The sequence below is a fragment of the Hymenobacter sp. 5317J-9 genome (genome assembly GCF_022921075.1).
In the GTDB taxonomy this organism is placed as follows: domain Bacteria; phylum Bacteroidota; class Bacteroidia; order Cytophagales; family Hymenobacteraceae; genus Hymenobacter.
Genome location: NZ_CP095050.1, coordinates 2403298 through 2460436 on the forward strand (window position 1 = coordinate 2403298; position 57139 = coordinate 2460436).

Annotated in this window: 50 protein-coding genes and 1 pseudogene (2 of these 51 running past the window's edge); 27 read left to right on the plus strand and 24 right to left on the minus strand. The window is 60.6% G+C overall.

Annotation, left to right across the window (positions count from 1 at the left end; all coding sequences use genetic code 11):
- Together MUN81_RS10005 and MUN81_RS10010 are read left to right on the plus strand one after the other, a co-directional pair.
- Window positions 1-915 carry the 3' portion of an agmatinase family protein gene (locus MUN81_RS10005; RefSeq protein WP_245117155.1) on the plus strand. The gene continues 180 nt to the left of window position 1, outside the view, so the window shows 915 of its 1095 coding nt (coding positions 181-1095); its start codon lies off the left edge, out of view; the stop codon is at window positions 913-915.
- A 27-nt stretch (window positions 916-942) separates the two neighbouring features.
- Window positions 943-1281 (plus strand): phage holin family protein, encoded by a 339-nt coding sequence (locus MUN81_RS10010; protein ID WP_245117156.1) that lies wholly within the window; start codon window positions 943-945, stop codon window positions 1279-1281.
- 72 nt (window positions 1282-1353) lie between these two features.
- Here the strand turns inward: MUN81_RS10010 and MUN81_RS10015 are convergent, their stop codons facing one another.
- The 4 genes from MUN81_RS10015 to MUN81_RS10030 all read right to left on the minus strand — a co-directional run bounded on the left by MUN81_RS10015 (window position 1354) and on the right by MUN81_RS10030 (window position 6925).
- Entirely contained in the window at window positions 1354-2034 is a 681-nt protein-coding gene (locus tag MUN81_RS10015) for a DUF4349 domain-containing protein (protein ID WP_245117157.1), read from the minus strand.
- 287 nt (window positions 2035-2321) lie between these two features.
- Entirely contained in the window at window positions 2322-3626 is a 1305-nt protein-coding gene (gene murA / locus MUN81_RS10020) for a UDP-N-acetylglucosamine 1-carboxyvinyltransferase (RefSeq protein ID WP_245117158.1), read from the minus strand.
- Between the two features lie 123 nt (window positions 3627-3749).
- Window positions 3750-4472, minus strand: coding sequence for a DUF4290 domain-containing protein (locus MUN81_RS10025; RefSeq protein ID WP_245117159.1), 723 nt, complete (start codon window positions 4470-4472; stop codon window positions 3750-3752).
- Window positions 4473-4681: 209 nt separating this feature from the next.
- A complete protein-coding gene (locus MUN81_RS10030; protein ID WP_245117160.1) occupies window positions 4682-6925 on the minus strand; it encodes a UvrD-helicase domain-containing protein in 2244 nt (747 codons plus the stop codon).
- A gap of 102 nt (window positions 6926-7027) precedes the next feature.
- On the opposite strand from MUN81_RS10030, the gene MUN81_RS10035 reads away from it, so the two are divergent.
- Window positions 7028-7606, plus strand: a complete 579-nt coding sequence (locus MUN81_RS10035; protein WP_245117161.1) for a DUF3109 family protein — start codon at window positions 7028-7030, stop codon at window positions 7604-7606.
- 139 nt (window positions 7607-7745) lie between these two features.
- On the opposite strand, the gene MUN81_RS10040 is transcribed toward MUN81_RS10035, so the two are convergent.
- Window positions 7746-8207 (minus strand): peptidylprolyl isomerase, encoded by a 462-nt coding sequence (locus MUN81_RS10040; protein ID WP_245117162.1) that lies wholly within the window; start codon window positions 8205-8207, stop codon window positions 7746-7748.
- Between the two features lie 174 nt (window positions 8208-8381).
- Here MUN81_RS10040 and MUN81_RS10045 point away from each other — a divergent pair, with 174 nt between their 5' ends.
- On the plus strand, window positions 8382-9014 hold the full coding sequence (locus MUN81_RS10045; RefSeq protein WP_245117163.1) for a fasciclin domain-containing protein: 633 nt from the start codon (window positions 8382-8384) through the stop codon (window positions 9012-9014).
- Window positions 9015-9102: 88 nt separating this feature from the next.
- Here the strand turns inward: MUN81_RS10045 and rsgA are convergent, their stop codons facing one another.
- The 5 genes and pseudogenes from rsgA to MUN81_RS10070 form a co-directional block, all read right to left on the minus strand.
- Window positions 9103-10062 carry a ribosome small subunit-dependent GTPase A gene (gene rsgA, locus MUN81_RS10050; RefSeq protein WP_245117164.1) on the minus strand — a complete coding sequence of 320 codons (960 nt, stop codon included), beginning with the start codon at window positions 10060-10062 and terminating at the stop codon, window positions 9103-9105.
- A complete protein-coding gene (locus MUN81_RS10055) occupies window positions 10059-11312 on the minus strand; it encodes a glycosyltransferase N-terminal domain-containing protein (RefSeq protein WP_245117165.1) in 1254 nt (417 codons plus the stop codon). Before MUN81_RS10055 ends, rsgA begins: the two co-directional genes overlap by 4 nt.
- 46 nt (window positions 11313-11358) lie before the next feature.
- Window positions 11359-11942, minus strand: a pseudogene (locus tag MUN81_RS10060) (peroxiredoxin).
- Between the two features lie 95 nt (window positions 11943-12037).
- Window positions 12038-12811: an enoyl-CoA hydratase-related protein gene (locus tag MUN81_RS10065; RefSeq protein ID WP_245117166.1), complete on the minus strand. Its 774-nt coding sequence runs from the start codon at window positions 12809-12811 to the stop codon at window positions 12038-12040.
- 91 nt (window positions 12812-12902) lie between these two features.
- The gene (locus MUN81_RS10070) at window positions 12903-14204 is read right to left on the minus strand and encodes an aspartate kinase (protein ID WP_245117167.1); all 1302 of its coding nucleotides are present in this window, start codon (window positions 14202-14204) and stop codon (window positions 12903-12905) included.
- Between the two features lie 433 nt (window positions 14205-14637).
- On the opposite strand from MUN81_RS10070, the gene fbp reads away from it, so the two are divergent.
- Window positions 14638-15699: a class 1 fructose-bisphosphatase gene (fbp, locus tag MUN81_RS10075; protein WP_245117168.1), complete on the plus strand. Its 1062-nt coding sequence runs from the start codon at window positions 14638-14640 to the stop codon at window positions 15697-15699.
- A 71-nt stretch (window positions 15700-15770) separates the two neighbouring features.
- Here fbp and MUN81_RS10080 read toward each other — a convergent pair whose 3' ends face one another.
- From MUN81_RS10080 to yihA, 3 genes are all read right to left on the minus strand, one after another.
- The gene (locus tag MUN81_RS10080) at window positions 15771-16397 is read right to left on the minus strand and encodes a DUF5606 domain-containing protein (protein ID WP_245117169.1); all 627 of its coding nucleotides are present in this window, start codon (window positions 16395-16397) and stop codon (window positions 15771-15773) included.
- A gap of 97 nt (window positions 16398-16494) precedes the next feature.
- Window positions 16495-16956 (minus strand): energy transducer TonB, encoded by a 462-nt coding sequence (locus MUN81_RS10085; protein ID WP_190922157.1) that lies wholly within the window; start codon window positions 16954-16956, stop codon window positions 16495-16497.
- Window positions 16957-17035: 79 nt separating this feature from the next.
- Window positions 17036-17656, minus strand: a complete 621-nt coding sequence (yihA, locus tag MUN81_RS10090) for a ribosome biogenesis GTP-binding protein YihA/YsxC (RefSeq protein WP_245117170.1) — start codon at window positions 17654-17656, stop codon at window positions 17036-17038.
- Between the two features lie 433 nt (window positions 17657-18089).
- Here yihA and MUN81_RS10095 point away from each other — a divergent pair, with 433 nt between their 5' ends.
- From MUN81_RS10095 to MUN81_RS10110, 4 genes are all read left to right on the plus strand, one after another.
- On the plus strand, window positions 18090-20342 hold the full coding sequence (locus MUN81_RS10095) for an OmpA family protein (protein WP_245117171.1): 2253 nt from the start codon (window positions 18090-18092) through the stop codon (window positions 20340-20342).
- Between the two features lie 174 nt (window positions 20343-20516).
- Entirely contained in the window at window positions 20517-21245 is a 729-nt protein-coding gene (gene ubiE / locus MUN81_RS10100) for a bifunctional demethylmenaquinone methyltransferase/2-methoxy-6-polyprenyl-1,4-benzoquinol methylase UbiE (RefSeq protein ID WP_245117172.1), read from the plus strand.
- Window positions 21194-21997 (plus strand): porin family protein, encoded by an 804-nt coding sequence (locus MUN81_RS10105; RefSeq protein WP_245117173.1) that lies wholly within the window; start codon window positions 21194-21196, stop codon window positions 21995-21997. Before ubiE ends, MUN81_RS10105 begins: the two co-directional genes overlap by 52 nt.
- Window positions 21998-22095: 98 nt before the next feature.
- Window positions 22096-22842 (plus strand): SDR family NAD(P)-dependent oxidoreductase, encoded by a 747-nt coding sequence (locus MUN81_RS10110; protein ID WP_245117174.1) that lies wholly within the window; start codon window positions 22096-22098, stop codon window positions 22840-22842.
- Between the two features lie 9 nt (window positions 22843-22851).
- Here MUN81_RS10110 and MUN81_RS10115 read toward each other — a convergent pair whose 3' ends face one another.
- Both MUN81_RS10115 and MUN81_RS10120 read right to left on the minus strand, forming a co-directional pair.
- Entirely contained in the window at window positions 22852-23481 is a 630-nt protein-coding gene (locus MUN81_RS10115) for a phospholipase (protein WP_245117175.1), read from the minus strand.
- Window positions 23482-23507: 26 nt separating this feature from the next.
- The gene (locus MUN81_RS10120; RefSeq protein WP_245117176.1) at window positions 23508-24005 is read right to left on the minus strand and encodes a cytidine deaminase; all 498 of its coding nucleotides are present in this window, start codon (window positions 24003-24005) and stop codon (window positions 23508-23510) included.
- Window positions 24006-24103: 98 nt separating this feature from the next.
- Here MUN81_RS10120 and MUN81_RS10125 point away from each other — a divergent pair, with 98 nt between their 5' ends.
- Genes MUN81_RS10125 through MUN81_RS10135 form a run of 3 tightly spaced genes read left to right on the plus strand, consistent with a single transcriptional unit; the run spans window position 24104 to window position 27145 of the window.
- Complete coding sequence (locus MUN81_RS10125) at window positions 24104-25450, plus strand: saccharopine dehydrogenase C-terminal domain-containing protein (RefSeq protein WP_245117177.1); 1347 nt, start codon at window positions 24104-24106, stop codon at window positions 25448-25450.
- 41 nt (window positions 25451-25491) lie between these two features.
- Window positions 25492-26460 carry a hypothetical protein gene (locus tag MUN81_RS10130; RefSeq protein ID WP_245117178.1) on the plus strand — a complete coding sequence of 323 codons (969 nt, stop codon included), beginning with the start codon at window positions 25492-25494 and terminating at the stop codon, window positions 26458-26460.
- Complete coding sequence (locus tag MUN81_RS10135) at window positions 26453-27145, plus strand: ATP-binding cassette domain-containing protein (protein WP_245117179.1); 693 nt, start codon at window positions 26453-26455, stop codon at window positions 27143-27145. Before MUN81_RS10130 ends, MUN81_RS10135 begins: the two co-directional genes overlap by 8 nt.
- Before the next feature lie 18 nt (window positions 27146-27163).
- On the opposite strand, the gene MUN81_RS10140 is transcribed toward MUN81_RS10135, so the two are convergent.
- From MUN81_RS10140 to MUN81_RS10165, 6 genes are all read right to left on the minus strand, one after another.
- Complete coding sequence (locus tag MUN81_RS10140) at window positions 27164-27889, minus strand: methyltransferase (protein ID WP_245117180.1); 726 nt, start codon at window positions 27887-27889, stop codon at window positions 27164-27166.
- 12 nt (window positions 27890-27901) lie between these two features.
- Complete coding sequence (rnhA, locus tag MUN81_RS10145) at window positions 27902-28366, minus strand: ribonuclease HI (RefSeq protein WP_245117181.1); 465 nt, start codon at window positions 28364-28366, stop codon at window positions 27902-27904.
- Between the two features lie 60 nt (window positions 28367-28426).
- Window positions 28427-28987: a MarC family protein gene (locus MUN81_RS10150; protein WP_245117182.1), complete on the minus strand. Its 561-nt coding sequence runs from the start codon at window positions 28985-28987 to the stop codon at window positions 28427-28429.
- Between the two features lie 45 nt (window positions 28988-29032).
- A complete protein-coding gene (locus MUN81_RS10155) occupies window positions 29033-30100 on the minus strand; it encodes an aminotransferase class V-fold PLP-dependent enzyme (RefSeq protein WP_245117183.1) in 1068 nt (355 codons plus the stop codon).
- 220 nt (window positions 30101-30320) lie between these two features.
- Window positions 30321-30767, minus strand: coding sequence for a type II 3-dehydroquinate dehydratase (gene aroQ / locus MUN81_RS10160; protein ID WP_245117184.1), 447 nt, complete (start codon window positions 30765-30767; stop codon window positions 30321-30323).
- 46 nt (window positions 30768-30813) lie between these two features.
- Window positions 30814-33453, minus strand: coding sequence for a M36 family metallopeptidase (locus tag MUN81_RS10165; RefSeq protein WP_245117185.1), 2640 nt, complete (start codon window positions 33451-33453; stop codon window positions 30814-30816).
- A gap of 135 nt (window positions 33454-33588) precedes the next feature.
- Here MUN81_RS10165 and xerD point away from each other — a divergent pair, with 135 nt between their 5' ends.
- The 8 genes from xerD (at window position 33589) to MUN81_RS10205 (ending at window position 43860) form a co-directional block, all read left to right on the plus strand.
- Window positions 33589-34488 (plus strand): site-specific tyrosine recombinase XerD, encoded by a 900-nt coding sequence (gene xerD, locus MUN81_RS10170; protein ID WP_198977045.1) that lies wholly within the window; start codon window positions 33589-33591, stop codon window positions 34486-34488.
- Window positions 34489-34575: 87 nt separating this feature from the next.
- Window positions 34576-37569, plus strand: coding sequence for a DNA translocase FtsK (locus MUN81_RS10175; protein WP_245117186.1), 2994 nt, complete (start codon window positions 34576-34578; stop codon window positions 37567-37569).
- A gap of 212 nt (window positions 37570-37781) precedes the next feature.
- Entirely contained in the window at window positions 37782-38426 is a 645-nt protein-coding gene (locus tag MUN81_RS10180) for an outer membrane lipoprotein carrier protein LolA (protein WP_245117187.1), read from the plus strand.
- Between the two features lie 67 nt (window positions 38427-38493).
- Window positions 38494-39795 carry a DUF2851 family protein gene (locus MUN81_RS10185; RefSeq protein ID WP_245117188.1) on the plus strand — a complete coding sequence of 434 codons (1302 nt, stop codon included), beginning with the start codon at window positions 38494-38496 and terminating at the stop codon, window positions 39793-39795.
- The gene (locus MUN81_RS10190) at window positions 39792-41147 is read left to right on the plus strand and encodes a hypothetical protein (RefSeq protein WP_245117189.1); all 1356 of its coding nucleotides are present in this window, start codon (window positions 39792-39794) and stop codon (window positions 41145-41147) included. Before MUN81_RS10185 ends, MUN81_RS10190 begins: the two co-directional genes overlap by 4 nt.
- A gap of 68 nt (window positions 41148-41215) precedes the next feature.
- Complete coding sequence (locus tag MUN81_RS10195; protein ID WP_245117190.1) at window positions 41216-41848, plus strand: NeuD/PglB/VioB family sugar acetyltransferase; 633 nt, start codon at window positions 41216-41218, stop codon at window positions 41846-41848.
- 99 nt (window positions 41849-41947) lie between these two features.
- Window positions 41948-42889, plus strand: a complete 942-nt coding sequence (locus MUN81_RS10200; protein WP_245117191.1) for a rhodanese-related sulfurtransferase — start codon at window positions 41948-41950, stop codon at window positions 42887-42889.
- A gap of 98 nt (window positions 42890-42987) precedes the next feature.
- Window positions 42988-43860 carry a nucleoside phosphorylase gene (locus MUN81_RS10205; protein ID WP_245117192.1) on the plus strand — a complete coding sequence of 291 codons (873 nt, stop codon included), beginning with the start codon at window positions 42988-42990 and terminating at the stop codon, window positions 43858-43860.
- Window positions 43861-43980: 120 nt separating this feature from the next.
- Here the strand turns inward: MUN81_RS10205 and MUN81_RS10210 are convergent, their stop codons facing one another.
- Window positions 43981-44994, minus strand: coding sequence for an acyl-CoA reductase (locus tag MUN81_RS10210; RefSeq protein ID WP_245117193.1), 1014 nt, complete (start codon window positions 44992-44994; stop codon window positions 43981-43983).
- A gap of 193 nt (window positions 44995-45187) precedes the next feature.
- Here MUN81_RS10210 and MUN81_RS10215 point away from each other — a divergent pair, with 193 nt between their 5' ends.
- Complete coding sequence (locus MUN81_RS10215; protein ID WP_196292156.1) at window positions 45188-45538, plus strand: 4Fe-4S dicluster domain-containing protein; 351 nt, start codon at window positions 45188-45190, stop codon at window positions 45536-45538.
- Window positions 45539-45760: 222 nt separating this feature from the next.
- Here the strand turns inward: MUN81_RS10215 and MUN81_RS10220 are convergent, their stop codons facing one another.
- Complete coding sequence (locus tag MUN81_RS10220) at window positions 45761-46246, minus strand: hypothetical protein (protein WP_245117194.1); 486 nt, start codon at window positions 46244-46246, stop codon at window positions 45761-45763.
- 266 nt (window positions 46247-46512) lie between these two features.
- Here MUN81_RS10220 and paaZ point away from each other — a divergent pair, with 266 nt between their 5' ends.
- On the plus strand, window positions 46513-48576 hold the full coding sequence (paaZ, locus tag MUN81_RS10225; protein WP_245117195.1) for a phenylacetic acid degradation bifunctional protein PaaZ: 2064 nt from the start codon (window positions 46513-46515) through the stop codon (window positions 48574-48576).
- A gap of 176 nt (window positions 48577-48752) precedes the next feature.
- Here the strand turns inward: paaZ and MUN81_RS10230 are convergent, their stop codons facing one another.
- Window positions 48753-50300: a T9SS type A sorting domain-containing protein gene (locus tag MUN81_RS10230; protein ID WP_245117196.1), complete on the minus strand. Its 1548-nt coding sequence runs from the start codon at window positions 50298-50300 to the stop codon at window positions 48753-48755.
- Between the two features lie 577 nt (window positions 50301-50877).
- On the opposite strand from MUN81_RS10230, the gene MUN81_RS10235 reads away from it, so the two are divergent.
- The 5 genes from MUN81_RS10235 to MUN81_RS10255 form a co-directional block, all read left to right on the plus strand.
- Complete coding sequence (locus tag MUN81_RS10235; RefSeq protein ID WP_245117197.1) at window positions 50878-52158, plus strand: hypothetical protein; 1281 nt, start codon at window positions 50878-50880, stop codon at window positions 52156-52158.
- A gap of 104 nt (window positions 52159-52262) precedes the next feature.
- Entirely contained in the window at window positions 52263-53198 is a 936-nt protein-coding gene (locus tag MUN81_RS10240; RefSeq protein WP_245117198.1) for a toll/interleukin-1 receptor domain-containing protein, read from the plus strand.
- 404 nt (window positions 53199-53602) lie between these two features.
- Window positions 53603-54667, plus strand: coding sequence for a DNA cytosine methyltransferase (locus tag MUN81_RS10245; RefSeq protein ID WP_245117199.1), 1065 nt, complete (start codon window positions 53603-53605; stop codon window positions 54665-54667).
- Between the two features lie 14 nt (window positions 54668-54681).
- Window positions 54682-56484 (plus strand): AAA family ATPase, encoded by a 1803-nt coding sequence (locus MUN81_RS10250; protein WP_245117200.1) that lies wholly within the window; start codon window positions 54682-54684, stop codon window positions 56482-56484.
- A gap of 580 nt (window positions 56485-57064) precedes the next feature.
- Window positions 57065-57139, plus strand: partial view of a hypothetical protein gene (locus tag MUN81_RS10255; RefSeq protein ID WP_245117201.1) — the start only. It continues 966 nt past the right edge of the window; only the first 75 of its 1041 coding nucleotides appear in the window; the start codon lies at window positions 57065-57067; its stop codon lies off the right edge, out of view.

Sequence of the window (57139 nt, forward strand, 5' to 3'; positions counted from 1 at the left end):
GCCGCCGTCCACGAGGCCTCCTTGCAGGTTGACCTCTACGACCCTGACCTGCCCGAAGCCTGGAAGCTGGGCCTGGCCATGGAGGAAGCCGACGAGACCATTGCCGCCGCCAGCCGCGAGCTGCGCCCCAAGGCCGCCGATTACATCGAATGGGTAGAAGCCGGCGAGCCCGAGGAAGGCCTGAAAAAGCACAGCAGCGTGCCCGGCCACGTGACGGTGGAAGGCGAAAAGATGCTGAACTGGCTCAAGGATAAAACTGGTGCCCTGCTCGACGCCGGCAAAAGCGTGGTGGTGCTCGGCGGCGACCACAGCACGCCCTTGGGCTATATGCACGCGCTGGCCGAGCGCCACGAAGAATTCGCCATTCTGCAGTTCGACGCGCACTGCGACCTGCGCCCGTCCTACGAAGGGTTTAAGTACTCGCACGCCAGCATCATGTACAACGCGCTGGAGCTGCCGCAGGTGAAGAAGCTGGTGCAGGTGGGCATCCGGGACTACTGCCAGCAGGAAGCCGAGCTCATCGAAACCTCGAACGGCCGCGTGGCGCTGTTTGGGCAGCGTTTTCTGAGCGACGAGAAGTTTGCTAAGAAATCCTGGAAGAAGGTGTGCGGCAAAATCATTGCGCAGCTGCCCAAAAAGGTCTACATCAGCTTCGATATTGACGGATTGGACCCCAAGCTGTGCCCCGGCACCGGCACGCCCGTGCCCGGCGGCCTGGAGTACGAGGAGGCCACCTATCTGCTGCGGGCCATTGTGCGCGCCGGCATTCAGATTATTGGTTGCGACCTCAACGAAGTGGCCCCCGGCGACACCGAGTGGAACGCCATTGTGGGGGCGCGCCTGCTCTACCAACTTTGCAACTGGATGGCCGTATCTCAGGGCAAACTGGCGGCCAAGGGTGTAGCCGCCGAATAAGCTTCTCTCACCTCAACCAACTTCTTTATGCTTGGTTTTATTCTCAAAATTGTGCTCACGGCCGGCCTCGTGTATGGCCTGAGCATGGTGCTGCCGGGCGTGGCCCTGGGCGGTTTCGGCAGCGCCATCATTCTGGTGCTGGTGCTGGGCGTGCTCAACGCCGTGGTGAAGCCCATTCTCAAAATCCTGGGTTTCCCCATCACCATTCTCACGCTGGGCCTGTTTCTACTGGTCATCAACGTCATCATTGTGAAGCTGGCCGATTTCCTGATGACCAGCTTCGATGTGCACGGCTTGCTGAACGCGCTGCTGTTCAGCCTGGCGCTGTCGGTGGTCAACGCCATTGTGGACCTGGTGGTGGACTAACGCCGGCCAATCGAAACGCAAAAGCCCCGGTAGCCGCAGCTGCCGGGGCTTTTGTGCGTTGATGCCAAGCGCTTACGCCGGGGCCTGCTGCCGCTGGCGCCACCACCGCAAGCCCGCGGCTACGCTGCCACCCAGCAGCAGCAGCGGCCAGAGGTTGGTGAGCAGGACCAGTCCGCTCAGCACCCACGACCAGCCCCGGTTAAACGCCTCCGCAAAGCGAGGCGCAAAAGCCGGCAGGGGCGCCGCCGGCTCCGGCGCGGGCAGGTACTGGAAGTAGTGCAGCGCCAGCGTGGCCCATTTCCGCTGCGCGCCAAAACGTTGCAGACGTGCTTCCGCCTCGGCAATTCCGGCTTGCAGCTCCCGGCCCTGAGCGGCAAGTTGCTGCGCCTGGGCCGGGGAAGTGGCTTTGGCCAGTAGCTGTTGCTGCTTCGTCTGCGCCGCCTGCTGGTCGTTGAGGGCATTGCTGGCTTCCAGCACGTCGCCGGTGATGTCGGAAGAGGTGACGTCCTTGCTCTCGACGCGGCCCAGCTTACTCAGCGCCGCCACCAGCCGCACAAAGTTGGCGGGCGGCACGTTGAGGGTCAGGTCCTGCTGTCGTTGGCCGTCGGTGCTGGTTTCGTGCGCCGACGCCTGAAAAGCGCCATACACCGCAAGCAGGCTGTCGATGCTGACGCTGGCTTTGTCAAAAGACGCCACGCCGAGGTTCAATTTGCCTTCGTACACCACAATGCGGTTGGTGGCAGCTGCGCCCAAGGTCCCGTTCCCGGACGCGACCTTCGCCGTGGGTTGGGCAACAGAAGTCGCCGTTTGTTCCTCTGAGGCCTGGCTGCACCCCGCCAGTCCGAGTCCAAATAGGACCGGAAAAATCAGGTTTTTCATCGGAAGATTATTGGGAAAGCTGAAAGTGAAAACAAACTGCGGCGCAGCTGACCCTTTATCCGGCGAGGTCGTTTCGGTAGCCCATTACCAAGCAAAAAGCCCGACTTTTACGGCCGGGCTTTTTTGTTTATAACAGCGCATAACGCTGGTTATTAGATTGTTTATACGCGGCTGATTTCGGCGCCCAATGCATTCAGGCGCTGGTCGATGAACTGGTAGCCGCGGTCAATCTGCTCCACGTTGAGGATGGTGCTCTTGCCTTCGGCCGACAGCGCGGCGATGAGCAGGGCCACGCCAGCCCGAATGTCGGGCGAGGTCATGGTGATGCCGTGTAGCTGCTTCTGCTGGTCAAGCCCGATAACGGTGGCGCGGTGCGGGTCGCAGAGAATAATCTGGGCGCCCATGTCGATGAGCTTGTCGACGAAGAACAGACGGCTCTCAAACATCTTCTGATGAATGAGCACCGTGCCCTTGGCCTGGCAGGCCACCACCAGCACAATACTCAGCAAATCAGGAGTAAAGCCCGGCCAGGTGTGGTCCGAAACCGTGAGGATGGACCCGTCCAGGTAAGTGGCGATTTCATAGTGCTCCTGCGCCGGAATGTGGATGTCGTCGCCGCGGAATTCAAGCTGGATGCCGAGCTTGCGGAAGGTATCGGGGATGAGGCCCAACTCCGGAATCTGGCAGTCTTTGATGGTGATTTCGGAGCCCGTCATGGCCGCTAAGCCGATGAAGGAGCCGATTTCAATCATGTCGGGGAGCATGCGGTGCTCGGTGCCGCCGAGGCGGTCCACGCCCTCAATGGTGAGCAGGTTGGAGCCGATTCCCTGGATGTTGGCGCCCATGCGCACCAGCATGCGGCACAACTGCTGCAGGTAGGGCTCGCAGGCGGCGTTGTAGATGGTGGTGACGCCCTCGGCTAGCACGGCTGCCATCAGAATATTGGCGGTGCCGGTCACGGACGCTTCGTCGAGTAGCATGTGGGTGCCCGTCAGCTTGCCGTCGACTTTGATGCGGTAGAAATCCTTGCCTTCGAGCGTGAGCTTACCGCCCAGCTTTTCGAGTCCCAGAAAGTGCGTGTCCATGGGACGGCGGCCGATTTTGTCTCCGCCCGGCTTGGGCAGTTGGCAGCGGCCGTAGCGGCCCAGCATTGGCCCCAGAATCATTACCGAGCCGCGCAGGGCGCCGGCCTGGGCGATAAACTCCGGCGTGTCCAGATAGTCCAGATTCACATTTTCGGCCTGAAACACGTAGGTGTCGGTGGCCAGCTTGCCTACTTTCACGCCCATGTCGCGCAGCAGCTCAATGAGCTTGTTGACGTCACGGATATCGGGAATATTGCTGATGGTAACGGGCTCGGGGGTGAGCAATACCGCGCAGAGAATCTGGAGGGCTTCGTTTTTGGCGCCCTGGGGCGTGATTTCGCCGCGCAGCTTTTTGCCGCCGCGTACTTCAAATGCAGCCATGTAGTTAGAAAGTAAAATCTGTCATCCTGAGCGCAGCGAAGGACCTTATCACCAATGAACAAGTTGTTCTCGCGTGATAAGGTCCTTCGCTGCGCTCAGGATGACAGTGGGTAAAAAATAAAGTTACTGAGGCGGCTGCTGGGGCTCCTGGCTGCGGCCTTTTTTGCGCTTTTTGCCATTCTTGCCCCCGAAGCTGTTGCCGCGGTTGTCGCGGCCCTCGCGCCGGTCGCGGCCTTCGCGCTGCTGCGAAGGCTGCGGCACGATGAAAGCCGGCGTGCGGCCCACGGGCATTTCAAACAGGTTTTCGGCATCCACCACGGCCGGGTCGAGTCGGAGCTGCCCGCCCGAAAGCTCGCCCAGATGCCGCAGAATGGTCACGTCCTTGGCGTTTTCCTTGTTGTGCTGGCGGTACAGAAACTTCATGGTGCGGCCAATCTGCACGGTGGCCTGCTCGCGCTCGGCGGCGTCTTCAATGGTCAGCGCCTTCGCAATCAGGGCTTCAATGCCGGAGCCGTAGGCGCGCAGCTTGGGCGAGGTGCGCGGGTAGGGCACGCGGGCGGGCTTTTCGGTGCGCACCGTGAGGCTGCGCAGGGGCACGGGCGCCTCCAGGATCACTTCCTCGCCCGCCATGGCGTGCAGGTGGTTCCAAAGGCGGGTTTGCACTTCGGGCAGCTCGCGCAAGGCGGGCTGCAGGCGCAGCATGAGCTGCACAATCTGCCCGGCGCGCTTGGTGCGCTCGGCCACGTCCTCAATCTGGGCCAAGCCCTGAATGAGCTGGTAGGTGCTGTGCCCGTATTCGCGCACCAGCAGCTGCAGGTGGAAGGGCAGGGAATTAGTATCGGTCATAAGAAACAGTAGGGGAGGCCGCCCGGGGCAGGCTTCAGGCCAAAGATAAGGCGCAGGAACGGTGGGACGATGCAGAAAAGCACGTCATGCTGAGCCGGTCGAAGCGTCTCTACCGCGCAACTAATGTTAAAAGTTGCAACGAAGCGGTAGAGACGCTTCGACCGGCTCAGCATGACGTTCACCGATGCTCGTCGGCCAACAATCACGCGCTAGTGCACCCGCAGCTTGGCGAAGCTCAGCAGCAGCACTTTCTCGCCCACTTCCTCGAACTGGATGGTGGCCTTGGTAGTGCCCTGCTGCGTTTCGAGCTGGCTCACCACCCCAAAACCGAACTTGGCGTGCTCCACGCGCTGGCCGGTTTGCAGCTTAGACGTGTCGGAAGGCGTAAAATCGGCCGGCGCCACGTACTTCGTGGCCTGTACTTTACGGGGCGCGGTCGGAATCAGGTTCGAGCGGCGCTCAAATACGTGCTGAAAGGGGGAGGCTTCGCCCGGCCCGGCCGCAAACTTGAAGTTGACGTACTGTGGGTCGATTTCGTCCAGAAAACGGCTTTTCTCGCAGCTGCGCAGGTTGCCCCACTGGTAGCGCGAGGTGGCGTAGCTCAGCGTCAGCTTCTTTTCAGCCCGCGTGATGGCCACATAGAACAGCCGGCGCTCTTCCTCCAGGTCGGCCCGCGAGGTAATCATCATCTGGCTGGGGAAGAGGTTTTCCTCCATGCCCACGATGTACACGTTGCGGAATTCCAGGCCCTTGGCCGAGTGAATGGTCATCAGCGTCACGGCTTCGCCGTCCTGCTGGGCGTCCTTCACGTCGGAATCGGTGACGAGGGCAATGTCCTGCAGGAAAGCGGCGAGGCTCTTGTCCTCGCGCTCGGGGTCGTCCACGTACTCCTTAATGCCGTTGAGCAGCTCCTGCATGTTTTCGTAGCGGGAGAGGCCTTCAATGCTCTTGTCGGCATACAGCTCTTCCAGCATGCCCGAGTTTTTGGCAATAAACTTGGCGGCTTCAAAAGCGTCTTCCTTGCCCGCTACCACGATGTAGCTCTTGATTTTTTCGGCAAAGCCCACCACCGGGTTGGCCACGCGCGCCGGCATGAACTGGTCGGCGTGCGCCACCACTTCCCACAGTGTGTGGTTAGCCTCTTCAGCCGTGGTAATAAGCTTGCTGATGGTGGTGTCGCCGATGCCGCGCTTGGGGTAGTTGATGACCCGGCGCAGCGCCTGCTCGTCGTTTGGGTTGACGGTGAGGCGCAAATAGGCTACCAAGTCCTTGATTTCCTTGCGCTGATAAAAGCTCAGGCCGCCAACAATCTTGTATTTGATGTTTAGCTTCCGCAGGGCTTCTTCCATCGCGCGGCTTTGCGCGTTGGTGCGGTAGAGAATGGCAAAATTGTCGTACGACAAGTGGCCATTCATCTTGTCTTCAAAGATGGAATTTGCCACCAGTTTGCCTTCCTCGTTGTCGGAAGCAGCTTTGATGACTTCAATCAGGGTGCCGTCTTCGTTTTCCGAAAAGACGTCTTTGCGCAGCTGGGCCTGGTTGTTTTTAATGACCGAATTAGCGGCCCACACGATATTTTTCGTAGAGCGGTAATTCTGCTCCAGCTTAAATACCTGCAATTCGGGATAGTCTTTCTCAAAATTGAGAATGTTGCTGATATCTGCGCCGCGGAAGGCGTAAATGCTCTGCGCATCATCGCCCACTACGCAGATATTCCGCTCCTTAGCCGCCAGCTTGCGAGTAATCAGATATTGCGAATAGTTGGTGTCCTGATACTCGTCCACCATCACAAACCGGAACATATTCTGGTATTTATTCAGAATATCGGCGTGGTCCTTAAACAGCACGTTGGTGTTGAAGAGCAAATCGTCGAAATCCATGGCGCCGGCCTTGAAGCAACGCTGCTGGTACTGCTGGTACAGCACCCCGATTTTGGGCCGGAGCGCCGCCTCGTCGTCGGCCTTGATGTTGGGGTCGTGCAGGTACTGGTTTACCGAAATCAGCTTGTTCTTGGCGGCCGAGATGCGGCCCAGCACTAGGCTCGGCTTGTACAGCTTGTCGTCCAGCTCCAGCTCCTTCACAATCTGCCCAATCAGGGTTTTCGAATCCTGGGTGTCGTAGATGGTGAAGCTGCGCGGGTAGCCAATCTTGTCGGCTTCGGAGCGCAGAATTTTGGCAAACACTGAGTGAAAGGTACCCATCCACAGGTTGCGGGCGGAGGGGCCCACCACTTTTTCCACGCGGGCGCGCATCTCCTTGGCGGCCTTGTTGGTGAAGGTGAGGGCGAGGATGTTGAACGGGTCGACGCCTTTTTCGAGCAGGTTGGCAATGCGGTAGGTGAGCACCCGGGTTTTGCCCGAGCCGGCACCCGCGATAATCATGCACGGGCCTTCGGTTTGCATCACCGCGGCCGCCTGCGAGCCATTGAGGAGGGAAAGATAATCTAGTGCCATCAGCGAATTAAGCCGCCTAGGGGGCGGTTTACAAAGATACGGCCCGCTAGGGAGGGGGCCCAATGAATTTCAGGCCCCGCAGCCGGGGCTATCTTTGTACTAATGATTATTATTCAAGAAACGGTCATCTCCGACGACATCGCCGACAACTTTTTTGTCTGCAACCTCGAAGCCTGCAAAGGCGCCTGCTGCGTGGAAGGCGACCTCGGCGCGCCGCTCGAAGAAGCCGAGCTGCGCATTCTGGAGCAGGAATACGCCAACATTGAGCCGTTTCTCAACGAAGCCGGCAAGGCCGCCATCAAAGCCCAGGGCCTCTACATCAAGGATTGGGAAGGAGACTTCAGCACAACAACCATTGACGACAAGGAGTGCGCTTACGCCCTCTACGACGAGCGCGGCATTCTGAAATGCGGCATTGAGCAGGCCTACTTGGCGGGCGCCACCACGTTTAAAAAGCCCATCAGCTGTCACCTGTACCCCATCCGCATCACCAAGTACGACGGGTTCGATGCCCTGAACTACGACCGGTGGGGCATCTGTAACCCGGCGTGCTCGTTTGGCGGCTCGCTGGGCGTGAAGGTGTACCAGTTCCTGAAGGAGCCGCTGATTCGCAAATACGGCGAAGGCTGGTACGGGGAGTTGGTGCGGGAGATAGAGAACCCGGTGCCGGAGAAGAAATAAGGCGGAGGCTGTAAATAAGAACGTCATACTGAGCGCAGCCGAAGCATCTCTACCGCGAGAGTAACTGAATTACTTCCCTGGAAGAGATGCTTCGACAAGCTCAGCATGACGCTCTGTTGTTTTCGGGAGTGAAGTAAGCTTACGCCTCTTCCTTCACCACAATCTTCTCAATTTCGTCGTTGGCCTGAATCTGGTCGATGACGTCGAGGCCTTCCACGACTTTGCCAAACACGGTGTGCACGCGGTCGAGGTGGGCGGTGTTTTGGCGGTCGTGCACGATGAAGAACTGCGAGCCGCCGGTGTTTTTGCCGGCGTGGGCCATGCTCAGGGCGCCACGCTCGTGGTACTGGTGGCCGCCGCTGGTTTCGCAGTCGATTTTGTAGCCGGGGCCGCCGGTGCCGGGCATGCCTTTGGCGCCGGCGCGGGTGTTGGGACAGCCGCCCTGAATCACGAAATTCGGGATGACGCGGTGGAATTTCAGGCCGTCGTAGTAGCCTTTCTGGGCGAGGTCGGTGAAGTTTTTGACGGTGTTCGGAGCGTCCTGCTCGTAGAACTCAACCTTCATCACACCCTTTTTGGTGTGGATTTCTGCGGTTTTCATGGGAATGCGGATTTAGCGGGTAAACTCGGGTGAAGCCGCCGGGGTTTTGGCCGGCGGGGCCGCGAAGGTAAGAAAACCGGCCAGTACCGAAACAACCGGGTGGGGTTGTTTCTTCGTAAGCGCAAACGCCACATTGGCATATACCCATCCTATTTTTTTCACACACCTGTTTACATGAAAAGACATTTTGCTCCTCTGCTGGCCGCGCTGGCCACCTCTCTGCTGATGGCCAGCTGCGGCAACGACAAGCCCGCCACCACCGAAACGGCCGCCAGCAACGTCAACCCCGCCGACTCGCTAGCCGCCGTGGCCGGCGACTCGGCCCGCATGGCCAAGCCCGGCGGCGTGATGGTGGATGGCGTGGCCATGACGGCCGATAAAGACATCGTAGACAACGCCATGGGCGCTAAAAGCGTGAGCACCCTGGTGTCGGCTGTGAAGCAGGCAGGCCTGGTTGAGACCTTGAAAGGCGCCGGCCCCTTCACCGTATTTGCCCCCACCAATGCCGCCTTCGACAAGCTGCCCAAGGGCGCCCTAGCCGGCCTGATGGACCCCGCCAGCAAGGAAAACCTAAAAGGTGTGCTCACCTACCACGTCATCCCCGGCCGCCTGGTGGCCGCCGACCTGAAGGATGGCCAGGAACTGACCACCGTGAACGGCGAAAAGCTCCACATCTCCGTGAAAGACGGCAAGGTGATGGTGAGCAACGGCAAAGATGCGCCCGCTACCGTGCAGATTGCCGACGTCATTTCCAGCAACGGCGTAACGCACGTCATCGACGGCGTGGTGCTGCCTCTGGCTAAGTAGAACGCCTGCTGCGTTAAATAACAAATGAGGAATGAAGAATTGGCCCTGACGGTCATTCTTCATTCCTCATTTGTTATTTAACGCAGCGCTAATGCCGGTTGTCTTCGCCGGCGAGCATGCTCAGGTAGCTGTCGTAGCGGGGGAGGGCGATGCGGCCCTGGTCCACGGCTTCGCGCACGGCGCAGCCGGGCTCGTGGGTGTGCTGACAGTTGTGGTAGCGGCACTGGCCCAGCAGAGCGCGCATTTCGGGGAAATAACCGGCCAGCTCGGCGGGCGGCAAGTCTACCAGGCCCAGCTCCTTAATGCCGGGCGTGTCGATGATGAAGGTGCCGGGGCGCACTTCCAGCATCTCGGCGAAGGTGGTGGTGTGCACGCCCTTATCGGAAAACTCGCTGATTTCGGCGGTTTTCAGGCTCAGGTCGGGCACCAGGGCGTTAATGAGTGTGCTTTTGCCCACGCCCGAATGGCCGGCCAGCAGGCTCACTTTTCCTTCCAATAATTGGTCGATTTCGGCCACGCCCTCGCCGATGCTGGCGGCACAGGTGCGGCTGGGGTAGCCCAGGCTGGCGTACATGCCCGCAATTTCGGCCTGGTACTCGAAGCCTTCTTCGTCGTATAAGTCGGTTTTGTTGAACAGCAGCGTGACGGGAATGTGGTAAGCCTCGGCCGTGACCAGAAACCGGTCGATAAACCCAAATGAGGTGGCCGGCGATACCAACGTGACGACCAGCATGGCCTGGTCCAGATTGGCCGCCACGATGTGCACGTGGCCGGTTTTGTGCACTGAGCGGCGCACGATGTAGTTGCGGCGCGGCTCAATGTGGGAGATAACGCCCGCGCCTTCGGCCTGCGCCTCCACGCTGAAATCGACCTGGTCGCCCACGGCCAGCGGGTTGCTGGCTTTCAGGCCTTTCATTTTGAATTTGCCCCGCAGCCGGCAGCGATAAAGCTGGCCCGTGGCGCCGCGCACGACGTACCACGAGCCCGTCGATTTGATGACGGTGCCGCGCTGCAACGGGCTGGCTTCGGAAGAATGCGCTGGGGTCATTGGGCAAAGGTGAGGCCGGGCAGGGCCGCCATGATGGTACGGGTGGCGCCGGCCTGGCCGTGCACGTAGTCGAGCAGTTGGTCTTGCAGGCTCAGGCGCAGCTTTTCGCTGTTCCAGATGGGCGCAAACCGAGCGGCCAGTTCCTCGGCATTGGCCACCGGAAAAGCCAGTCCCAGCTCCGCCAGGTCCACAGCTTCCTGAAACCGCTTGTAATTCGGCCCAAAAAACAATGGCAGCCCGAAAGCCGCGGCCTCAAGGGTGTTATGCAGACCCTTGCCGAAAGCCCCGCCGATGTAAGCGTAGTGCCCGAACCGGTAGAGCTGGCTCAGCAGGCCAATGTTGTCGATGAGCAATACCCGAGCCTGGGCCACGGTGGCGGGCTGAGCCTGCGAATATCGTACCACCAGGCCTGGAAAGGCATTCTCCACGGTTTGCAGCGTGGGCTCGTCGATTTCGTGGGTGGCCACGATGGTGCGCAGCCGCCCGGCGTAGTCGCGCAGGAGCGGGGCCAGCGTCGGCAAATCATCGGGCCAGAGGCTGCCGGCCACCAGCACCGGCGCACCGTCGGCCACGAATGCTTCCACTAGTGGCAGCGAGCGAGGCGGTGCCGCCGCCGTGGCCACCACGGTATCGAAGCGGGTATCGCCGGCCACGCTCACCCGGCTGATGCCGTGCTGGCGCAACAACGCCGCCGAAGGTTCGGACTGGGTGAAAATGTGGGCGAAGCGCGTGAGAATGCGGCGAAAGAAGCCGCCCCAGGGCTGGAAAAACACCTGCTCCGGCCGAAAAATAGCCGACACCACGACGGCGGGAATGCCACGCCGGTGCGCTTCCGTAAGAAAGTGGTACCAGAATTCGTACTTCACAAACACCACCAACCGGGGCTGCACCGCGTCGACAAAAGCCCGGGCGTTGGCGCGCGTGTCGAGCGGCAGGTAGAAAATATAGTCGGCCCCCGGCCAGTTTTTGCGGATTTCGTAGCCCGAAGGCGAGAAGAAGGTGAGCACCAGCTTCACGTCCGGATGGGCGTTGCGGTAGGCTTCCAGCAGCGGCCGGCCCTGCTCAAATTCGCCCAGCGAAGCGCAGTGAAACCACACCCGCGGGGCGTTATCAGCGCCCAGCATCTGATGAATATGAGCCAGCAGGCCGCGGCGGCCGGCCACCCACGCCGCCGCCTTAGGCACAAACGGCGCCAGCAGGCGCAGCAGCAGGCCATAGAGGCCCAGGGCTATGTTATAGAGAAACAGCAAGCCTCAAAATTACGCAAATGTGCCCAAGGTCAGTGCCCGACTCGTTTTAGGCTTCGGTGGTTTGTTCCCAGTCGGCGGGGCAGGCCTCGCCGTTTTTCTCGAAATGCTGAAGCGCGTCAATGATGCGCAGGGATTCGGCGAGGCTGCGGCCCAGCGGCCGGTCGTTCACGAGCTGATGCCGCACGATGCCGTCGCGGTCAATAAGGAACAAGCCGCGGTAGGCGAGGGGGAGCCCACGTAGGTCATTTCGCCGGCCTCGGTGTAGTCGTAGTGGCCGCCCAGCACGTCGTAGTTGGCCGAGATGGTTTTTGTGGCATCGGCCACCATGGGGTACTTCACCCCAAAAATGCCGCCCTTGTCGCGTGGCATCAGCTGCCAGGCCAGGTGGGCGTACTGGGTATCGGTGGAGCAGGCCACCACGGCCACGCCGCGCTTCTCAAACTCATCGAGCCGGTCCTGAAAAGCCAGGATTTCAGTGGGGCACACGCGGCTGAAATCGGCCGGGTAGAAGTAAAACAGGACGTGCTTTTTGCCCAGGTAGCGGTCCAGCGAAAATTCCTCTTCGAAGGTGCCGTCAATCACGGCGGTGGCTTTAAAGGAAGGGGCGCGCTTGCCCACGAGTACTGCCATTGGGTTGGGTTTATTTAGGATAATGGGAGCTTGTACGGAATAAATGAAAGAACGTCATGCTTCGCTGCGCTCTGCATGACGTTCTAAATAGACCCTCAACGGCCCTTAAATTCCGGCTGACGCTTCTCCACGAAAGCGGCCATGCCCTCCTTCTGGTCTTCGGAAGCGAAGGTGAGGTAAAAGTTCTTCCGCTCGAAGTGCAGGCCTTCGTCCAGGTGCGTTTCAAATACGCGGTTGATGGATTCTTTGGCTAGGCGAGCCGCCACGGGGCTTTTGGCCGCGATGCTGGCCGCCAGTCGGAAGGCTTCTTCCAGGTACTGGCCCACGGGCACTACGCGGTTGACGAGCCCCACGCGGTGCGCCTCCTGAGCCGAGATGAACTCGCCGGTGAGCACCATTTCCATGGCTTTGGCCTTGCCCACGGCGCGGGCCAGGCGCTGGGTGCCGCCCGCGCCGGGCATGGTGCCCAGTCGGATTTCGGGCTGCCCGAATTGCGCCGTTTCCGATGCCACCAACATGTCGCAGGTCATGGCCAACTCACAGCCGCCGCCCAGCGCAAAGCCCGACACGGCCCCAATCAGCGGCTTGCGAAACCGCCGAATCTGCTCCAGCGTGGCAAACCGGTCGTCGAGAAACATGTCCACAGCCGTCCTGCCGGCCATTTCCTTGATGTCGGCCCCAGCCGCAAACGCCCGCTCACTGCCCGTGATGATGACCACGCGCACCGCATCATCAGCATCCAGTATCTGAAGCGCGTCGCGGATTTCACGGATTAGTTGCCCGTTCAGGGCATTAAGTTCTTTGGGCCGGTTGAGTTGAATAAGGGCCACGCCGGGCCGCGCCTGGGGCGTAATGAGGAGAAAGTCCATGGGTGGGGTTGTAGCGCGGACTTTGTAGTCCGCGTTGGTGAACGATGCATTAAAACGGCGCGGGGACGCGGACTACAAAGTCCGCGCTACGCTACGCCTGGCACACAAACTGAAACGTGCCGCGCGTGCGCTGCTCCAGCAGCAGGCGCTTGCCTTCGGTGAGGCGCGCAATGCTGGCCGCGTCGTAATTCTTGATGGTGAACAGCTGCACGCCCGTATTGTAATGCAGCGTGAACTGCTCCCGCAGCAAATCGAGCAGCAGGTGCACGCGCCGCTCCACAAAATCGGTACACACCGAGAAGCTGATGGCTGAGTTCTGCATCACGTTAATCTTGAGCTTGGCCTGCGCCAGGGCCGCAAAAATCACGGCCAGGTTTTCCTCCGAGATAAACGAAAAGTCCTTGCTGGCGAAAGAGAGCAGGCACTGGTCCGTCTTGCGGATGAAGGCGGGCGCCAGCGCCGGGTGCTGGCAGTCGTGGATGAGCGTGCCCGCGGCCGCCGGGTCCAAAAACGACTTCACGCGCAGCGGAATGTTGCGGTCAGCCAGCGGCTTCAGCGTTTTGGGGTGGATGACCGAGGCACCGTAATACGCCATTTCGATGGTTTCGCGGTAGCTGATTTCGGGGTAGCGCACCGTGTCCGGGAAAATCTTGGGGTCGGCATTGAGCAGGCCCGCCACGTCCTTCCAGATGGTTACCGCCTCGGCCCGCAGGCAGTAGGCCAGAATGGCGGCCGTGTAGTCGGAGCCCTCGCGGCCCAGGGTGGTGGTGCGGTGGCTATTCAGCACTTGAGCAGTAAATCCTTCCGTGACTACAATGCGGGCTCCGTTCTGGAAAAGAGTTAACTCCGCCTGAGCGCGTTTTTCCGTTTCCTGCCAATTTACCTTGCCTTCCCGCCAAGTGTTATCCGTCACGATTAGTCCCGCTCGCGAGTACACGTTTTCTTCAAAATGCCCCGCTAAAGCTTGGTAGACTAAATAACAAGACAAGAATTCACCAAAGCTTACGACTTGGTCATAGCCTTCGTCGTAGCTTTTAGATGAGGAAAGATTCCGCAGACTGTAAGCCAAACTATCAAAGCCACTTTCCAACCCTGGGTCTGGTTTTGATGCATCGAGCCCGGGATGGGGTAAGGCGTGGCTCAAGTCTGTGCTGACTTTTTGATGATACGCTTCCACCGCCGCCAGTTGCGCCGAGTAATCCGCGCCCCGGTACGCCAAGTCATAAATCTCCTCCAGTGCATTGGTCGTCTTGCCCATCGCCGACACCACCACCACCAGCGGCCCCTGCGGCCCAAAGTCGCGCACGATGCGGCAGAGGTTGAGAATGGCCGCCGCGTCCTTCACCGACGCCCCCCCGAATTTGTACACCTCAAGTCCCGGTATTTTCTCCATAGGTCCCAAAAGTAGCGCCGCCGCCCGCAAATGCGGTTTTCCGAGCCCTCCGCCACGGCTTCGAGGTGCTCCGCCACCGTGTCCGGGTGTTCCGCCAAGCCGTTGAGATGTTCCGCCAGCGTCTCAGGTGCTCCGCCACGGCTTTGGGGTATTCCGCCAAATCGTTGAGAGGCTCCGCCACGCCGTCGAGGGATTCCGCCACGGCTTTGAGGTGTTCCGCCAACAGTTCTAGGTGTACCGCCACGGTTTCAAGGTAGTGCGCCAGCCTCCCCGGATGCGCCGCCGCACTACCGCTGCCCGCCGCCACCGGCCCCGGCCAGGGCTAACGTTTGCGCAACTCCGAGGCCCTTTTACCCGCGCCAGAAGCCTAAAAACTTCGCTCCCGCTAGAGTAGCTTTGTTGCCCGTTCCCGCCATTTCATCCCGTTATTTTTATGGACCACAACAAGCTGGCGCTGCCCGTTGGCACGACCCTCGACCGCTTCATTATGCGCAAGCAGGAGGACTTTCCCTACGCCACGGGGGAGCTTTCGCAGCTGCTGCGCGACATTGCGCTGGCCGCCAAAATCGTCAACCGCGAAATCAACCGCTCCGGCCTCATCGACATCGCCGGCGCCTACGGCAGCCAGAACGTGCAGGGCGAAGACCAGCAGAAGCTCGACGTCATTGCCAACATCCGCTTCATTCGCGCCCTGCGCAACGGCGGCGAGGTGTGCACCATCATCTCGGAGGAAGACGACGAGATGATTCAGACCGGCAACAACCAGGGCAAATACGTGGTGGCCATCGACCCGCTCGACGGGTCGAGCAACATCGACGTCAACGTGAGCATCGGCACCATCTTCAGCATCTACCGCCGCGTGTCGCCCACCGGCCGCGAAGGCACCGCCGCCGACTGCCTGCAGCCCGGCACCCACCAGGTAGCCGCCGGCTACGTCATCTACGGCTCCAGCACCATGATGGTGTACACGACCGGAAACGGCGTCAACGGCTTCACCTACGAGCACTCGCTGGGCGAATTCTTCCTCTCGCACCCCGATATCATCACCCCCCAAACCGGCGCCATCTACTCCATCAACGAAGGCAGCTCCGACTCGTTCTCGCCCGGCGTGGCCGCCTTCGTGCAATACTGCAAAGACCAGCAGTTCTCGGCCCGCTACATCGGCTCGCTTGTTGCCGACTTCCACCGCAACCTGCTCAAGGGCGGCATCTACGTGTACCCCGCCACCGCCAAAAACAAGAGCGGTAAGCTGCGCCTCATGTACGAGTGCAACCCGCTGGCCTTCATCGTGGAGCAAGCCGGCGGCAAGAGCTCCAACGGCACGCGCCGCACCATGGAAATCGAGCCTCAGATTCCGCACGAGCGCTGCCCTTTCTTCATCGGCAGCAAAGAGTTGGTCGAAAAGGCCGAAAGCTTCATCGCCAACGACAAGGAGGCTTGCGACCACAAACCGGCGCCTGAACCTACCCCCAAGAAAGCAACCACCGTCAAATAAACCCGCATTTCCCCAACAAAAAGGCCGCCCCTTATTCGGGAGCGGCCTTTTTGTTGGACTAATGCTGTGTGCTACTCCGCTTTTTTACGGCTTTTCTTGGCGGGCGTGGTTGCTTCCGGGTTGCCGGCGGCCGTCGGGGCCGCGTCGGTTTCACCAATCACGCCGCCCGTGCTCAGGGGCTCGCTGGCGGTGGACTCCTCGGCGGCTTTGGCCGATTTGCGCTTGGCTTTGGGGGCCGGAGCCGCGTCAGCAGCCGGCGTTTCAGTAGTGGTTTCGGTTGTCGGTGCTTCGGCAGCGGGTGCGGCCTGGTAGGGGCGGTGCTTGCTCACGATGCCGTACCAGGTGGCCAGCTTCTTGATGTCGGACAGGTACACCCGGTCGCGGTCATAGTCGGGAATCACGCCGGCCAGGAAATCGGTCAGCTCGCCTTCGCTCGATTTGGCCGTAACGGGCGAGGCCGCGCCGTGCTTCTGGTAAATGCGCTCAAATACCTCGGTCAGCGGCACAGTCTGGTCGGGGTCCTGGGTGTAGATGGAGATTTCCGACAGCAGCGACACTTTGTTGCGAGCTGGGGCCAGCGTCCGGGTGGCTTTCTCGTCGAGGCTCTCAACCAGGACGCCGTGGCGGGCGGCGCGCACCAAGCGGTACAGGCCGGGCATGCCGCTGATGGCGGCCAACTCTTGCAATTCGTAGGGCATTTTTGGGAATTATGAATGGGAAAATGACCAATGAGGCAGAAAAAGCCGACGCAGGCGCCGGCTTCTCCTTTTCTCATTGGTCATCCAAAATTACGAACTATTGCGCATCCGTCGCGTTCGAGGCCGTCTGGCCCAGCTTGAACACGATGGGCAGGCTGGCCCGAATGGGCAGCTCGGGCTTCTTGAACTTGAGCAGACGCACCACGCGCAGGGCTTCTTCGCCGGTGCCACCGCCCAGCTGCTTCACAATGCGCATGTCCTGCATGGTGCCGTCGGCGTTCAGCTGAAAGCTGATGATGCACTGGCCCTGGATGCGGTTGCGCTTGGCCATCACGGGGTACTTCAGCTCCTTGCCGATGAACTCGTACATGGCGGCTTGGCCGCCTTCGTAGTACTCAGCCACGGGAATGGCCTTGCCCACCGAGCCGATGCCGGTGCCCTTTTCGCCGGGCGCCTGGCCCGCCGGGGTGGTGTTGGGGGTGGTTTGGGCCAGGGCCGGGGCGGCCGCGGCCAGCAACAGGCCCAGGGCCAGCTGCGAAACGGAACGTGCTTTCGTCATGATGAAAAAATGGGGCGGGGAAACAAGAGGAGTGAGGCCCACCGCGGGCCCGAGCCCGGATGGCAATTTAGGGGCCAATCTACGCATTGGGCGTCGCATCGGCCACCCACTGCTGGTTGACTTCGGCAATAAAATCGAGCAGCTCGTCGCGCCCCAGCCCGGTTTCGGCCGAGGTGAGGAAGTAGCGCGGCAACTCGTCCCAGATTTCGCTCATTTTTTTGAGGTAATCGGTTACCAAGGCCTTGGTTTGGGCCGTCGACTGTTTGTCGGCCTTCGTGAACACCATCACGAAGGGAATGCCTTCCTCGCCCAGCTTTTCCATGAAAGCCAAGTCGGTGGCCTGCGGGGAATGGCGCGAGTCAATCAGCACGCACACGCACATGAGGTTGGGGCGGTGGCGCAGGTAAAAGTTTATCATGCGCGTCCATTCAGCGCGCGAAGTCTTGCTCACTTTAGCGTAGCCATAGCCCGGCAAATCGACCAAGAACCATTTGTCATTGATGATAAAATGGTTAATTAATTGTGTTTTGCCGGGCGACGCTGACGTTTTAGCCAGCCCTTTGCGCTCGGTTAGCATGTTAATTAGCGAAGATTTGCCCACGTTGGAGCGCCCGATGAATGCGTATTCGGGCAGTGTGGGGGCCGGGCACAACTCCGCCCGCGAATTACTCGTGAGAAATTGGGCGTCGTGAATAATCATGGCAAGCAAGGAAATAGGAGAATGTCAGGAAGCCCAAAATTACGACTGAATGCGGGCGTGCTTGGAATAAATAAAAGGAGTTGAATGAATTGCTATTTCCTTGGTGCGTCTATATTTGCGCGGCATGCCTGCCTTCCAAGCGGGCCGCTGCCGTAGCACTCGACCGCTGTTGGATGGCCGTTATTTCGCCGAGAACCGCTTTTAGCAAGCAAAAAACCTATCTTTGCCCGCCAGCAACCCCTCCGGTTTTGGGATTATGGGCGGTAGGCCCGGCGGTTGGCAACGGTTACCTTATTCGCATTTGCGGATTAAAGCCTAACCCTGCCGTGGTTTTTCAGTATAAGCCCAAAATATAGTTTGCTCCGCAGCCCTTCTGGGGCTCGTTTCCTCGTACAACCCCTTCAGAAATTCTTTTTTTCAAACCTCTCCTCCAATGGACAACTTATCCAGAAGGTTACTGCAAGCGTCGTGCGCCGTTGCCCTTTCCGCCACAGTAGCCGCTCCGGCCCAGGCACAAAGCACGCGTAAAGACCTCAAGACCGGCAACAAGTTCTTCGAGCAGGAAAACTACCGCGCTGCACTGCCTTACTACGAGAAGGTGCTTGCCAAAGACCCGAACAACGCCAAAGCGTTGTTCAACGCCGGTATTTCCTATATGTCCTTCGACAAGGAGAAAGCCAGCGACTACATCTATAAAGCGCAGAAGCTGAAGCCGAAGGTGTCGAAAGACGTGGAATACTGGCTGGGCCGGGTAGACCACCTCAACTACAACTTCGACGAGGCCGTGGCCCACTTCCAGGCCTACAACGCCACGCTGAAGAAGAACGACCAGCGCAAGGAAGAACTCGCGCAGCTCATTCAGCACAGCAAAAATGCCAAGGTGCAGTTCAACTCGCCCAAGGACATTTTCGTCAAAAACCTGGGGCCCACCATCAACACGCAGTACTCGGAGCACAGCCCGGTTATTTCGTCCGATGACAAGCTGCTCATCTTCACCTCGCGCGGCGAAAACGTGACCGGTGCTGCCGGCAAGCCCAGCGACAAGAAAAACAAGGCCATTGCCGCCGACGGTGAGTACTACGAAGACATCTTCGAATCCCGCCGCATCGACGACGAAAACTGGGAGAAGCCCCGCTCGCTGAGCGGCGTGCTCAACGGCAAAGGCCACGACGCTTCGACGCAGCTGTTTGACAACGACACCAAGCTGCTGATGTACCGCAACGACAACAATGGCGACATCTTCGTGTCGGACAAGTCGGGTGGCGACTGGTCGGTCCCGAAGCCGCTGGACAGCAACATCAACTCGAAGTCGTACGAGGGCGATGCCTACATCACGCCGGACGGCAAAACCATTTACTTCGCCACGGGCCGCTACTCCGAGGACGGAACGCTGGACCTGTACTACAGCACCCGTGCTGAAGGTGGTGACTTTGGCCCGGCCAAGTCGCTTGGTGCCAACATCAACACCAAGTACGACGACGACAGCCCGTACCTGAGCAAGGACGGCAAGACGCTGTACTTCTCGTCGCGCGGCCACAACACGATGGGCGGCTACGACATCTTCAAGTCGGAGTGGGACAGCGTGGGCCGCAAGTGGGGCGCCGCGCAGAACATGGGCTACCCCGTGAACACCCCGGACGATGACTCCTACTACCGTTTGAGCCCCGATGGCTCGTACGCTTACCTCAGTTCGTACCGCATTGGCGGCTACGGTGAGAAGGACATCTACACCATCAACTACATCAAGAACGCCAACATCCGTGGCAAGGTGTTTTCGGCCCAGGACAGCACGACCGTGATTCCGGGCGTGGAGCTGGTGTTCAGCGGCGCGCAGGCCGATAAAACGGCCCTGAGCTTCCGCGACATCACCAAGCCCGACGGCTCGTACCAGGTGGCCGTGCTTTCGGGCCGTACCTACCAGGTAGCCGTGAGCAAGGATGGCAAGAACATCGAAACGCAGGAATTCCCGGTGCCGGTGTCGACGAACGACTCGACGACCATCACCAAGAATTTCTATGTGAAATACATCGATACCACCTCGGTTGGGATGTTCGCCACGAAGAACATTTACTTCGATACCGACAAGTACAAGCTGCGTCCGGAGTCGATTACGACCCTGAACGAAATCAGCTCGATTCTGACGGCTAACCCTGGCATCGTTATCTCGATTGAAGGCCACTGCGACTCGCGCAACACCGACGAGTACAACATGGTGCTCGGCGACAACCGCGCCAAGGCCGCCTTCAACTACCTGAAGAAGCAGGGCATCACCGAAACCCGCATGAGCACCGTGAGCTACGGCGAGCGTCGTCCGGCCGCGCCGAACGATTCGCCCGAGAACATGCAGCTCAACCGTCGTGACGAGTTCAAGGTAGTGGGCGGCATGCCGACCACCGGCACCATGAACAACGGCACGGGCACCACGGGCATGGGCTCGACCACCACGACCGGCACCACCACGACCACGACCCGCACTTCGGCTCCGCTGGTGCCCGGCAAGAGCAAGGTGAAGATGGCCGACGGCACCAAGGTGAAAACCAAAGTGGACGAGGATTCGGACAAAGTGAAAGTGAAAACCAAAGGTCCCAGCGGCGAAACCAAAACTACCACCAAAAACGGTGAGCTGGAAGGCAAAGCCAAGGACGCCAACGGCGAAAAGACGAAAATCAAAGCCAAAAACGACTAGTCGTTGTCGCCGAGATAATCGCGAAGCGGGCCGGGCACATTGCCTGGCCCGCTTTTTTGTGGCCACTCGGCACTCATTGCCACCCGATTGCCAGCGTTGGTGCCAACAAACCCGGGACGTTGGGCGTTGGGAGAAAACAATTTTACCGCAACCTTACCGTTCTTTGCGCCCCTCATGGCTGTATTACCTTACAAAGACAACTCCGCCGACAAGAAATCGCAGGTGGCCCAGATGTTTAATTCCATCGCGGGCAAGTACGATTTCCTCAACCACTTCCTCAGCGTGGGCACCGACATTTACTGGCGGCGCAAGGCGGTGGATGAGCTGAAGGCCTTGCGCCCGGCGCGCATCCTCGACATTGCCACCGGCACGGCCGACTTTGCCATTGAGACGTTGCGCACCGCCGCGCCCGACGCGCAGGTGACCGGCGTGGACATTTCGGAGGGCATGCTGGAGGTGGGGCGGCGCAAGCTGGCCGCCAAAGGGCTGGGCAACCGCATTCAACTGGAGCTGGGCGACTCGGAGAACCTGCCGTTTCAGGACGGCGACTTTGACGCCGTGACGGCCTCGTTTGGCGTGCGCAACTTTGCCCACCTCGAAGCCGGCCTGGCCGAGATGCGGCGCGTGCTGCGTCCCGGCGGCAAGCTTGTGATTCTGGAATTTAGCAAGCCCACCGCGTTTCCGCTCAAGCAAGCGTATAATTTTTACTTCCGCCGGGTGCTGCCGGTTTTTGGCAAGCTTATTTCCAAAGACCAGTCGGCCTATACCTACCTGCCCGCCTCGGTGCAGGCATTCCCCGACGGCCCCGATTTTTTGGCCATCCTCACCAAAGTCGGCTTTAAAGAACCTGCATGGCAACCCCTCACTTTCGGCATCAGCTCCATCTACACGGCGCACAACTAAAGCGCTTGGCCCTGCTGGGCCTGCTGCTGCTGCTATTGCCCTCGCTGGCCCAGGCGCAGCGCCGGGCCCGCTCCAAGGCCAACCGTGGCAAGAACGGCACGCTGAAATCCATCACCACCCAAAACCTGCCTTCTTACGACGAGCGGTGGTTTCACCCGGGCATGTACGTGGCCCTCTCGGCTTCGCGCTTCGACATTGAGCAGTCGCCGTATTACATCGCCACCCAGAATGTGACGGCCAACTCGATTGTGAGCCCCACGCTGGGGGTTGGCTTTATCGGCGATGCGCGCATTGGCGGGCCGAATTCGCCGTTCATCTTTCGGTTTGCACCGGGGGTGAGCTTCCTCACGCGCAAGGTGGAGTTTAAGCCGCGCAACTACCCGGCGCCCGACTCTATTGTGACGCAGGAGTTATCGTCGACGGTGGTGCAGTTTCCCATCATGCTGAAGTACCAGTCGGACCGCCGCCGCAACGCCCGCATGTATATGATTGCCGGCATCAGTCCCAGCATTGCGGTGAGCAACCGGCGCAACGACCCCCTGCGCAACGTGCTGCAGGCCGCCAACAGCGACCTGACCCTGGAATATGGCGTGGGCCTCGACCTGTTTTACCCGCTGTTTAAGCTGGCGCCGGAGCTGCGCTTCTCGCACGGACTGCGCAATCTGCTGGAACCGCATAACGACGTGTTCAGCCGCAGCCTGCAAAGCATCAGCACAAACTCGGTGACGTTGTATATCAATATCCAAAACTAGCTGTCGGTTAGGTATTATCGGGTATCGGGGCTTTCAGTTGCCCTGAAAACTCGTAGCTGATAACGCTCAACTGCCAGCTGGCAACAACTTTTTCCTATATGCGGACTGCATTCATCACGGGCGCTTCGTCCGGAATTGGAAGGGCTACGGCCGTAGCTTTGGCGGGAGCCGGATTTCAGCTGGTGGTAGCCGGGCGGCGGCGCGAGCGGTTGGATGAACTGGCCGCGCAACTGGCCCCGGTGCCGGTGCACGTGCTGGAATTTGACGTGCGCGACCGGGCGGCGGTGAACGCGGCGGTGGCCTCGCTGCCCCAGGAACTGCAGGCGCCCGACGTGCTAGTGAATAATGCCGGCGGCGCGCATGGGCTGGCCCCTATTCAGGCCGGCGACCCCAACGACTGGGACCAGATGCTGGACGCCAACGTGCGCGGCCTGCTGAACGTGACGCACGCCCTGTTGCCGGGCATGACGGCCCGCCAGACCGGTTTTATCCTCAACGTGGGCTCCATTGCCGGGCAGGAGGCGTACGCCAATGGCAACGTGTACTGCGCCAGCAAAGCCGCCGTGCAGATGCTCACCAAAACCATGCGGCTCGACCTGCTGCCCACGGGCGTGCGCGTGGCCGAGGTGAACCCCGGCGCCGTGGAAACTGAATTTTCGCAGGTGCGCTTCAAGGGCGACGAAGCGCGGGCGGCCAAGGTGTACGAAGGCTTCGAGCCGCTGCGGCCCGAGGACGTGGCCGACATCATCGTGTTTATGGTGACGCGCCCGCCGCACGTCACCATTGCGGAGGTGCTGGTGCTGGCAGGGGCGCAAGGCGCGGCCACCACCATTGTGCGCAAGTAAACAAGCGGCTTATTCGGCAGCCAGGCGGGCCAGCAGTTCGCGGTTGAGCTCGTGCCGCCCGGCAAATGTGGCCACGGTAGGGGAGCCGCCCAGCTGCTGCAACTGCTCGACTTGGGCGTGCAGCTTTTCGGCGCTGATGTATTCGTCTGCGGTGCCGGCCACTACCGACAAGCGCAGGCCGTGCAGCAGGGCGCGGGCGGTATCGGGCGCTAAATCTTCGGGAAATCCCCCGGCCCAAAGAATGAGGTGAGCGGGCCGGAACGGCGCCTGCGCCAGCCACCGCGAGACGGTGGCCGTGCCCTGCGAAAACCCAAGCACGGTGATTTCGACCTCGGGCAGGCACTCGGCCAGTATTTTTCCGGCGAGCTGGTTGAGGAAGTTGACGTGGTCCTCTATTTCGTGCAGGCGGTCTTCGCGCGTCATCCAGCTGGCGCCCACGCGGCCGCTGGTGCCGTTGAGGTAGAAACGGGACAGGCCTTCTGGCGCCACCACCACGGTATGCGGGTCGGCCTCGGTCAGGAAGGCGAAATGCCGAATGAAGAATTGCGCCAGCTGCCCATAGCCATGGCACACCAGCCACACGCGCCGGGTGCGCATTGAGAGCTCTCCCAACTGGTGGTAGCGGGCACGGCGTGCCACAAGAAGGTGATGCTCGGCCATCTTCGCTACTGCGTGGGCAGGTCGTCGGGCGAAAAGTTGAAGGGCATGAGGTCGGCCACGGAAGCAAACCGCAGGATGGTACCGGCCCGGCTGGGCAGCAGCAGCGGAATGGCCCGCGACTGGCGGGCTTCGTATTCCAGCATCACCTGCCGGCAGGCGCCGCAGGGCAGGGCCGGGCCAAACTCGCCCCCGGCGGGCCGGGCGGCCACGGCCATGCCCACAATGGGCGCGTGGCCGGGGTGGTTGGCGGCCAGCCCAAACAGGGCCGTGCGCTCGGCGCAGAGGCCGGAAGGGTAGGCCGCGTTTTCCTGGTTGGTGCCCCGGAATACGGTGCCATCGGCCAGCAGCAGGGCCGCGCCCACCTGAAAACCGGAGTAGGGGGCGTAGGCATGGGCCGTGGCCTCGCGCGCGACTTGCCAGGTGGTTTGCTCGTCGGTGGATAAGTCGGTGGGAGAATCCAGCTCTTCGTAGGCAATGAGCTGCTGGCGGGAATTGCGGGCCATGCGGATTTAGTGAAGGGGCGCGAAGGTAACAAGATTGCCGTGAATGAATGGCGCCTGCGTTCTGCGCCGGGCGCGGCGGCGCGCCCTACTTTTACGGCATGAATTCCCGCCTCCTGCTCCTTGGCGCGGGCCGTTCGGCCTCGTCGCTCATTCAATACCTGCTGCGCCACGCGCCCACCGAAGCCTGGTTTCTGACCGTGGCCGACGCCAACCCCGCCCACCTGGCCCCCGTGCTGGCCGCGCACTCGCAATATGCCCGGGCCGTGCCCTTCGACGCTGCCAACGAAGACCTGCTGGAAGAGCTGGTGGCCCAAGCCGATGTGGTGATTTCGATGCTGCCGGCGCTATTGCACCCGGTGGTGGCCCGCGCCTGCGTGCGGCACGGCCGGCACCTGGCCACGGCCAGCTACGTAAGCCCGGCCATTGGCGAACTGCAGGAAGAGGCGGTGGCCGCCGGCGTCACCCTGCTGATGGAATGCGGCCTCGACCCGGGGCTCGACCACATGTCGGCCATGCGGGCCATTGCCCACATTCGGGGGCGGGGCGGCGTCATCACGAGCTTTAAGAGCTACTGCGGTGGCCTGCTGGCGCCCGCCGCCGAGGCCGACAACCCCTGGAAATACAAGTTCACCTGGAATCCGCGCAACGTGGTGCTGGCCGGCCAGGGCACGGCCAAGTTCCTCGAAAATGGGAGGCCGCGCTTCATTCCCTATCAGCAACTCTTTGCCCGCACCGAAACGCTAGCGCTGCCCGACTACGGCGAATTTGAAGGCTATGCCAACCGCGACTCGCTCAGCTACCGCGCGCCGTACGGGCTGGCGGACATTCCCACCATTCTGCGTGGTACGCTGCGGCGGCCGGGCTATTGCGCCGCTTGGCACGCGCTGGTGCGCCTCGGCCTGACCGACGAAACGGTGAACCTCGACAACCCCGAAACCATGACCTGGGCCGAGCTGGTGGCGGCCTACCTGCCCACGCCGCTGGCCCCGGGCCTGGACGTGGCCACGCGCGCGGCCCACTACCTCGGCCTGGCTGCGGACAGCGAAGAAATGGGCCGCCTAAAGTGGTTGGGCTTGTTTTCGGACCGGCCGGTGGGCCACGCCCACGCCACGCCCGCCCAGCTGCTGGAGCGCTTGCTCAGCGAAAAGTGGCAGCTGCAGCCCCACGACCACGACCTCATCGTGATGCAGCACTTGTTTGAATACGAGCTGAACGGCGCCACGCACCGGCTCACGTCGTCGCTGGCCGTGGAGGGCGACGACGCCATCCACACCGCCATGGCCAAAACCGTGGGCCTGCCGCTGGGCATGGCCGTGCGCCGATTGGTGCGCGGCGAAATCGCGCAGCGCGGCGTGCTGATTCCGGTGGCGGCCGACGTGTACGAGCCCATCTTACAGGAACTGGCGGCCGACTACGGCATCCGTTTCCACGAAGAAGAACAGTAAGGCGGCACAATTCGAACCCAGGCCCTCTCGTTGGCACGCTCATGCCTGCTTTGCTAGCTTACCTGCGCCTTCGTTCCCGCCTGGCCTGGCGCCTGCTGGTGGAGGTTGGCTGGCTGCGGATGGCAGTGCTGGGCCCGATAATACTCATTCTATGCAGTCGGGCGCTTTTGCTGGCCGCACCCCATCCGCAGGCCCAGTGGCTGGTGCCCGTAGGGCTCACGTTGCTGCTGGCCCCAGCCCACCGCCAACGGGCCGACCTGCGGTTTCTGGCCACCAGCGCGCCGGATTTTCGGCGCTGGCTGGCCGTGGAATATGGAATTTGCACGCTGCCGGCGGCGGGCGTACTGCTGGGCTTCGGTGATTGGGGCGCGGCTGCGCTGGCCATGGTAATGGGGGCGGGGGTAGCCTGGCTGCCTCCGGCGCGGGAAGGCCGTAGCACGCGCCGCCGCGCCCGCAGCCCGTTTCGCAGCGAGGCGTTTGAGTGGGTGAGTGGCATGCGGGCGGGCGGGCTCTGGGCGTGGCCGCTACTGCTGGCCGGAGCCGCCTGCCAGCACCCGGCGCCGCTGGGCCCGGTGCTGGCACTGGTGCTGTGGCTGCTGGTGCTGCTGGCCTGCTACGGCACCCCCGAGCCCCTCACCATGCTGACTTTGGCGGCGCGCACGCCCCGGCAGTTTCTGCGGCGGCGCCTGATGCTGGGCGTTGGATACGCGGCGCTCACGGGCGCCCCGTTTTTCGGGCTGCTGGCCACCAGTTCGGCCGGTGTGCGCGGCATGCTGGCGGCGGCCGTGTTCTGGCTGGGGCTGGTGGCGCTGCTCATCCTGACCAAATACGCCTTTTACCCAAATGCCACGCACATTCGCACCACGCAGGCCCTGGTGCTGGGCGTGGCCCTGCTGCTGCCCGGCAATCCCATCTACCCCGTGCTGCTGCTGGTGGCGGTGGGCGGGCTCATCTGGCAGAGCCGGCGCCGGCTGGAAACTGTGTTAGGCCAACCCCAAACCAATGCTTGAAATCCGCAACCTGCGCAAAGCCTTCGGCCAGCATGTGGTGCTGCATGACGTCAGTTTGAACCTGCGTCCCGGCACAATTCACGGCCTGGTGGGGGCCAACGGCGCGGGCAAAACCACGCTCATTAATTGCTTCTACGGGCTTGAGCACGACTTTGGCGGCGTAGTAGGCGACAGCACCGGCCGCCCGGTGCGCGAGCACACTGGCCTGCTGACTTACGAGCCGTATTTCTACCCCCGCCTCACGGGCCGCGAGTACCTGGAGTTCTGCCTGCAGGCGCGGGGGCGGTCCCTGGTCGATTTTGCGGGCTGGAACCAGTTGCTGGAACTGCCCCTCGACCAGTACGCCGACGAATACTCGGCCGGCATGCGCAAGAAGCTGGCGCTGCTGGCCTTGCTGGTGCAAAACTTCGACTACCTGATTCTGGACGAGCCCTTCAACGGCCTCGACCTCGAAGCCAACCTGCTGCTGAAAGCCATCCTGAAGCGCCTGCGCGACCGGGGTACGGGCATTCTGCTTACCTCGCACATTCTGGGTGCCCTCACCGAAACGGCCGATGAAATATCGGTGCTAGCGGGCGGGCGCGTGCAGCGTTTCTATACCGCTGCCGAATTCGGGACTCTGGAAACGGATTTGCTCGACAGCCTGCACCGCGAGAAGCTGGGTTTGCTGGAAGGACTGGTGTAGTCCTGGCTTCGCTTGGCGCTATAAGGCCAGGTAAAACCCTGCCAGCAGTGCGCGAAACGCAACCGAATACGCTTGGTCGTCTTCTGCGGTCCGGATGGTCAGCTCGGTTTCTATGGTTGCGGCGGGGCTGGCTAGAAACCCCGTGATGTGCCGCAGCGGCCGGCTGCCGGGCCGGTGCCGTACCACCAGCCGAGTGGCGGGGAACAGTCCCACTGCTGCCGCCACGGTTTCAAACGCCAGCATTTCTTGGGGCGGCAGCAGCACGGTGAGCAGGCCTCCCGGCTGCAAAAACGCAGTGACAAAAGCTGCCAAAGCCTCAAATGAAAGCGTGTCGTCGGCCTCGTGGCGGGCGGTGGTGCGCGCCGCATCCGGCGAGCGCAGCGACTGCCGGAAAAAGGGCGGGTTGCAGATGATGTGGCTGAACGGAGTCGGCTGTTGGGCGGCGTATTCGGCCAGGCTCAGCGCGTGCACGTGGATGCGGGGCGCCCACGGGCTGGCCGCGGCATTGGCCGCTGCCTGGTCCGCGGCGGAGGCGTCAATTTCTACTGCTTCTATTTCAACCGTGGCGTGGCGCTGCGCGGCCATGAGGGCCAGCAGGCCGGTGCCGGTGCCAATGTCGAGCAGGCGGGTGGCCCCGGTGAGGTCGGCGGCCGCGCCCAGCAGGCAGGCGTCGGTGCTCACCTTCATGGCGCTCTGGCCCTGCTCGATGCGAAACTGCTGGAACTGGAAGTAGTCGTTGGGCACAGCGGCAGGAACTTAACCGGCCGCTACGATGGCCTCATACCCCTCATCCACCAGCAGCCCTTTGCCCGTGGCGCTTTGCACGGCCAGCACGTCGCAGCGCTCGTTTTCGGCGTGGCCGGCGTGGCCCTTTATCCAGTGGAAGGTGACTTTGCGCTGCTTGTAAATGCGCAGGAAACGGCGCCACAGGTCTTCATTGGCTTTTTTTCCGAAGTCGGACTTGGCTGCCCAGCCGAATACCCATTTCTTTTCCACGGCGTCGACTACATATTTTGAGTCGGATACCACGCGGATGGGCAGCTCGGGCCGTGTCACGGCTTCGAGGCCCACGATGACGGCCAGCAGCTCCATGCGGTTGTTGGTGGTGAGGCGAAAGCCCTGGGTCAGCTCTTTTTCGTGGGGGCCGTAGCGCAGGATGGCGCCGTAGCCGCCGGGACCAGGGTTGCCGCGGGCCGAGCCGTCGGTGAACAGGTGAATCAAGGGGAATGGAAATTACAGAACGTCATGCTTCGGCTACGCTCAGCATGACGTTCAACGAGATTAAAAATTGGTTTTAAACAGCTTGATGGCGATGGCCAGCAGAATCACGCCAAACACGCGGCGCAACACGTCCTCGCCACCTTTGCCGAGCTTGCGCTCTATCCAGGGGCTGGTTTTGAGCACCACGTACACAAACACTAGGTTCAGCAGAATGCCGACGAGGATGTTGGGCAGCGAGTAGGCGGCGCGCAGGGACAGCAGGGTGGTCATGGTGCCGGCGCCCACGATGAGCGGAAACGCCAGCGGCACAATGGAGCCCGTGCTGCCCGACAAATCGGACTTGAACAGCTCAATGCCGAGTATCATCTCCAGGCCGATGAGGAAGATGACCACCGCGCCAGCCAGGGCAAAGCTTTGGTTGTCGACGCCCAGCAGCCCGAGCAGGCTTTGCCCCACAAACAGGAACACGACCATGAGGCAGCCCGCCACAAAGGTGGCCAGTTCGGCTTTGATTTGGCCTTCGCGCTGCCGAATCTGAATGATGACCGGGATGGAGCCGATGATGTCGATAACGGCAAACAGCGTGAGCGTGACGGACAATATTTGCTGAAGGGAGAACATAGGCGGCTGTGGAGTAGGGGCGGGACCAACCCAGACACAACGGTACTACCCTGGGTACTCTTTGGCAAAAAACTGCACCAGCGCTTCAAAGGCGGCGTCGGGCACGGCGGGGAAGTTGGCGATGCGCACGGTGGTGTTTTTGAGGGGGCCGTAGCCGCTGCCCAGCTGCAGGCCGGCTTCCTTGGCTTTGCCTTTAATTTCTTCGATGAGGGCCGCGTCGCCTTTGAGGCCCACCACGGTGGTAGAGCGCGTTTCGGGGTTCGACACGAAGGGCTGGAGCGGGGTGGCCTGGTCGAAGAAGGCGTAGAGCTTCTCGGCGCGGTCCACGAGGTGCTGGTGCACGGTTTTGATGGGCTCGCGGTCGGCCAGCACGCGGCTCAGCAGGTAGATGCCCAGCACGTTGGGCGTGTAGTTGGTTTGGTAGTTCAGCATCTGGCTCAGCATGGCCGGCAGCGCGTTGTAGTGGGCGCGGTCGTTCACGGCCTTGGCCTGGGCCACGGCGCGGGGCGAGAGTATCATCACGCCCAGGCCGGCGGGCAGGCCGAAGCACTTCTGCACCGAGCCAAACCACACGTCGGCCTTGATGTACTTCAGGTTGAGCCCGGCCAGCGAGCTGGTGGCGTCCACGGCCAGCAGGGTACCGTTGAGGCGGTTGAACAGGTTCAGGATGAAGCCTTCCCGCAGCTGGGTGGCGGTGCTGGTTTCGTTCTGGGTGATGCAGACGAGGTCGGTGTCGTCGGCTGAGAAGGGCAGGGACGCGATGTCGGGCAGCTCATCGAGCCCAAACGAGAGGCCCGTGCTGGCGGGCCGCAAGGCCTGGGCGTACTTCAGCCACTTCTCGCCAAAGTCGCCGTTGTAGAGGTGGAAGGAGCGGCGCGGGGTGAGGCTCTGGGCCAGAATTTCCCAGCACTCGGTGGCCGAGCCCGTGAACAGGACGGTGTAGTCCTGCGGCACGTTGAGCTTGGCTTTGAGGTCGGTCACCGTCTGGCGCACCAGCGAGGTCACTTTTTCGGAACGGTGCGGGGCCGAGAGCCAACCCTCGTCAAACGCATCGGTGAGGTATTGCCGAACGGCGGGGTATACGGCCGAAGGGCCCGGGTTGAAAGTATACATGGGAAGGAAGGTCTAGGGAGTGAGGCGCCGCCACCGCAAAGGTAGCGGCTGCGCCAACCGGCGGAAGCACGATTTTTCGGCCGCTGCGCTGGCGGTCTAAGCGTGCCCAGCCTTCTCTTTATTGTGCCGAAGTCTGCACTAATTCTTTCCAATTACCGCCAATAGGCTTCAAATCAGCTGCTTTTCCTGCCGGAGCACTGCCCGCATCGTAGCGGCATGCTCACACCCGAAAGCCCACGCGCTTGGGCTGCTGGTTCACAAACCACTGCACGGCCAGCCGGTAGCTTTCCAGTCCGAAGCCGCTGATGCTGCCGGCACAGTTGCGGCCCAGCAGGCTTTTCTGGCGGAATTCCTCGCGGGCGTGCAGGTTGCTCAGGTGCACCTCCACCACGGGCGTGGCGATGGCGGCCACGGCATCGGCCAAGGCCACGCTGGTGTGGGTGTAGCCGCCGGCGTTGAGCACGATGCCGTGGTGCGAGAAGCCCACTTCGTGCAGCTTATCTATGAGCGCGCCCTCGTGGTTGGATTGAAACTGCGTGAGCGTGTGCTCCGGAAAAGCCGCTTCCAGCTCCGGAAAAAAGTCCTCAAACGAGCGAGTGCCGTACACGCCGGGCTCGCGGCGGCCGAGCAGGTTGAGGTTGGGGCCGTTGATAATCAGAATGTCCATGGCAAGCCGCGCGGGGCGGAAAAATGACGTTGTGAAAGCAAATACATCAGGGTTGCACCACCACGCGGCGCGTGAGCACGCCCGCCGCGGTGCGGGCCCGCACCAGGTACACGCCGGGCGCCACGGCACCCAGGTCGAGTGCGGCGCCGGCGGCCGCGGCAGTAGCCGAAACAGTGCCCGTCCACACGGTCTGGCCCAGCATCGACTGCACGGCCACGGCCACCGGCGCGGTGCCGGCGGCCGTGCCCTGGCTCAGGCGCAGGGTGAGCTGGCCGCGGGTGGGGTTGGGGTAAACATCGAGCGTGGCGCCTGCCAGCTGCGGGCCGGTGGTGGCCAGGCCCGTGGGCACCAGGAAGCCGGCCGTGTTGTCGAGCAGGTCGTCGCTGCTGCCCTGCACGGCGTTGGAGCCCATGCCGCGCCGGGCAAACACCTGCCAAATCAGCGCCTGATTGGCCCCGCCAAACGTGGCGCGGTCGGCGGCCAAGATGGCGTCGCGGCCGTCCAGGAAGCCGGGGCTGCAGGGCTGCAGCTTCAGGGCATCCATCACCAGCTGCAGGGTTTTGTTGTTGCCGCCGGTGCCGGTGCTCAGGTTGGCGTCGTAGCCGTAGCGCTGAATCATGGCCCAGTTCAGGTCCCACAGCACGGTGCACCACACCAGCCCGATGTTGTGCGAGTCGTAGGGGTAGCCAAACCCGTCGTCGCCATAATTCACGCCGTTCACCGTTTGGCCGATGAAGGCGTAGGTGGCATTGTTGGCGGCAAAATTGGTGCTGTAGGGCAGGGGCCGTATGCCGGGGCCCGAAGTGGGCTGGCTCAGGACGTAGGTGCCGATGCCCCGGGGCGTGGTGCCCACATCGCCGGGCCGGGTGGTCATCCACAGCTCAAAAAAGTCGCTCCAACCTTCGCCCATCTGCTCGGCGTTGTCGAGGCAGTTGGGTGCGCCGGCCGGGCCGCCCGTGAGGCGCGTGCTGATGCCGTGCGCGTACTCGTGGGCCACCACGCCGTTGTCGAAGCCGCCGTTGCGGTCGGGCGGCGCGGCGGCCCCCCGCAGCGAGGCCGTGAGGGTCCCGCCGGAGGCCATGGCTGCCTTCAGGCGCTGCCCGTCGGTGCGCGTCAGCATCACCAGCGGTATGCGCAGGCCCACCGTGTCGGCCGGGTCCATTTCCAGATGCACCAGAAAATCCTGGCTGTGCAGCAGCACCAGCGCCCGGGCGCCCGCTTGCTGGGCCGCGCGCAGCTTGTCGACGTAGGCGCAGTCGTAGTCAAAATCGGCCACGGCGATGTTGCCGCGCACCTGGGCCGCGTTGAGCCAGGTGCCGCGGCAGCCGCTGGTAGGAGTAGCAGAGCCGTCGTTGGCCAGAACCAGCGTGCCGCTCAGGGGCGCGCCCAGGGGCAGGGCCCGGCCTACGGGAGCCGGCATCGCGGCGTAGGAGCCGGCGGCCGGGCCGGTGCCGGCCACCGTGAGGGCGTTGGGCAGGGGCGCCTGCCAGATGCCCAGCACGATTTCGGGATAGGAAGTGGGCGTGGCAACGCCGTCGGCGGTGGGGTTGAAGTAGCCCTCACTGTAGTTTTCGCCAATCTGGGCCCGGATGTAGTCGCCGCTCCCGGCCACGCCACTGTAGTTGGTGGCCTGAAAGTTGCCGCTGGCCTCGCTGAAACCGTAGCGCAAGCTCAGGTCGTGCATCAGGTTGGTCCAGTAAAACAGGTTGGTGAGGGCCGCCGGCTGGTTGGCCTGGGCCGAAAGCGCCGGATTGTGGGCAAAGTCAAACTCCAGCCCCGTGCCGCCATCGGGCGAGAAGCCGGGCGTGACCACGTGGTTGCCCACCGGCGTGAAGGCATACGCGTTGTTGCCGCGGCTGATGGTGTATTCCGGGCCGGCTGCGCCGTTGGTGTCGTGCCAGCCGAAGGGCGAGGCCACCGCGTCGGCTGGGCTCACCGCCACCGTGGCGGCGCCGTGCAGGGGGCTTTCGAGCGGCGCGGCAAACACGCGGTAGCCATTGGCCACGGCGGGGCCCTGGGCCCGCAGCGGGCCGGCGGGCGCCGACGCCAGCAGGGCCGCGCCGGCTTTTCTCGTCTCGCGAATGATGCGGTTGCGGGCTTTGAGCACCCGGCCGGTGGCGGCGTCCACCAGCACGGTCCAGGCATCGGGGCCGGTTGCGGGGCGCACCTGCACCTGCCACGCGGCCACCAGTGCCCCGGTGGGCCGGCGCAGGTACACCAGCGTGGCGGGCTCGGGGGCGGCGGCTGTGGGCTGACGCAGGTGGGTCAGGGCCGTGGCGGTAGCGGCGCTGGACGCCACGGCGGGCGCCGCCAGCCGGGCCACCGCGGCCCGCAGGCCGCCCACAAAGCTGCCGGTGCGGCTGAGCAGCTTGCCGGCCGCGTCGAAGTGCAGGCCGACTTCGGTGCCCTGCACCGCGGTGCCGTTGAGCTGCTGGCACAGAAAGGCGTGGCGCAGGCCGTTGTGCGCGTCGGTATAGCTGCCCGTTACCACCAGGTCGTTCAGGTCGGCATCGCTCAGGCCCAGGCTGGCGGCGTGGGCCCGCACGTACTCCAGGGCTTGTGCCTGCACGGGCGAAGTAACGGTGGCGGCCGGCGCGGTAGGCTGGGCCAGCACGGGCGTTGCGCCCAGCAGGGCCGCGCAAAACAGAAGCCGACGGTGGGTGGCAGTGAGGAAAAGTGGCAGCATGCAGGAAAGGAAAAGGTGAGATGGATAAGCCGTGGATGCCGACCCCGGGCGAAAGGTTGGCTCAGCTGCCGGCAAAAATGCGCCAATTTTTGGCCCCGGCCCCGGCCGCCGCCCCGGCTGGCCTACTTTTGCCCCATGACCTGGCCCCAAGCCCTGAAACAATTCGACGGCTACCTGCGCCTCGAAAAGTCGCTCTCGCCCAACTCCGTGGAAGCCTACGTGCGCGACGCCACCAAACTGCAGCAGTTTCTGGTGTTCCAGAAGCTGCACGTGGGCCCGCTGCAGGTGACCACCGAAATCCTGCGCGAGTTTCTCACCACCCTGCAGGGGCTGGGCCTGGGCGCCACCTCGCAGGCCCGCACGCTCTCTGGCCTTAAGGCTTTCTTCAACTTCCTTATCATGGAAGACCTGCTGAAGCTGGACCCCACCGACACCCTGGAAGCCCCCAAAACCGGCCGCCACTTGCCCGACACCCTCAGCTACCCCGAGATTGAGCAGCTGCTGGCCGCCATCGACCTGAGCACCGACGACGGCCTGCGGGCCCGCGCCCTGCTCGAAGTGATGTACTCCTCCGGCCTGCGCGTGAGCGAGCTGTGCGACCTGCGCCTGAGCAACATGTACGCCGACCAGGGCTTCATCAAAGTGGTGGGCAAGGGCAACAAGGAGCGTCTCGTGCCCATCGGCCGCGAAGCCTTGAAACACCTCAACTTCTACCTCAGCGGCGTGCGCGGCCACCTCGACATCAAGCCCGGGGCCGAAGACTTCGTGTTTCTGAGCCAGCGCGGCCGGCCGCTCTCGCGCATCACCGTCTTCACCACGCTCAAAAAACTGGCCGAGCAGGCGGGCCTGCGCAAAACCATCAGCCCGCACACGCTGCGGCATTCCTTCGCCACCCACCTCATCGAGGGCGGGGCCGACCTGCGCGCCGTGCAGGAAATGCTGGGCCACGCCAGCATCACCACCACCGAGATTTACACCCACCTGGATAGGGATTACCTGCGGCAGGTCATTACCGAGTTTCACCCACGGAGCTAAGAAACAGGCGAAAGGGGAGGGGGCCGGCGTTGTACCGTCCATTTTCAAGGCCGCATTGTGTAAATTTGGCCTTTATGCTTCCGTCGAATGGCCGATAACCTATACAAGAACACTCCCGCCGGCCCGTCGGCTAACCGCCCGGCCGAGCCCCGGCCCACACGGCGCAACGAGCCCCGCCCCGGTGGCCCGGCGCCCGAGCCCGCCCCGGCCCGCGCGGCCGAGCCGCGTCCTGCCGCGGCCAACGTGCCCAAAGCCGCCCGTCCGGCACCCGCTACCAAACCCGCCAAACCGCCCCGCGAGCCCCGGGGGCCGCTGCCCGGCGTGGGCAAGCTGCTGGAAATCCTGCGCGACCGTCGCTTCCACCTCTTCGTGGGCTTTGGCCTGCTGCTGGCCAGCCTCTACCTCACCATTGCCTTTACGTCCTTCCTGTTCACGGGCCACGCCGACCAAAGCGTGGTGGCCTCGCTGGGCAACACGCCGGTAAAAGAAGCCGGGCAGGAGTCGGGCAACTGGCTGGGCTTGCTGGGCGCCTGGGCCGCCCAGCTCTTCATTTACAAGCTGTTTGGGGTGGCGGCGTACGCGCTGGTGCCCATCGTGTTTTTTCTGGGGGCTAAAATCGTTTTCCGTACCGCCAAGGTTTCGGTGAGCTATGTGCTGGCCCTGGGCCTCTTCACCATGGCCTGGCTGAGCGTGCTGCTCGGCTACGTGGTGGTGACGCTGGCCACGCCCGGCGCCGACCCCGTGCTGGCCCACCGCCTCGATTTCCTGTGCGGCGGCGTGGGCTTCGAGGCTGCCTCTTGGCTCGACAGCCTCATCGGCTGGGGCACGGTGCTGCTGCTGGCGTTTGCCCTGATTTCTTTCGTGGTGTTCTTCTTCAACGTCACCAGCCTGAACCTGGGCAACTTCCGCCGCCTCAGCACCGAGGACGATGCCGACGAAGACGCTGAGCTGGAAGCCGAGATTGCCGCAGAGCAAGCCGCGGCCGCCGTGCCCGCTCCCGTAGTGCCCGCCGCCCCGCAGATGACGCTGAAAACGCGCCCCGCCCCGCCCGAGGTTGCCGTGTCAACCACCGCGACCAACTCCGCCGCTGGCGCCCAGGCCACCGATTTGGAGGTGAGCAGCGACGAGCCCGCCACCGCTCCGGTAGAGTTTGAGCCCGCGCCGCGCATGGGCGCCGGCGTGCCCCTGAGCGTGAGCAGTGCCGCCTTGGCACCGGCCGCGGCGCTGGCCTCCACGGCGGCCGGGGCTGCTTCCGCCGCAACTGCCGCGGCCGTGCCGCTGGTGGCTTCCGGCCCGGCGTTCTCCATCGAAATTCCCACTGACGAAGCGGTGGAAATAGCGCCCAGCGCCCCCGTGGCTACCATTCCCACACCGCTTTCGCTGGCTGATTTGGCTGATGGCGACCTGCCTGCGGTGGCTCCGCTGGCGCCCGTTGCACCGGTCAATCCGGCCGCCACGCGTCCGCTCGAAATCACCGTGCCCGGCCGCGACGACCTCGACCCCAACGCCGGCGCCGACATTGCCGCCGTGGTGGATGAGGACGAGGACGCCGACGCCATGCCCGCCGGCAACTACGACCCCACGCTGGACCTCTCGCGCTACCAATACCCCACCCTGGAGCTGCTCAACGACTACGGCGTGGCCAAAGCCCAGGTAACCAAGGAGGAACTGGAGGCCAACAAGGACCGCATTGTGGAGACGCTGGGGCACTACGGCATCGGCATCGCCAGCATCAAGGCCACCATCGGGCCCACGGTTACGCTCTATGAGATTGTACCCGAAGTAGGCGTCCGCATCTCCAAAATCAAGAGCCTGGAAGACGACATCGCGCTGAGCCTGGCCGCGTTGGGCATCCGCATCATCGCGCCCATTCCGGGCAAGGGCACCATCGGCATCGAGGTGCCGAATACCAAGAAGGAGATGGTGAGCATCCGCTCGGTGCTGGGCTCGGAGAAGTTTGCCCGCTCGGAAATGGACCTGCCGGTGGCGTTTGGCCGCACCATCACCAACGAGGTATTCGTGGCCGACCTGGCCAAGATGCCGCACTTGCTCATGGCCGGCGCCACGGGCCAAGGCAAGTCGGTGGGCCTGAACGTGATTCTAGCTTCGCTGCTCTACAAGCGCCATCCCGCCCAACTCAAGTTCGTGCTCGTCGACCCGAAAAAGGTGGAATTGAGCATCTTCAACAAGATTGAGCGCCACTACCTGGCCAAGCTGCCCGACACCGACGAGGCCATCATCACCGACACCAAGAAGGTGGTGAACACGCTCAACTCGCTGTGCATGGAGATGGACCGGCGCTACGACCTGCTCAAGGAAGCCGGCTGCCGCAACCTGAAGGAGTACAACGCCAAATTCATCGAGCGCCGCCTCAACCCCAAGAAAGGCCACCGCTTCCTGCCCTTCATCGTGCTGGTCATCGACGAGTTGGCTGACCTGATGATGACGGCCGGCAAGGAAGTGGAAACGCCCATTGCCCGCCTGGCCCAGCTGGCCCGCGCCATTGGCATTCACCTCATCGTGGCCACGCAGCGCCCGTCGGTGAACGTGATTACCGGCATCATCAAGGCCAACTTCCCCTGCCGCATCTCCTTTAAGGTGACGAGCAAAATCGACTCGCGCACCATTCTGGACACGGGCGGCGCCGACCAGCTCATCGGCCAGGGCGACATGCTGTTCTCGGCCGGCTCGGACCTGATTCGGGTGCAGTGCGCTTTCATTGACACGCCGGAGGTCGACCGCGTCTGCGACTTCATCGGCGAGCAGCAGGGCTACTCCGATGCCTACCTGCTGCCCGAAGTGGCCGGGGCCGACGGCGACGCCGGCAGCGGCAACGAGGAAATGGACCCCTCGGAGCGCGACACCATGTTTGAGGAAGCGGCCCGCTGCATTGTGCTGCACCAGCAGGGCAGCACCTCGCTGCTGCAGCGCAAGCTCAAGCTGGGCTACAACCGCGCCGGCCGACTCATCGACCAGCTGCAGCACGCCGGCATCGTGGGCCCGTTTGAGGGCAGCAAGGCCCGCGACGTGCTCATTCCCGATGAATATCAGTTGGAGCAGCTGCTCAACTCGATGAAGTAGTCAGCGCCCCGAGGCTGCGCTTCGGCCCGCAGGCGGTGTCGTTCAACGATTTCCGCCGGGCCGGGGCGCAGCTTTGGGGTGCACGCAGCGGGCCAGCCGGCTTTTTTTGCATTATCGCACCCTTACCAGCTTTTTGGCCGGACGTTTGTTAAACGAAATCCGTATCAGGCCATCAGAGCGCATTCAACCCCGCTCACAGCTTTTTCCTCCTAATGAAAAAATACCTCTCTTCTCTGCTGCTCGCGGCCACGCTGGCACTGCCCGCCGCCGCCCAGCAGGACCCCAAAGCTGGTAAGATTCTCGACCAGATGAGTGCCAAGTATCAGGCTCTGAAAGCGTTTCAGGCCACTTTTACCCAAACGCTGGAAAATCCCAGTGCGAAGGTGAAGCAGAATATCAACGGCGACATCGTGGTGAGCGGCCAGAAATTCCGCCTCAAAATCAGCGGCCAGGAAGTCATCAACAACGGCACCACCACCTGGACTTACCTGAAGAACGAAAACGAGGTCAACATCTCCGATTCGGACCCTGACTCGCAGGACATGTCGCCCTCGCAGATTTATACCATGTACAAAAAGGGGTATAAATACACCTACGTGCAGCAGGTAACGGAAGGCGGCGAGCCGCTCGACGTGATTGAGTTGGCTCCGGAAAACCGTCAGAATGACGTGTTCAAGGTGCGGCTGAAGGTGCGCAAGAAGGACGCCTCGGTGAAAAGCTGGCAGATGTTTAAGAAGAACGGCAACCAGTACACCTTCCTCATCAAGAATTTCAAGCCCAACCCGCCCGTCGACGCCAACACCTTTGCCTTCGACAAGGCCAAGTATAAGGGCGTGAAAGTGGTAGACCTGCGCTAATCCAGCCACGCCATCGTTTTGCGAACGGCCCGCTTCGAAAGAGGTGGGCCGTTTTACATTTGCGCCCATGCGCGAAGATTTCTACCACTACGTCTGGCAGCACCAGTACTACGACAAGCTGGAGTTGCGCACCACCGGCGGCGAGGAAATTCAGGTGCTGCGCCCCGGCCACCGCAACGCCGACGCCGGCCCCGACTTCCTGAACGCCCGCCTGCGCATTGGGGAAGTGGAGTGGAATGGCGCGGTAGAAATCCACCTGCGCGCTTCGGATTGGGCCCGCCATCACCACCAGACCGACCCCAAATACGACCAGGTGATTCTGCACGTAGTGGCCAGCGCCGACGCCGAAGTGACCCGCACCAACGGCAGCGTCATACCCGCGCTGGCCCTGCAAGCCCGGGTGGCGCCCGAACTGCTGGCGCGCTACCACGCCTTGGTGGAAGCGCCCGTGGCCGCGCCGCTGCCATGCGCACCGCTGCTGCAGCTGGTGCCCGAAATCACCAAAACCATGATGACCGAGCGCGCCCTCCTGGAGCGGGTAGAGCGCAAGGCCGATGCCGTAATGGCCCTGCACGACAGCCTTGGGCAGGACTGGGAAGCCACCGCCTACCACGCGCTGATGGCGGCGTTTGGCTTCCAAAAAAACAGCGAGCCCCTGGCCCGGCTGGCTAAGGCCGTGCCACTGCCCGTGCTGCGCCGCCACCGGCACGACCAGCGCCAGCTTGAAGCGCTGCTATTCGGGCAGGCCGGATTTCTGGTTGAAAATGAGGAAACAGCCGCCGATGATTACATCCGCGACTTGAGGCAGGAACACGACTTCCTGCGCTACAAATACGGCCTGCAGGAAGCGGCGCTGCACGTGCACGAATGGAACTACCTGCGCCTGCGGCCGGCCAACTTCCCGCCGGTGCGCCTGGGCCAGCTGGCCGGCCTGCTGCACGCCCGTCCGGCCCTGTTCGATGCCCTGCTCACGGCGCAGAGCGTGGCCGCGCTCACCGAGTTTTTTCAGGCCCCGGCTCCGAAATATTGGCGCCAGCACTTCCGGCCCGGCCGCCCCGGCAAGGTGCCGGCCCTGGGCAAAAGCAGCATCGAGCTGCTCATCACCAACGTGGTGGTGCCGCTGCGCGTGGCCTACGCCCGCCATGTGGGCCAGCCGGCCCTGATAGAAAGCAGCGTAGCCCTGCTGAGCCAGCTGCCGCCCGAGCACAACCAATACACCGATGCGTACGATGCCCTAGGTTTCGCGCATCGCACGGCGGCCGAGTCGCAGGGGCTGCTGGCGCTGCATAAGCAGTATTGCGCGCCCCGCCGCTGCCTGCACTGCACCATTGGCAGCCGTTTGGTACAACAACCCCGCGTCGCTCGATGAAACTTGCTATTGCGTTGGTTCTGAATGCCGGGCTGCTGGCGGTGCTGCTGCCGTGGGTGCGGCGGCAGTGGCAACGGGCGCCTGCCTGGGCGTGCTGGCTGCTGGCGTGGGGCCTGGGCGCCCGGCTGCTGGTGGGCGCCTGGCGCGGCTGGCATCTGGCCAACGATGCCCTATTTATCAGCGAGCAGGCGGCCTCCGTCACGCGGTTGCTCCGGGCAGGGGAGATGTGGCAGGCGCTTTTCACCGACGAGGTGGGCTGGCGCCAGCAGGTCATCACCTACTATGGCATGTCCAACACGCTGTTCATGGCCAAAATCCTGGGATGGCTCAACCTGGCCTCGCTGGACACCGGTTGGCTGAATGGCATGTATTTGAGCTTATTCAGCTTCGTGGGGTGTTGGCAGCTGGCCACCACCTGCTGGCGGCTATTTCCGCGCACGCCGCCAGCGGCGGCCGTGGTGGCGTTTGTGGCGTGGCCCACGGTGGTATTCTGGGCGGCCGGCGTGGCCAAGGAGCCGCTGCTGCTGGGCAGCGGCGCCTGGCTGCTGGCCCTGTACCTGCAGTTGTTTTATGGGGCGGCAGGCCGGCGGCGCGTGGCGAAGGTGGTGGGCCTGCTGGTGTTGGCGTACATGCACTTTTTCATGCGCTATTTCTTCGCGGCGCCCTTGCTGGGGGGGCTGGTGGGGCTGGCCGTGGTGCACCTGCTGCAGCGGTTGGGATGGGCGCACCGCCGCGTGGCGCAGGTGCTGGTGCTGGTGGCGGTGCTGGCCGGCGGCGCCTGGGCGGCCACCGAAGTGAGCGTGGCGTTTCGGCTCAACAAATTCACCAACCAGACCATGCGCATCTACGCGCATTCGCTGGAGATGTCGGCTGCCAAAGCTCACATCGAATACCCCAACCTGCGGCCCACGGCCGAAAGCTTTCTGCGCCACGCGCCACAGGCCGCGCTGAACGCCTTTACCCGGCCGTGGGTGGGCGAGTCGTGGCAGCCGCTGTACGTGGCCGCAGCCCTCGAAAACCTGGCGCTGCTGGCGCTTTTTGCTACCGCTGCCTTTGCTGCGTGGCGGAAGCGCGGGGGGCATTTGCCCTTTGGGCTGGGGGCTGCGCTGGTGATATTCTGCCTGATACTGGCTGTGCTGCTCGGCCTGAGCACGCCCAACCTGGGCTCGCTAAACCGCTACCGCAGCGCCGTGCTGCCTTATCTGGTATACCTGCTGCTGCAAAACAACGTGGCCGCGCTGGCCCTGCGCCGGCTGGGGCTGGGCCGTGGCAGCACGGCTCCCGACGAAGAGCCGGCAGTAGGTACGGCGCCCGGCAGCAAAGCCCCTGCGACGGGCGCCGTACCTTTGTAGCACTCCGCGACCCGGACGGCCCAATTGCGCCGTCCGGCCCTCGCCCCAGCCATCTGCAACTTCTTCTAATGGAAAACCCCGTTATCATTCTTGGTGCCCAAACCGTGGGCACAGCCGCCCTCGACGCCTTTCTTTCCAACGACGTGGTGGTGTACTGCCTGCTCGACGACGACAAAAAGCTGCAAGGTACCGAGCTGCTCGACGTGCCCGTGATGGGCAACACTGACGACGGCGAGCTGCTGAAATTGCTGGGCAAAAAGTGCGAAGTCTTCGTGGCCACCGACGACACCGCCAGCCGCCGCAGCCTCACCGAGATGCTGCGCAACGAGTATGAGGCCGTGCCCGTGAACGCCATTCACGAGCGCGCCAGCGTGTCGAACCACGCCACGCTGGGCCACGGCAACTACGTGGGCCCCAACGCCGTGGTGGCCGCTACCGCTACCCTCGGCGACGGCTGCATCGTAAACGGCAACGCCGTGCTCGAAGCCCGCGCCAACGTGGGCAGCTTTGCCCAAATTGGCAGCGGCGCCCTCATCGGGGCCGACGTGCAGGTGGGCGAGCAGGCTTTTGTGGGTGCTGGTGCCGTGGTGGTGGCCGGCGTCAAAATCGGCGACAAGGCCCGCGTGGGCGCCGGCTCGGTGGTGGTGGCCGACGTGCCCAACGGCCAGACCGTGTTTGGCAACCCCGCGGTGAAAGTTTAGGCAGGGTTGAATGTTGAATGTTAGGTTTTGAGTTGTAGTGATTCCGCACACCATGCATATGGCGCTGATAATCAAAACTCAAAACGTAAAGATGTAAAGATGTACCAGGTTCTTCTGTATTACTGCTATACGCCGATTGAGAACCCCGAGCAATTTCGGGAAGAGCACCACCGCCTGTGCCTGGAGCTGGACCTGCGCGGCCGCATCATTGTGGCCGCCGAGGGCCTGAACGGCACCGTATCGGGCACGCGCGAAAGCTGCGCCCGCTACATGGAAATCGTGAAGGGCGACCCGCGCTTTGCGGCGCTGGAATTCAAGGTTGACGACGTAGCGGCGCACACGTTTCAGAAGCTGCACGTGCGCGTGAAGCCCGAGATTGTGCACAGCAGCCTGCGCCACGTGCGGCCCCACGAGAAGACCGGCCAGCACCTTTCGCCTGAAGAATTCAAGGCCCTGAAGGACCGCGACGACGTGGTGGTGGTCGACGTGCGCTCGGACTATGAGTACAATCTCGGCCGCTTCAAAAATGCCGTGACGCTGGATATTGAAAATTTCCGCGACTTCCCCGAGCGCGTGGAGCGCCTTAAGGAGTTCAAGGACAAAAAAATCCTGACCTACTGCACCGGCGGTGTGAAGTGCGAAAAAGCCAGTGCCTACCTACTGGAGCAGGGTTTTGAAAACGTGTACCAGCTGCACGGCGGCATCATCAAGTACGGCATTGAAGCCGGCGGTGAGGATTTCGACGGCCAGTGTTACGTGTTCGACAACCGCGTGGCCGTGGACGTGAACCGCGTGAACCCCACCGTGATTTCGCGCTGCCAGCACTGCCAGGAGCCCAGCAACCGCCTCATCAACTGCGCCAACCCGCACTGCAACGCCCACCTGCCGCTGTGCGAAGCCTGCGGCGAGAAGCTGCAGGGTGCCTGCTCCGAAGCCTGTGCCGCCCACCCCGACAAGCGCGCTTACGACGGCACGGGCTCCTACCCAAAGCTCAGCAACCATTACAACCCTGCTCAGGGCTTTTCGTCTTATGCCAAATGAGGAATTAAAAATTAAAAATGAAGAATTAAAAATGGGTGCTTGTACGCCGTTTTAAGCCTTCATTTTTAATTCTTCATTTTTAATTTTTACTTGACATCATGATTCCTTCCTCCGAGCTAATCCTGAACCCTGACGGCAGCATTTACCACCTCAACTTGCTGCCCGACCATATTTCCGACACCATCCTCACCGTGGGCGACCCCGGCCGGGTGGCGCAGGTGAGCCGGCATTTCGACTCGGTGGAGTTCGAAACCACGCACCGTGAATTCGTGACCCACGTGGGCTACTACCGCGGCAAGCGCATCACGGTACTCAGCACCGGCATGGGCACCGACAACATCGACATCGTGATGAACGAGCTCGACGCGCTGGTAAACATTGATTTCATGGCCCGTACCGTGCGGCCGCAGGAGGAGCGCATGAGCCTGCGCATCATCCGGCTGGGCACCAGTGGCAGCTTGCAGGCCGATGTGCCCCTCGGGTCGATGCTGGCCACCGAACACGCCGTGGGCCTCGACAGCCTGGCCCAGTTCTACCCGTTGATGGAAACCGGCCTGGAAACCGAAGTGGCCACCGAGCTGCAAAAGTCGCTGGGCTTGCCCTACGCGCCCTATGTGGTGCGCGGCTCCGACCTGCTGCGCGAGCAGTTGGGCGCCGGCATGGTGATGGGCAACACGCTCACCTGCCCTGGCTTCTACGGCCCGCAAGGCCGCAGCCTGCGCATCGAGCTGCGCATTCCGGACTACATCGAGCGTCTGCAAAACTTCCGCCACACGAGCGCCGAGGGCGAATTCCGCCTCACCAACTTTGAAATGGAAACCGCCGGCTACTACTCGCTGGGCCGCCTGCTGGGCCACGAGGTGCTGTCGCTGAACGCCATCGTGGCCAACCGCGCCACTGGCGAGTTCGCGGAAAATGCCGGGGCCGTGGTCGATGCTATGATTGAGCAGACCTTGCAGCGCCTCGTCTGAACCACGGATAGAGCAGCCGGTAATAATCAAGTGTACGAAACAAAGAAGGCCGCTAACTTGAGCGGCCTTCTTTGTTTCGTAATCAACTGAGAAGCGAAAGCTACCTGCGGCACGTATGGCTTAGACCAGTTCCGCCAGGAATTCCATGGTGTCCACGCGGTCGGCGTACTCGTCCACGGGCGGCGACTGGGCCTGCCCAAACGGGTGGCTGCCCGCAAACCGGGCATCGGCCGAAACCACGCACTGCGTTTGAGCGGCAATGTCGGTGAGTTGGTCGACGAGGTCGATTTCGCTGGTGTATTCGGCTGAGAAGACCATTGAAATGGGTGAAACCAATGCTTCGCTGGGCCGAATGAGGAAGAAGCCGCTGTCGAAGTGCGGCACGCGGTTCACGAGCAGAATGCTCTTATTATAGTCGTAGTTGTTGTTGTATTTGTGGTGGTGCAGCACGCCTTCAAAGGGCTGCAGAGCGTCAAGCAGGGGCACAAAGCTGTAGTCTTTGGGCACAAACAGCTTGCTCACGTTGCGGCAGCCTAAGCCGTAGTACTGGAAAATGTCCGGACCCAGCTTGGCTAGCTCCTCGCGGGTTTCCTGCCCGGTGAGCACGGCCACACTGGTGCGGTTGCGGCGAATGATGTTGGGCTTTTTGCCGAAATAGTACTCGAAGTAGCGCGCCGTGTTGTCGGAGCCGGTGGCAATGAAGGCATCGGCGGCGTTGAGGCGCGGCAGCACCTGCATGAAGTCCGCAAAGCGCGGCTCAATGCGCGTCAGCTCTTCCATGAGCCAGAGCATGAGCACGGTGTCGTCGGCGCTGAGTTTGGCCAGCAGGATGTGGCCGCTGATGAGCACGCACAGCAGGTCGTGAAAGCCCACCATGGGGATGTTGCCGGCCATCACCACGCCAATTTTGCGCACAGTGGTGGGCTCGGGTGGGTAGCGGCCGGCCCAGCGGCGCAGGGGCTCCTCGGCCAGCAGGTGGGCAAGGCCGGCAAAGGCGGCCGTCACGTTGGGTGTGTCGAACCAGGCGTTTTGGTTGCGGGCGCGGGCGGCCAGGGTCGTCAGCTCGTCGGGGGAAAGGGAGGCCAGGCGCTGGCCCAGGGCCACAAAAGCGGCAAGTCGTTCGGATTGATTCATGCAAAAGGGAAGGGCCGGCGCGCCAATGCAGCGGACGGGCGGAGGAATTGTCAGCAAAATTGGGCTAAACCATGCAAACCCGGTCGGTGTTGGCTAATTTTGTCCGGCCAAAGACCGGCGCGAGCACGCCTTTTTACGTAAAGCCTGCTCGAATTGCTTTGGTTTCCTTTACAACTTTGAACCCCGACGCCCCATGGCCATCATGATAACCGACGAGTGCATCAACTGCGGTGCCTGCGAGCCGGAATGCCCCAACAATGCCATCTACGAAGGCGGCGCCCAATGGCGCTGGGCCGACGGCACCACCCTCAAAGAAGTTACGACCGCCGACGGCGCGGTGGTGTCGGGCACCGCCCCGCAAACCCCGGTTTCCGACGAGTACTACTACATCGTGTCGGATAAGTGCACCGAGTGCGTGGGCTTCCACGAAGAGCCGCAGTGCGCCGCCGTATGCCCCGTCGACTGCTGCGTGGACGACCCCGACCTGCGCGAAACCCGCGAGCGCCTGCTCGAAAAGAAAGAGTGGCTGCACATCGCCGCCTAATTTTCGCTTGCTGTGTTAAGGAAAAAAGCCGCTTCTACTGGAGCGGCTTTTTTTGATGAGCGTTAGTTAAGATAATGGGGTAGCGAGGCAATATTTTGCGTCTCGTCGTCGAACGATGGCGTGCGAACGAATGCCGTAGGACGTAACAAGAATGGTGCAGTATCGGCCGTTCAACGAGGAGACGCAAATTATTGCCTCGCTACCCCGTTCATCGCCCGCTTCTTACTGCGACGCCTCTGCCGAAGCCAGTTGTGGCGTCAGCTTCACGCCCGTGAACTGCTGCGGGTTGCTCACGGACGCAATGGGCTCGATGCTCAGCCGCTTATCAAAGCGGCTTACATTGGCAAGCTTGAGCAGGGTTTCGTAATTGGTCGTGTGCCCGGCTTTCGTTTTGATGAAGAAGCTGTTCACGCGCAACGTTTCGGGGTTGTAGCTGACTTCCAGCGCGGTGGTGTCGCGCCAGTAGGTGTAGAGGGCTTCGGTGGCGCCGGTCGGCCCGACGCGGGGCGTGCGGTCGTGGTCGGGGCGAATGCTTTGGCCGGTAAGGGGTTGGGCAATCTGGTCAGCGTTCATGCCCAGCAGGGCCGGCACGTCGAAGGCCCGGCTCACGGGCGGCACCGTAGAGGCGGTTGGGACATCGGAAGCAGGCTGGTCGGTGGCCGCGCAACCCAGCAGGAAACCCAGCGGCAGGAGAAAACGGTAGCGCATCAGGTTAGAATTAAGTGAGACAGCGGGCATAGTACGCAAAAGCCGGCGCGTGCGACCAACTTTGCCAACTACCAAGGCCAGGGCGCCCGCAAGGCCTGAGCGGTGTCCGCCCCGTAAATTCGGCCGCCAATGAACCGCAACGGCGGCAAAAGCACTTTCAACCTGCCAGCGTGTAGCGTGGACGCTGCAAGTCCGCGCCAGCCAGCACGTGTGCCCCGACGCGGACTCGCAGTGTCCACGCTACCATTCAAAACCCATTCCCACCCATGACGCCCACCCTCGAAAACTACACCCTCGGCCGCTGGATGCCCGGCGCTGCCTCGCCCCAGGAAATGCTCGACGCCAGCACCGGCGAGGTCATTGCCCTGGCCAACACCGAAGGCTTCGACTTTGCCGCCATCCTTGACTACGGCCGCCGCGTGGGCAACACCCAGCTGCGCCGCATGACCTTCCACGAGCGGGGCCGCATGCTCAAGGCGCTGGCCTTCCATTTGCAGGAAAAAAAGGAGATTTTCTACGAGCTCAGCTACCGCTCCGGCGCCACCCGCGCCGATTCCTGGATTGACATCGAGGGCGGCATCGGCAACCTGTTTGCCAATGCCTCGCTACGCCGCAAGTTTCCCGACAAGCCGTTTTACGTGGAGGGCGAGCCCGTGGGCCTCTCCAAGGGCGGCACCTTCATGGCCCAGCACCTGCTGGTGCCGCGCGAGGGCGTGGCCGTGCACATCAACGCCTACAATTTCCCCATCTGGGGCATGCTCGAAAAAATTGCGGTGAACCTGCTGGCCGGCATGCCCGCCGTGGTGAAGCCCGCCGTGCCCTCGGCCTACCTCACCGAGGCCGTGGTGCGCGAAATTATCGCCTCCGGCATCCTGCCCGAAGGCGCCTTACAACTGGTGGTGGGCTCCGGCCAGGGCATCCTCGACCACGTCACGTACCAAGACGTGGTGACGTTCACGGGTTCGGCTGCCACCGGCCGCAAGCTACGCGCCCACCCGCGCATCATCGAGGAAGCCGTGCCCTTCACCATGGAAGCCGACTCGCTCAACGCCGCCGTGCTGGGCGCGGATGCCAAACCCGGCACCCCGGAATTTGACTTGTTCATCAAGGAAATCCGCAAGGAAATGACGGCCAAGTGCGGGCAGAAATGCACCGCCATTCGCCGCGCCATCGTGCCCGAAGCCTACCTCGAAGACGTGCAGATTGCCTTGGGCAAGGCCTTGGCCCAAACCACCGTGGGCCACCCGCAGGCCGAGGGCGTGCGCATGGGCGCGCTGGCCGGTCGGGCCCAGGCCGACATTTTCCGCGAGCGGGTGCGCCATTTGGCCAAAAACACGCCCATCGTGTACGGCAACCTGGAAGAAGTAGAGCTACTGGGCAAGGAGCGCGGCGCCGACTACGCCAAGGGCGCCTTCACCTCGCCCATCGTGTTGCGCAACGACGACCCCTTCAAGCACCTCGACAGCCACGAAATCGAAGCCTTCGGCCCGGTGGTGACGCTGATGCCTTACCGCGAAACCGAAGAAGCCGTGACCCTGGCCAACATGGGCAAGGGCTCGCTGGTGTGCTCGCTGGCCACCAACGACCCGCGCACCGCCCAGGATTTCGTGCTGGGCGCCGCCACCCACCACGGCCGCATCTTGGTGCTGAACGGCGAAATGGCCAAGGAAAGCACCGGGCACGGCTCGCCGCTGCCGCAGCTCATCCACGGCGGCCCCGGCCGGGCCGGCGGTGGGCAGGAAATGGGCGGCATCCGCGGGGTGGAGCATTTCATGCAGCGCGTGGCCCTGCAAGGCTCGCCGAGCATGATTACGGCCATCACGGAGGTGTACCAGACCGGCGCCCGGCAGATTGAGAAGGACAAGCACCCCTTCCAGCACTACTTCGAGGAACTGGAAATCGGCCAGACCTACACCACGCACCGCCACACCGTGACGGAAGCCGACATTAGTGCCTTCGCGCAGGTATCGGGTGATAATTTCTACGCCCACGTCGACGCCACCTCGCTGGAGGGCACGCTCTTCACCGGCCGCGTGGCCCACGGCTACTACATCCTGAGCAAGGCCGCCGGCATGTTCGTGGACCCGCGCAAAGGCCCTGTGCTGCTCAACTACGGCCTCGACGAGTGCCGCTTCACCAAGCCGGTGTACCCCGGCATGACCATAGGCGTAACGCTGACGGTGAAGGAGAAAGTAGGGCAGGAGAAGCGCGACGAAACCGACGTGGCCAAAGGCATCGTGCGCTGGCTAGTGACCGTGACCGACGAAACCGGCGAAACGGTGGCCGTGGCGACGATTCTGACGATGGTGAAGAAGCGGAATCAGGAGTGAACTGAATATCCGGTTTTGCCCATCCGAGCCGAACTCGCACGAAGCGAATAGCCATAAACCCGACACCTGGCGATAAAGCCAGCAGATTGAATATTTCGCAAAAAGGCCCCGAAAACGCGCGTTTTCGGGGCCTTTTTGCGAAATGCCCGGCTTAGTCAATGCGCCGGAATGCTTGCTTACGGCAGGTAGCTAAAGCGCGCAACCCGCACGCCTTGGCTTGTTTGCACCCGCAGCAGGTACAGGCCGGCCGGCAGCGCAGGCAGAGACAGGCGGTTGACACCATCCCGTAGCCCGGCCACGGGCAAGGTGGCAACTTGCCGCCCCGTGCGCGAGTCGAGGACCTGCACCGTCTCGGCTAGCTCCGTGGCACCCAGTTGCACCAGCGCCGTGGCTTCAGCGGCTGCCGGGTTGGGGTACACGCCTACGCCGTTGGTCATTTCCGCGTCTTGGGGCGTGAGCGGCGCCGACGCGCTGGACCGGGCCGGCCGCAACTGCGGGGTCGACCAATGCAGCGGCTTGTAGGCCAAGTCCGCTTTGGCCGCATCGTGCCACGCCAGCACGCCGTCGTATACGGTTGCGCCGTTACGCCCTTCCACGCTCGGCGCGAATTGTGCACCGAACGTTTGGGTGTTGGCCACCTGCAGGTTGCCGCCGGATAGATTGGAACTGCCGTCCCAGTTCACCCACGTGCCCACCACATCCAGGTTTTTGTTGAGCAGGCGGTTGCTTGAGTCGTCGTATTGCCACGCCACGAAGCCGCCATCGCCGATGTAGGTCACCGCCGGGAGCTGGCTGCCCTTGGTGCGCGCCAACAGGGGCGCACTGATGACGTGGTCGATGAGGCTGGATGAGGCGGCGGAGAACTTGGCCAGGGTATGAATCTCGTCGCCCCCGCCGATGTTGTCGTTGTGGCGCACCACAATCAGGCAGTCGGCGGGGTCCAGCCGGCCGTAAATGGCCGACGGCGCCGCAATACGAGGCCAATCCAATTTGTCCGTGAGCGGGTACAGGGCAGAGCCACCGGCGTAGTAGATGGCCGGCGTGGTGCCGCCGGCCTGCACATCGGCCAACTTGCCTTGGCCCAGGGTGAGGCTCACAAATCCGCCGGGCCCACTGGGCGTGTACTCAGACACAGAAATGACCGAAACCACGCTGGAGCCCGGACTGGCTTGGTCTTCGAAAATGGCCACATCGGGCTGGCGAGACGATTGCTGCCCGGGCGAAGAAAAAGTCACGCGGGAGATGGGGTAGAGCGTTTGAGCCGGAATGTTCAGGGCGCGAACGTACACTTCGCCCTCGGCAAACGTAATGACTGCGTTGCCGTTCTTGCGGTCGACGTCCAGGTTGGGGCTGCTGCAACTCAGGCCCGACCCGTTGTCAACGAGCGTGGGCGCAATCACCACCACCCAGCCATTAACCCCCGGGTCGTAGGCCTGCACCTCGTAAACCACCCGGTCTATTCCGCCAATGGTGGCCAAGTACACGGCCGCCATGTAAAATTTGCCGTCGCAAAAGGAAACAATGTCGGGGTCTTTCACCGTCAGTCCGCGCAGAACCGCTTCCAGTGGTTGGGCGCCCGTCTGTGTTCCCGAGAAGTTCCAGCCGAAGGAAGGCTTCGCGCCGTCCCAGGCGAAGACCTGAAGCACGTCCGCGCCATCCGTGCTTTGGCCGCTGCCAGTATTTGTCACCCCCGAAACCTGGCCGCCGGTGAGAAAGGCTTCCACCGTCGCGGGCGGTGTAAAGGTTTGCCCAAGGGCCGGAGTGGCCCAACAAAATCCTGTGGCCAAGGCAACGCCGCCCATGGCCCGGGTGATGCGAGAAACGCGTGGCAGTTTGTTCATAAGTGTACGAATGAGGGTGAAAATGAATGCTCAAATCACACCCGCATCACCACCGGCACACAAGGACAGAACCGTCTTTTTTGCGACTAGCACTCGTCTGTTAATTGCCTGTAATTAAGTCAGAAGTGGGGCATGGGCACAGAATAGCCACTCTTGATTTAGAAAAATATCGTACACTTTCAGACATCAGTTGTTTTGTTATATTATTATATTAAAACAATAAATGGCCGTGATGGCCATAATTCAGGGAAATAAAAAAGGCCCTCTCCAGTGAGGAGAGGGCCTTTTAACAAACGGTAGCGGTCTGGACGGGACTCGAACCTTTTCTGAATACCGCTGGTATTCAGCGTGTTGTGCGATTCTTCGAGGTCTGAACGCATTACGAACAGCTATGCAGTTTGAACTGCTGAAAGAGTCACATTTGCTGCTATCTTCGAGAGGTACCAAATTGGACTATTGCGTGAAAGCCACCGCCTGCCTTCGAGCCCCGGCACGCAACAAGCAATGCACCATCAGCGTGCGCTACACCCACCGCCACCAGTACCTCGCCGTCCGCACCGGATTATCCGTACTGCCCCTGCACTTCGACTCCGACGCAGGCGCTGTCCGCCGTTCTCAACCGGGCTATCTGATGATGAACGCCATCATCGAGCAACGCAAGGCCGAACTGATGGACACCGCCATGCGATTGCTCCTGAAAGGGGAGGACCCCACCGTAGAGCGGGTTCGTGACACCCTCAACGGCGTTGCAACACTGCCCGCCGTTATTCAGCAGCCCACGCCTGTAGTAGCGGTGCAGCCCGCTCCGGTACTTACAAAAGTAAGTCGTAAGCCCAGAGAGGTGAAGCCCTCCAAGAACCGTTTTCATGAGCTGTTGACGCTGTATGGGAACGGCTCGGTGCATGATGCCGCATCCACCAAAGTGGACAAGAAGCTCTTCGTCAAGATAGTCTCAGAGTTTCAGGCGTGGCACGGGAAGCAGTTGCACTTTGCAGAGATGGACGCTGCCCTCTACAGCCGGCTGGCCAAGTACTTCTTGGAAGAGCGGGGAGGCTATAACAACGTCTTTGGCAAGCGTATCAAGGAGATTAAGGCGTTCCTGAGCTGGGCCGAGTCAGAGCACAACGTGGCGGTCCACCAAGCCTACCGGAAGTGGAAGGTGTACCACGAGGAAAAGGAAATCGTCTACCTCAACGAAGAAGAAATCGACCTGCTGTGGAACATGGACGGCCTGACCACCACCATGCAGCGCTACCGTGACGTGTTCCTGTTTAGCTGTCTCACCGGCTTTCGCTGGTCCGACATTATCCGCAGCAAGCAGATGGTGGTGCAGAACGGCCTGCTCACGATTCTCACGCAAAAGAACCGAGGCAACGCCAAGGTGCCCATGAACGAGCGCATCAAGACGATACTGGACCGTTACAACGGCGACCTGGACATCGTGCCGCTGCCCAAGCTCAACTTAGCCATCAAGGAACTGGCTTTACGTGCTGGGCTCGACAGGCCAGTCCACTACTACCGCTACAAGCTGCGTGAGGCCGTCGCCTTCCAAGAGCCCATGTACAAGCTGCTGAGTGCCCACTGTGGCCGCCGCAGCTTCATCACGAATGCTTTCGCCAAGGGGTTCAGCGTGCCCGAGATTCTGGAGATGATAGGCAGCAGCGACGCAAAAGTGCTGCAAGGTTACATGGCCATCACAGGCAGCCACTTGGTGCAGCGGACGAAGCAACTCAGCGAATAGTGTTAAAGAACGCAGCCGCCATCCCAATGCCCTCGGGATGGCGGCTGCCAGTGGCGTACGTGCATAGGGTATGTCTATATTAGCACCGTATTCAATCAAGGCTAATGCGTACCGAACTCAAAATCAAAAAGCTGGAGAACCTGCTGAATCAAGCTGACTCATTAGATGGGCTGCGACACGACGACACTGATTTCTTAGAGTGGAAGGAGTCGTTAGAAGGCGCTTACCTCCAGATATTCGGGGAGGACTCCATCCAGTTTCGAAAGCTTCATTCACGCATTTTTTCGGAGTTTCATATTGGCAACAACATTCCAAATCTGAAGGAGAAGCATGCGGCGAATTATAAGAGGGACATGCGTTTGACAGTGAACGCCCTTGCCGAATCGATACAAGACTTAAGGGATGAGATGGAGCATGCTGATGCATCTACACCAGCTTCTTTAAAGCCAAAGCCGCAGAAGGTGTTTATCAGTCACGCAAGTCTTGATGTTGCCATTGCCGGTGACCTGATTAAAATGCTGCGACTGCTTGGTCTGCGAGCCAACCAAATTTTGTGTACCTCCATTGACGGGTACGACATTCCGTTGGGCACCCGAAACTACCTGGATTTTCTGAGTGGCGAAATCCAAAGCGGAGCTGTTGTCATCTTTCTGTTGAGCAAGAACTTCTACAAAAGTCCTACTTGCTTGGCTGAAATGGGGGCTGCGTGGGTACTTGGCAGCGACATGATACCGCTGGTTATACCGCCATTTTCATTTAAAGAAGTCGAGGGCGTGATTCCGTTCACCCAAGGCATGATGGTCAATAACAAGACAGGCATCCACAAACTGGCCGATGCGCTGGGCAAGAGGTTCGAGTTATCGAAAGACAGGGGCGAGATATGGGAGACTGACCGGGACGAAATCTTAACGGCAATGGAGACCCACATTAAAATTGCATCAGCTAAAGGTGAACAGGCCGACGTTTCTGACGTCGGCACACCCACTGAAATTATAAACACCCCCGAGGGTCCATTGACCCTAAAGACAAAGTTTCTATAGTAGCCAGACGTAAAAAGCCGGACCATTGCCAGTCCGGCTCTCTAGGTGGTGCTTGGGTCGTGGCTAGTCGAAACCTAGCAGTGTCATGTAGGCAGCGCAGTCCTCTACTCGGAACTTGTGAAGATACGGGCACGGAAAATTTTGTTGAGTTCACAGTCGTAGTACATCTCAGCAAAGTAGGTGCCTCTGTGGTCGAGGTTCACACCGTTCGCTTCCTTGCCAAGGTCGCCGTCCTATTCCGGCTGGCCTAGCATTCATCCTTATTTGAAAGGGTTAGACCTGCTCCCCAAGTCCAACGCACAGAGAGTAGTGTGGTCGGTAGTATGTCAAGATTCTCGATAAACGGGAAAAAAAGCGCATCTAAACAGCTCTTAGGTCCATACCTTAGCTATGAAATTGAACAGATGACTGTGCCTAAAGTAATAAAACATAAAGCAATTGACTTCTTCTGCGGAGCAGGAGGTATGACCAACGGTTTTAGGAAAGCCGGAATTGATGTCATTGCCGGCATTGACTTTGACCCGGAATGCAAAAAAACTTATGAAACGAATAACATAGGTTCACAATTTATTCTGGCTGATATTAAAAAGTTATCATTTTCTGAGTTCACACAGCGCACTAAGGTTAAAAGAAACGACGCAAATCTGATATTTATTGGATGTAGCCCTTGTCAATATTGGAGCAAGATTGCAACAGATAAAAAAAAGTCAGAAGAGTCAAAAAACCTTTTAAATGATTTCATGCGGTTTGTAGACTACTACAATCCTGGCACTGTCGTGATTGAAAATGTGCCTGGTATACTTACCAAAAAGCAGGAATCGCCCCTCAATGATTTTTTTATCTTTTTAGATAGCAAAGGGTTCCGGTATGACAAGCGTATCATTAACGCCGCACACTATGGTGTACCCCAAAGTCGCAAAAGATTTTTGTTGATTGCGACCCGTGTTGCACCAACTGTAAAACTGCCGGCTCCTCTGATTGGAAATTTACCAGTAGTTGCTGATTTTATTGGGCCTGATAAAGGCTTTCCAGTTCTTGCGGCGGGTGCCGTTGATTCAAGTATCAATCTTCACGCAACTGCTGCGCTGTCAGAAACGAACTTGCTCAGGATTCGCATGACTCCCGCTGACGGAGGGACCAGAATGGTGTACGTAGATGACAAGCATTTAGCGATACCATCTCAGTTCGAAAAAAAGACAACTTTTTCTGATACTTACGGACGAATGCGCTGGAATAAGCCTGCGCCCACCATCACGACCAAGTTTGTAAGCTTATCCAATGGCAGGTTTGGGCATCCAGAACAAGACAGGGCGTTATCTCTCAGAGAGGGAGCTGCCCTGCAAACGTTTGATGCCAGTTACCAATTTCATGGTACTGCTTTGCGGTCTATTGCTAGGCAAATTGGCAATGCAGTTCCCCCGCTTCTTGCGAAGCAAATAGCAATGACAATTATTGACCAACTTTCATAGCACACCAATAGGAAATGCCCCAGCAGGAAGAAGTTCAGCGCCTCATAGGCAACATCAAATCAGCATTCGCTGCCGGCAGATTTCCTAATTACATTGAATATATTCGGTTCCCTAAATATAAAAACCTGCTGCCTGATACTAAAATACAGTTTGACTTCCCTTTCACAGTATTTACTGGTTTGAACGGGACAGGTAAAAGTTCTGCGCTACATGCAATATTCGGGGCACCAAGAGGACAAAGCACCGGTAACTATTGGTTTACTACTCAAGTTGACCCTATTCATCAAGATAGGAAAGAGCCGAATTGCTTTATTTATGGCTACAAGGAGAGTGGGGCAATTGCTGAGGTCCTTAAAACTAGGATTAATAGTAAAAAGCACGGCCCAGATTATTGGGAGCCCTCCCGACCCATTGCTAAGTATGGTATGGTTAAACCAGCCGACCCGGCATTAACTAGGTACCCCACTATTGAGAAAGAGGTAGTATACCTTGATTTTAGGTCTGAATTGAGTGCTTTTGATAAGTATTTCTACTTTGGTAATTTTAAAATATCATCTACACTGAATAGTAAGCAAGCTGTTCTTCGCAAATATTCGAAATACCTTAAAGATGCAATTGACCATGAGTCAATAGTTACTGTTCGTAATAGAAGAAATAAAGCTCCTGAAGCACTAAGCGCTACAGCACTAACAGCAATTTCAAAAATTTTGGGCAAAACGTACGAAGAATGCGTTTTGCTAAGCCACAACTTCTACGGTGGCATGGAAGGGCTTACTGCATACTTTAAAACAGATGCAATAAACTATTCGGAAGCTTACGCTGGCAGAGGGGAATTTGCGGTTGTGAAGCTTGTTCATGAGATTACAGAGGCAGAAAACAACTCGTTGGTAATATTGGATGAGCCAGAGGTTTCATTACATCCTGGTGCACAAATTGAACTGAAGCTGTATCTTTTGCAGCAAGTATTAGCTAAAAAATTGCAAGTAGTTATATCTACGCATTCATCAAATTTTGTTGAGTTTTTGCCTAATGAAGCGATAAAGCTTTTCTATAGTAATGACGAATCAAAATTCGTTGTAAAGAATTCATGCAATTATCTTGAGGCCTTTTCTAATATTGGGATTGAGCTGGATGAAAGTAGAAAAAGCTCAATCCTGGTAGAAGATAAAACAGCGAGGCTAATCCTTGAAAGGGTTATCGATGATTTAGGCGCAGACTTCAGCTTGGCTTTTAATGTCAGATTTCTGGCCGGTGGTTCAGAAATGATGTACAAAACAGCTGCTGTTTATGCCCAAGAGGGGGAACTCAAGAAGTTCTTAATGCTTGATGGCGACAAGAGAAAGCCGTTATTCAATCCAGAGGATTTTACTGTAGCTGAAGCGGGGAATCTGCCTGTATTGAAAGCCAAGTTGCAGACCGTGACTGGTGTTGCCTTCAATAACATGGGGTTCAGAGTAGATGGCAACGCCAGCGGGGGGAATCCAACGCAGCAAAAAGCTGCTGTAATACAATACTTAGGGTTCGTTTACAAGAACTTGGGGTATTTACCAGGGCAAATCCCAGAAGAAACCATTTGGGATGAAGAGTATGTAACAAAAACCCTTGAGGCTAATGGGTACACTGTGCCCACGTTCGACCCAAGCGACTATAAAGACAACATTCTTGCTTTTGCAGAACTCATGTTTGGCGATAGAGAGGAGAGTTCTAACGATTCAGCCAAAAAACTTTTAATCAGAGAATTTATCCGAGTAAAGGGCGAGCATTACACGAATATTGTTGAAACACTTACCAAGTTTAAGGACGCTACTGCTGCATAGTCCTGCAATAAAGACGGTTAGACCCAATCGAAATGCGAAAAAATGCGATTCCAGTAAACTGGAGGGTAAAAACATTAAAAAACGGCCTTCACGGTATTGTGAAGGCCGTTTTTCTTTGTCGGTGATTTGATAACATATAGTAACTGCGCTATGCTGTTCAAACTATTTTGGTCCATTTCGGCCTTTGATGGCCCAAGAAAGCAATTGATTTACAACGGGTTTCTGAGGCCCTAAAATCTTCGTAGCACAGCTAACCCATTGTAACGGTATCAGTTGGAAGGTTAACCGGCAATCTTTGCACTACGCAAACGCTGAACGATTTCAGAGCGCTAACAGCCTCAGTCTGACCGGTCGACCTGAGGCAAAAAGCACTTACGGAAAAAAAACATACCTCACTTCGAGGGTGGCAGCGCTTTGTCCATTCGGCCGAATGGTTCAGGTGCCCGGAATAGCTGGGCATCAACAGGTTGCAAGTTCTTTGAACGTCGAGTCGCAGTAGTCGTGGGAATAGACTGCTCCGAGTTACCCTATTCCCATTTCAAAGCGCAGGAATGCGCTTCAACCTTAACAGTACACAACCGTGAAAACTTCACTGAAAGAAACCATCGCCGAAGTATCGGCCACCATCGATAAGGTCCTGGCATCTGACCCCACG

What these genes read in the sequence shown, in the direction of transcription:
- MUN81_RS10010 (WP_245117156.1), top strand. Translation starts at nt 943, where the DNA reads ATGCTTGGTTTTATTCTCAAAATTGTGCTCACGGCCGGCCTCGTGTAT.
- murA (WP_245117158.1), bottom strand. Translation starts at nt 3,626, where the DNA reads ATGGCTGCATTTGAAGTACGCGGCGGCAAAAAGCTGCGCGGCGAAATC.
- MUN81_RS10025 (WP_245117159.1), bottom strand. Translation starts at nt 4,472, where the DNA reads ATGACCGATACTAATTCCCTGCCCTTCCACCTGCAGCTGCTGGTGCGC.
- MUN81_RS10030 (WP_245117160.1), bottom strand. Translation starts at nt 6,925, where the DNA reads ATGGCACTAGATTATCTTTCCCTCCTCAATGGCTCGCAGGCGGCCGCG.
- MUN81_RS10035 (WP_245117161.1), top strand. Translation starts at nt 7,028, where the DNA reads ATGATTATTATTCAAGAAACGGTCATCTCCGACGACATCGCCGACAAC.
- MUN81_RS10040 (WP_245117162.1), bottom strand. Translation starts at nt 8,207, where the DNA reads ATGAAAACCGCAGAAATCCACACCAAAAAGGGTGTGATGAAGGTTGAG.
- MUN81_RS10045 (WP_245117163.1), top strand. Translation starts at nt 8,382, where the DNA reads ATGAAAAGACATTTTGCTCCTCTGCTGGCCGCGCTGGCCACCTCTCTG.
- rsgA (WP_245117164.1), bottom strand. Translation starts at nt 10,062, where the DNA reads ATGACCCCAGCGCATTCTTCCGAAGCCAGCCCGTTGCAGCGCGGCACC.
- MUN81_RS10065 (WP_245117166.1), bottom strand. Translation starts at nt 12,811, where the DNA reads ATGGACTTTCTCCTCATTACGCCCCAGGCGCGGCCCGGCGTGGCCCTT.
- MUN81_RS10070 (WP_245117167.1), bottom strand. Translation starts at nt 14,204, where the DNA reads ATGGAGAAAATACCGGGACTTGAGGTGTACAAATTCGGGGGGGCGTCG.
- fbp (WP_245117168.1), top strand. Translation starts at nt 14,638, where the DNA reads ATGGACCACAACAAGCTGGCGCTGCCCGTTGGCACGACCCTCGACCGC.
- MUN81_RS10080 (WP_245117169.1), bottom strand. Translation starts at nt 16,397, where the DNA reads ATGCCCTACGAATTGCAAGAGTTGGCCGCCATCAGCGGCATGCCCGGC.
- MUN81_RS10085 (WP_190922157.1), bottom strand. Translation starts at nt 16,956, where the DNA reads ATGACGAAAGCACGTTCCGTTTCGCAGCTGGCCCTGGGCCTGTTGCTG.
- yihA (WP_245117170.1), bottom strand. Translation starts at nt 17,656, where the DNA reads ATGATTATTCACGACGCCCAATTTCTCACGAGTAATTCGCGGGCGGAG.
- MUN81_RS10095 (WP_245117171.1), top strand. Translation starts at nt 18,090, where the DNA reads ATGGACAACTTATCCAGAAGGTTACTGCAAGCGTCGTGCGCCGTTGCC.
- ubiE (WP_245117172.1), top strand. Translation starts at nt 20,517, where the DNA reads ATGGCTGTATTACCTTACAAAGACAACTCCGCCGACAAGAAATCGCAG.
- MUN81_RS10105 (WP_245117173.1), top strand. Translation starts at nt 21,194, where the DNA reads ATGGCAACCCCTCACTTTCGGCATCAGCTCCATCTACACGGCGCACAA.
- MUN81_RS10110 (WP_245117174.1), top strand. Translation starts at nt 22,096, where the DNA reads ATGCGGACTGCATTCATCACGGGCGCTTCGTCCGGAATTGGAAGGGCT.
- MUN81_RS10120 (WP_245117176.1), bottom strand. Translation starts at nt 24,005, where the DNA reads ATGGCCCGCAATTCCCGCCAGCAGCTCATTGCCTACGAAGAGCTGGAT.
- MUN81_RS10125 (WP_245117177.1), top strand. Translation starts at nt 24,104, where the DNA reads ATGAATTCCCGCCTCCTGCTCCTTGGCGCGGGCCGTTCGGCCTCGTCG.
- MUN81_RS10130 (WP_245117178.1), top strand. Translation starts at nt 25,492, where the DNA reads ATGCCTGCTTTGCTAGCTTACCTGCGCCTTCGTTCCCGCCTGGCCTGG.
- MUN81_RS10135 (WP_245117179.1), top strand. Translation starts at nt 26,453, where the DNA reads ATGCTTGAAATCCGCAACCTGCGCAAAGCCTTCGGCCAGCATGTGGTG.
- MUN81_RS10150 (WP_245117182.1), bottom strand. Translation starts at nt 28,987, where the DNA reads ATGTTCTCCCTTCAGCAAATATTGTCCGTCACGCTCACGCTGTTTGCC.
- MUN81_RS10155 (WP_245117183.1), bottom strand. Translation starts at nt 30,100, where the DNA reads ATGTATACTTTCAACCCGGGCCCTTCGGCCGTATACCCCGCCGTTCGG.
- aroQ (WP_245117184.1), bottom strand. Translation starts at nt 30,767, where the DNA reads ATGGACATTCTGATTATCAACGGCCCCAACCTCAACCTGCTCGGCCGC.
- MUN81_RS10165 (WP_245117185.1), bottom strand. Translation starts at nt 33,453, where the DNA reads ATGCTGCCACTTTTCCTCACTGCCACCCACCGTCGGCTTCTGTTTTGC.
- xerD (WP_198977045.1), top strand. Translation starts at nt 33,589, where the DNA reads ATGACCTGGCCCCAAGCCCTGAAACAATTCGACGGCTACCTGCGCCTC.
- MUN81_RS10175 (WP_245117186.1), top strand. Translation starts at nt 34,576, where the DNA reads ATGGCCGATAACCTATACAAGAACACTCCCGCCGGCCCGTCGGCTAAC.
- MUN81_RS10180 (WP_245117187.1), top strand. Translation starts at nt 37,782, where the DNA reads ATGAAAAAATACCTCTCTTCTCTGCTGCTCGCGGCCACGCTGGCACTG.
- MUN81_RS10185 (WP_245117188.1), top strand. Translation starts at nt 38,494, where the DNA reads ATGCGCGAAGATTTCTACCACTACGTCTGGCAGCACCAGTACTACGAC.
- MUN81_RS10190 (WP_245117189.1), top strand. Translation starts at nt 39,792, where the DNA reads ATGAAACTTGCTATTGCGTTGGTTCTGAATGCCGGGCTGCTGGCGGTG.
- MUN81_RS10195 (WP_245117190.1), top strand. Translation starts at nt 41,216, where the DNA reads ATGGAAAACCCCGTTATCATTCTTGGTGCCCAAACCGTGGGCACAGCC.
- MUN81_RS10200 (WP_245117191.1), top strand. Translation starts at nt 41,948, where the DNA reads ATGTACCAGGTTCTTCTGTATTACTGCTATACGCCGATTGAGAACCCC.
- MUN81_RS10205 (WP_245117192.1), top strand. Translation starts at nt 42,988, where the DNA reads ATGATTCCTTCCTCCGAGCTAATCCTGAACCCTGACGGCAGCATTTAC.
- MUN81_RS10210 (WP_245117193.1), bottom strand. Translation starts at nt 44,994, where the DNA reads ATGAATCAATCCGAACGACTTGCCGCTTTTGTGGCCCTGGGCCAGCGC.
- MUN81_RS10215 (WP_196292156.1), top strand. Translation starts at nt 45,188, where the DNA reads ATGGCCATCATGATAACCGACGAGTGCATCAACTGCGGTGCCTGCGAG.
- MUN81_RS10220 (WP_245117194.1), bottom strand. Translation starts at nt 46,246, where the DNA reads ATGCGCTACCGTTTTCTCCTGCCGCTGGGTTTCCTGCTGGGTTGCGCG.
- paaZ (WP_245117195.1), top strand. Translation starts at nt 46,513, where the DNA reads ATGACGCCCACCCTCGAAAACTACACCCTCGGCCGCTGGATGCCCGGC.
- MUN81_RS10240 (WP_245117198.1), top strand. Translation starts at nt 52,263, where the DNA reads ATGCGTACCGAACTCAAAATCAAAAAGCTGGAGAACCTGCTGAATCAA.
- MUN81_RS10245 (WP_245117199.1), top strand. Translation starts at nt 53,603, where the DNA reads ATGACTGTGCCTAAAGTAATAAAACATAAAGCAATTGACTTCTTCTGC.
- MUN81_RS10250 (WP_245117200.1), top strand. Translation starts at nt 54,682, where the DNA reads ATGCCCCAGCAGGAAGAAGTTCAGCGCCTCATAGGCAACATCAAATCA.